At 39.9% G+C, this 57,671-nt stretch carries 50 protein-coding genes and 2 riboswitches (2 of these 52 cut by a window edge); of the genes, 31 read left to right on the top strand and 19 right to left on the bottom strand.

Going from position 1 to position 57,671, the window contains the following annotated elements:
- From LXM54_RS15325 to guaC, 3 genes are all read right to left on the bottom strand, one after another.
- Positions 1-28 carry the 5' end (the start) of a Gfo/Idh/MocA family protein gene (locus tag LXM54_RS15325; RefSeq protein WP_233316070.1) on the bottom strand. Its footprint begins 875 nt before the window's first position, so the window shows 28 of its 903 coding nt (coding positions 1-28); it begins with the start codon at positions 26-28; its stop codon lies off the left edge, out of view.
- 235 nt (positions 29-263) lie between these two features.
- On the bottom strand, positions 264-2,936 hold the full coding sequence (locus LXM54_RS15320) for a DUF4084 domain-containing protein (protein ID WP_233316069.1): 2,673 nt from the start codon (positions 2,934-2,936) through the stop codon (positions 264-266).
- Positions 2,937-3,176: 240 nt separating this feature from the next.
- Positions 3,177-4,160, bottom strand: a complete 984-nt coding sequence (gene guaC, locus LXM54_RS15315) for a GMP reductase (RefSeq protein WP_233316068.1) — start codon at positions 4,158-4,160, stop codon at positions 3,177-3,179.
- Positions 4,161-4,443: 283 nt separating this feature from the next.
- Here guaC and LXM54_RS15310 point away from each other — a divergent pair, with 283 nt between their 5' ends.
- Positions 4,444-5,106 carry a DUF975 family protein gene (locus LXM54_RS15310; RefSeq protein WP_233316067.1) on the top strand — a complete coding sequence of 221 codons (663 nt, stop codon included), beginning with the start codon at positions 4,444-4,446 and terminating at the stop codon, positions 5,104-5,106.
- A gap of 44 nt (positions 5,107-5,150) precedes the next feature.
- Here LXM54_RS15310 and LXM54_RS15305 read toward each other — a convergent pair whose 3' ends face one another.
- Together LXM54_RS15305 and LXM54_RS15300 are read right to left on the bottom strand one after the other, a co-directional pair.
- On the bottom strand, positions 5,151-6,158 hold the full coding sequence (locus LXM54_RS15305; protein WP_233316066.1) for a FecCD family ABC transporter permease: 1,008 nt from the start codon (positions 6,156-6,158) through the stop codon (positions 5,151-5,153).
- On the bottom strand, positions 6,158-7,189 hold the full coding sequence (locus LXM54_RS15300; protein WP_233316065.1) for a FecCD family ABC transporter permease: 1,032 nt from the start codon (positions 7,187-7,189) through the stop codon (positions 6,158-6,160). The genes LXM54_RS15305 and LXM54_RS15300 overlap by 1 nt, the downstream gene beginning before the upstream one ends.
- A 213-nt stretch (positions 7,190-7,402) precedes the next feature.
- Between LXM54_RS15300 and LXM54_RS15295 the strand changes: the two genes are divergently transcribed.
- The 3 genes from LXM54_RS15295 to LXM54_RS15285 all read left to right on the top strand — a co-directional run bounded on the left by LXM54_RS15295 (position 7,403) and on the right by LXM54_RS15285 (position 11,501).
- Positions 7,403-8,368 carry an iron-hydroxamate ABC transporter substrate-binding protein gene (locus LXM54_RS15295; protein ID WP_233316064.1) on the top strand — a complete coding sequence of 322 codons (966 nt, stop codon included), beginning with the start codon at positions 7,403-7,405 and terminating at the stop codon, positions 8,366-8,368.
- Between the two features lie 117 nt (positions 8,369-8,485).
- Positions 8,486-8,929 carry a VOC family protein gene (locus LXM54_RS15290; RefSeq protein WP_233316063.1) on the top strand — a complete coding sequence of 148 codons (444 nt, stop codon included), beginning with the start codon at positions 8,486-8,488 and terminating at the stop codon, positions 8,927-8,929.
- A gap of 94 nt (positions 8,930-9,023) precedes the next feature.
- Positions 9,024-11,501, top strand: coding sequence for a DEAD/DEAH box helicase (locus LXM54_RS15285; RefSeq protein WP_233316062.1), 2,478 nt, complete (start codon positions 9,024-9,026; stop codon positions 11,499-11,501).
- Positions 11,502-11,538: 37 nt separating this feature from the next.
- Here the strand turns inward: LXM54_RS15285 and LXM54_RS15280 are convergent, their stop codons facing one another.
- Entirely contained in the window at positions 11,539-12,978 is a 1,440-nt protein-coding gene (locus tag LXM54_RS15280) for an NAD(P)-binding domain-containing protein (RefSeq protein WP_233316061.1), read from the bottom strand.
- A 515-nt stretch (positions 12,979-13,493) separates the two neighbouring features.
- Between LXM54_RS15280 and LXM54_RS15275 the strand changes: the two genes are divergently transcribed.
- Positions 13,494-13,934 (top strand): hypothetical protein, encoded by a 441-nt coding sequence (locus tag LXM54_RS15275; RefSeq protein ID WP_233316162.1) that lies wholly within the window; start codon positions 13,494-13,496, stop codon positions 13,932-13,934.
- Complete coding sequence (locus tag LXM54_RS15270) at positions 13,922-14,209, top strand: YxcD family protein (RefSeq protein ID WP_233316060.1); 288 nt, start codon at positions 13,922-13,924, stop codon at positions 14,207-14,209. The genes LXM54_RS15275 and LXM54_RS15270 overlap by 13 nt, the downstream gene beginning before the upstream one ends.
- A gap of 52 nt (positions 14,210-14,261) precedes the next feature.
- Here the strand turns inward: LXM54_RS15270 and LXM54_RS15265 are convergent, their stop codons facing one another.
- Complete coding sequence (locus LXM54_RS15265; protein ID WP_233316059.1) at positions 14,262-15,299, bottom strand: PTS transporter subunit IIC; 1,038 nt, start codon at positions 15,297-15,299, stop codon at positions 14,262-14,264.
- A gap of 232 nt (positions 15,300-15,531) precedes the next feature.
- On the opposite strand from LXM54_RS15265, the gene LXM54_RS15260 reads away from it, so the two are divergent.
- Complete coding sequence (locus LXM54_RS15260; protein ID WP_233316058.1) at positions 15,532-16,752, top strand: sensor histidine kinase; 1,221 nt, start codon at positions 15,532-15,534, stop codon at positions 16,750-16,752.
- Between the two features lie 88 nt (positions 16,753-16,840).
- Here the strand turns inward: LXM54_RS15260 and LXM54_RS15255 are convergent, their stop codons facing one another.
- The 5 genes from LXM54_RS15255 to LXM54_RS15235 all read right to left on the bottom strand — a co-directional run bounded on the left by LXM54_RS15255 (position 16,841) and on the right by LXM54_RS15235 (position 22,074).
- Positions 16,841-17,965 carry a 5-methyltetrahydropteroyltriglutamate--homocysteine S-methyltransferase gene (locus LXM54_RS15255; RefSeq protein ID WP_233316057.1) on the bottom strand — a complete coding sequence of 375 codons (1,125 nt, stop codon included), beginning with the start codon at positions 17,963-17,965 and terminating at the stop codon, positions 16,841-16,843.
- A 108-nt stretch (positions 17,966-18,073) separates the two neighbouring features.
- Positions 18,074-18,177: riboswitch (SAM riboswitch) on the bottom strand.
- A 95-nt stretch (positions 18,178-18,272) separates the two neighbouring features.
- Positions 18,273-19,283 carry a FecCD family ABC transporter permease gene (locus LXM54_RS15250; RefSeq protein WP_233316056.1) on the bottom strand — a complete coding sequence of 337 codons (1,011 nt, stop codon included), beginning with the start codon at positions 19,281-19,283 and terminating at the stop codon, positions 18,273-18,275.
- Entirely contained in the window at positions 19,280-20,278 is a 999-nt protein-coding gene (locus LXM54_RS15245; RefSeq protein ID WP_233316055.1) for a FecCD family ABC transporter permease, read from the bottom strand. The genes LXM54_RS15250 and LXM54_RS15245 overlap by 4 nt, the downstream gene beginning before the upstream one ends.
- A 76-nt stretch (positions 20,279-20,354) precedes the next feature.
- Positions 20,355-21,278 carry an iron-hydroxamate ABC transporter substrate-binding protein gene (locus tag LXM54_RS15240; protein ID WP_233316054.1) on the bottom strand — a complete coding sequence of 308 codons (924 nt, stop codon included), beginning with the start codon at positions 21,276-21,278 and terminating at the stop codon, positions 20,355-20,357.
- A complete protein-coding gene (locus LXM54_RS15235; RefSeq protein ID WP_233316160.1) occupies positions 21,229-22,074 on the bottom strand; it encodes an ABC transporter ATP-binding protein in 846 nt (281 codons plus the stop codon). The genes LXM54_RS15240 and LXM54_RS15235 overlap by 50 nt, the downstream gene beginning before the upstream one ends.
- A 181-nt stretch (positions 22,075-22,255) precedes the next feature.
- Between LXM54_RS15235 and LXM54_RS15230 the strand changes: the two genes are divergently transcribed.
- Complete coding sequence (locus LXM54_RS15230; protein WP_233316053.1) at positions 22,256-23,338, top strand: NAD(P)/FAD-dependent oxidoreductase; 1,083 nt, start codon at positions 22,256-22,258, stop codon at positions 23,336-23,338.
- A gap of 33 nt (positions 23,339-23,371) precedes the next feature.
- Here LXM54_RS15230 and LXM54_RS15225 read toward each other — a convergent pair whose 3' ends face one another.
- Complete coding sequence (locus LXM54_RS15225) at positions 23,372-24,133, bottom strand: hypothetical protein (protein ID WP_233316052.1); 762 nt, start codon at positions 24,131-24,133, stop codon at positions 23,372-23,374.
- 696 nt (positions 24,134-24,829) lie between these two features.
- On the opposite strand from LXM54_RS15225, the gene LXM54_RS15220 reads away from it, so the two are divergent.
- From LXM54_RS15220 to rfbB, 8 genes are all read left to right on the top strand, one after another.
- Entirely contained in the window at positions 24,830-25,999 is a 1,170-nt protein-coding gene (locus LXM54_RS15220) for an ABC transporter substrate-binding protein (protein WP_233316051.1), read from the top strand.
- A gap of 86 nt (positions 26,000-26,085) precedes the next feature.
- Positions 26,086-26,961: a branched-chain amino acid ABC transporter permease gene (locus LXM54_RS15215; RefSeq protein ID WP_233316050.1), complete on the top strand. Its 876-nt coding sequence runs from the start codon at positions 26,086-26,088 to the stop codon at positions 26,959-26,961.
- A gap of 9 nt (positions 26,962-26,970) precedes the next feature.
- A complete protein-coding gene (locus LXM54_RS15210) occupies positions 26,971-27,912 on the top strand; it encodes a branched-chain amino acid ABC transporter permease (protein ID WP_233316049.1) in 942 nt (313 codons plus the stop codon).
- Positions 27,899-28,681 carry an ABC transporter ATP-binding protein gene (locus LXM54_RS15205; protein WP_233316048.1) on the top strand — a complete coding sequence of 261 codons (783 nt, stop codon included), beginning with the start codon at positions 27,899-27,901 and terminating at the stop codon, positions 28,679-28,681. The genes LXM54_RS15210 and LXM54_RS15205 overlap by 14 nt, the downstream gene beginning before the upstream one ends.
- The gene (locus LXM54_RS15200; RefSeq protein ID WP_233316047.1) at positions 28,681-29,388 is read left to right on the top strand and encodes an ABC transporter ATP-binding protein; all 708 of its coding nucleotides are present in this window, start codon (positions 28,681-28,683) and stop codon (positions 29,386-29,388) included. The genes LXM54_RS15205 and LXM54_RS15200 overlap by 1 nt, the downstream gene beginning before the upstream one ends.
- 110 nt (positions 29,389-29,498) lie before the next feature.
- Positions 29,499-30,023 (top strand): sigma-70 family RNA polymerase sigma factor, encoded by a 525-nt coding sequence (locus tag LXM54_RS15195; protein WP_233316046.1) that lies wholly within the window; start codon positions 29,499-29,501, stop codon positions 30,021-30,023.
- Complete coding sequence (locus LXM54_RS15190; protein WP_233316045.1) at positions 30,016-31,398, top strand: DUF4179 domain-containing protein; 1,383 nt, start codon at positions 30,016-30,018, stop codon at positions 31,396-31,398. Before LXM54_RS15195 ends, LXM54_RS15190 begins: the two co-directional genes overlap by 8 nt.
- A 214-nt stretch (positions 31,399-31,612) precedes the next feature.
- Positions 31,613-32,593, top strand: a complete 981-nt coding sequence (gene rfbB / locus LXM54_RS15185; RefSeq protein WP_233316044.1) for a dTDP-glucose 4,6-dehydratase — start codon at positions 31,613-31,615, stop codon at positions 32,591-32,593.
- Positions 32,594-32,658: 65 nt separating this feature from the next.
- On the opposite strand, the gene LXM54_RS15180 is transcribed toward rfbB, so the two are convergent.
- Positions 32,659-33,855, bottom strand: a complete 1,197-nt coding sequence (locus LXM54_RS15180) for an NAD(P)/FAD-dependent oxidoreductase (protein WP_233316043.1) — start codon at positions 33,853-33,855, stop codon at positions 32,659-32,661.
- A 130-nt stretch (positions 33,856-33,985) separates the two neighbouring features.
- Here LXM54_RS15180 and LXM54_RS15175 point away from each other — a divergent pair, with 130 nt between their 5' ends.
- Positions 33,986-34,324, top strand: a complete 339-nt coding sequence (locus LXM54_RS15175; RefSeq protein WP_233316042.1) for an MGMT family protein — start codon at positions 33,986-33,988, stop codon at positions 34,322-34,324.
- Between the two features lie 78 nt (positions 34,325-34,402).
- Here the strand turns inward: LXM54_RS15175 and LXM54_RS15170 are convergent, their stop codons facing one another.
- The 3 genes from LXM54_RS15170 to LXM54_RS15160 all read right to left on the bottom strand — a co-directional run bounded on the left by LXM54_RS15170 (position 34,403) and on the right by LXM54_RS15160 (position 38,297).
- A complete protein-coding gene (locus tag LXM54_RS15170; RefSeq protein ID WP_233316041.1) occupies positions 34,403-35,494 on the bottom strand; it encodes an alpha/beta fold hydrolase in 1,092 nt (363 codons plus the stop codon).
- Positions 35,495-35,701: 207 nt separating this feature from the next.
- Positions 35,702-36,649: an L-lactate dehydrogenase gene (locus LXM54_RS15165; RefSeq protein WP_233316040.1), complete on the bottom strand. Its 948-nt coding sequence runs from the start codon at positions 36,647-36,649 to the stop codon at positions 35,702-35,704.
- A gap of 31 nt (positions 36,650-36,680) precedes the next feature.
- Positions 36,681-38,297: a lactate permease LctP family transporter gene (locus tag LXM54_RS15160; RefSeq protein ID WP_233316039.1), complete on the bottom strand. Its 1,617-nt coding sequence runs from the start codon at positions 38,295-38,297 to the stop codon at positions 36,681-36,683.
- A gap of 313 nt (positions 38,298-38,610) precedes the next feature.
- Positions 38,611-38,712: riboswitch (TPP riboswitch) on the top strand.
- A gap of 108 nt (positions 38,713-38,820) precedes the next feature.
- On the opposite strand from LXM54_RS15160, the gene tenA reads away from it, so the two are divergent.
- From tenA to treP, 5 genes are all read left to right on the top strand, one after another.
- Positions 38,821-39,504, top strand: a complete 684-nt coding sequence (tenA, locus tag LXM54_RS15155) for a thiaminase II (protein ID WP_233316038.1) — start codon at positions 38,821-38,823, stop codon at positions 39,502-39,504.
- Positions 39,504-40,100: an ECF transporter S component gene (locus LXM54_RS15150; protein ID WP_233316037.1), complete on the top strand. Its 597-nt coding sequence runs from the start codon at positions 39,504-39,506 to the stop codon at positions 40,098-40,100. Before tenA ends, LXM54_RS15150 begins: the two co-directional genes overlap by 1 nt.
- On the top strand, positions 40,078-41,691 hold the full coding sequence (locus tag LXM54_RS15145; RefSeq protein WP_233316159.1) for an ABC transporter ATP-binding protein: 1,614 nt from the start codon (positions 40,078-40,080) through the stop codon (positions 41,689-41,691). Before LXM54_RS15150 ends, LXM54_RS15145 begins: the two co-directional genes overlap by 23 nt.
- Positions 41,657-42,388: an energy-coupling factor transporter transmembrane component T family protein gene (locus LXM54_RS15140; RefSeq protein ID WP_233316036.1), complete on the top strand. Its 732-nt coding sequence runs from the start codon at positions 41,657-41,659 to the stop codon at positions 42,386-42,388. The genes LXM54_RS15145 and LXM54_RS15140 overlap by 35 nt, the downstream gene beginning before the upstream one ends.
- 282 nt (positions 42,389-42,670) lie before the next feature.
- Positions 42,671-44,104: a PTS system trehalose-specific EIIBC component gene (treP, locus tag LXM54_RS15135; RefSeq protein ID WP_233316035.1), complete on the top strand. Its 1,434-nt coding sequence runs from the start codon at positions 42,671-42,673 to the stop codon at positions 44,102-44,104.
- Between the two features lie 40 nt (positions 44,105-44,144).
- On the opposite strand, the gene LXM54_RS15130 is transcribed toward treP, so the two are convergent.
- A complete protein-coding gene (locus LXM54_RS15130) occupies positions 44,145-45,083 on the bottom strand; it encodes a Gfo/Idh/MocA family protein (protein WP_233316034.1) in 939 nt (312 codons plus the stop codon).
- Between the two features lie 139 nt (positions 45,084-45,222).
- On the opposite strand from LXM54_RS15130, the gene LXM54_RS15125 reads away from it, so the two are divergent.
- Positions 45,223-46,554 carry an MATE family efflux transporter gene (locus LXM54_RS15125; protein ID WP_233316033.1) on the top strand — a complete coding sequence of 444 codons (1,332 nt, stop codon included), beginning with the start codon at positions 45,223-45,225 and terminating at the stop codon, positions 46,552-46,554.
- Positions 46,555-46,609: 55 nt separating this feature from the next.
- On the opposite strand, the gene LXM54_RS15120 is transcribed toward LXM54_RS15125, so the two are convergent.
- Positions 46,610-47,974, bottom strand: a complete 1,365-nt coding sequence (locus LXM54_RS15120; RefSeq protein WP_233316032.1) for an MATE family efflux transporter — start codon at positions 47,972-47,974, stop codon at positions 46,610-46,612.
- Positions 47,975-48,307: 333 nt separating this feature from the next.
- Between LXM54_RS15120 and LXM54_RS15115 the strand changes: the two genes are divergently transcribed.
- The 8 genes from LXM54_RS15115 to LXM54_RS15080 all read left to right on the top strand — a co-directional run.
- Complete coding sequence (locus LXM54_RS15115; RefSeq protein ID WP_233316031.1) at positions 48,308-49,513, top strand: MFS transporter; 1,206 nt, start codon at positions 48,308-48,310, stop codon at positions 49,511-49,513.
- 475 nt (positions 49,514-49,988) lie between these two features.
- Positions 49,989-51,005 (top strand): PTS transporter subunit IIC, encoded by a 1,017-nt coding sequence (locus LXM54_RS15110; RefSeq protein ID WP_233316030.1) that lies wholly within the window; start codon positions 49,989-49,991, stop codon positions 51,003-51,005.
- Between the two features lie 64 nt (positions 51,006-51,069).
- Positions 51,070-52,584, top strand: a complete 1,515-nt coding sequence (locus LXM54_RS15105) for a PucR family transcriptional regulator (protein ID WP_233316029.1) — start codon at positions 51,070-51,072, stop codon at positions 52,582-52,584.
- 136 nt (positions 52,585-52,720) lie between these two features.
- Positions 52,721-53,398: an aspartate/glutamate racemase family protein gene (locus tag LXM54_RS15100; protein ID WP_233316028.1), complete on the top strand. Its 678-nt coding sequence runs from the start codon at positions 52,721-52,723 to the stop codon at positions 53,396-53,398.
- Positions 53,399-53,446: 48 nt separating this feature from the next.
- Positions 53,447-55,069, top strand: a complete 1,623-nt coding sequence (locus LXM54_RS15095; RefSeq protein WP_233316027.1) for an OPT/YSL family transporter — start codon at positions 53,447-53,449, stop codon at positions 55,067-55,069.
- 10 nt (positions 55,070-55,079) lie between these two features.
- Positions 55,080-56,135, top strand: a complete 1,056-nt coding sequence (locus LXM54_RS15090; protein WP_233316026.1) for a DUF917 domain-containing protein — start codon at positions 55,080-55,082, stop codon at positions 56,133-56,135.
- Between the two features lie 20 nt (positions 56,136-56,155).
- Positions 56,156-57,100: a DUF1177 domain-containing protein gene (locus tag LXM54_RS15085; protein WP_233316025.1), complete on the top strand. Its 945-nt coding sequence runs from the start codon at positions 56,156-56,158 to the stop codon at positions 57,098-57,100.
- 57 nt (positions 57,101-57,157) lie between these two features.
- A protein-coding gene (locus LXM54_RS15080) for an AroM family protein (RefSeq protein ID WP_233316024.1) crosses the window boundary here: on the top strand, positions 57,158-57,671 show its 5' portion. Its footprint extends 158 nt past the window's final position; 514 of the gene's 672 nt are visible here — the first part of the coding sequence; the start codon lies at positions 57,158-57,160; the stop codon falls past the right edge of the window.

The following is a 57,671-nucleotide window of genomic DNA, read 5'->3' as shown; positions in this document are numbered from 1 at the left end:
CACCTAATCCAATTACTCCAACCCTCATCTTCATCGTCCTCCAAGTAATTAGTTACTTTGCTTTTAAGTATAAAACAAATAGAACTATAACAAAAAGGCTTGAGACAAAATAAAATATAGCCTATCGAAATACGAATAATAAAATTACAGCTAAATTTAAAAAATGAAGCTTGTGACTAAATAGAATATGGCTTTAAAATTAGTTCGTTTCATTGCGCTCCAGCCATTCGCTTTACATACTTAATTCCCAGTCCTCTGGTGAATCAGTCACTTATAGATAAATCAGGCTGCCTGTTTAGCAAATCTTCCATTTCACTGCTTCCACAAGGTCTTCCGAAAAGATAGCCTTGCATTGCATGGCAATTAATTGATTTCAGAAGCAATGCTTGATTTACTTCTTCTACACCTTCTGCAAGTACATCTAAGTTTAAGTTTTGTGCAAGATCAACAATGGAAGAGATAATGGTTTCCTTAGATTTATTTTCCTCGAGCTTATTTATGAACTCTTTTGCAATTTTCACTGTATTAATTGGAAACTCAGCTAGATAGGAAAGGGAGGAATAGCCTGTCCCAAAATCATCAATAGAGATAGTTACACCTAATGCTTTTAATGCATGTAGTTTAGGCAGAACTGCTTGTAAATTATTAATAGCAGTTTGTTCTGTGATCTCTAAATCTAAAAAGGAGGAATCTAATTTAGAGATAGCTAATGCTTGTTCTACATTGGTCAAAAGATTTTCCTGATAAAATTGTTTCGGAGAAAGGTTAACTCCCATTTTTAGATAGTAGCCTTTATCATGCCATTTTTTTGCTTGTTTGCAAGCCTCCATTAACACCCATGCACCGAGTTTGTGTATAAAGCCTGACTCTTCAGCGATTGGGATAAATTCACCTGGCAGCAACAGACCAAGCTGTGGGTGCTTCCAGCGGATGAGCGCCTCTGTGCCAGTAATTTTTCCTGCAGATAAATCCATTAATGGTTGATAATGAAGGAAAAACTCCTTGTTCTCTAAAGCATAAGGCATATCCTTTTCTAATAACAGTTTTCTCGTATAAGCTTTTGCTGCATCAGAATAAAATAAATAACAGCCTTTGCCGTTCTCTTTTACTTGATACATTGCTGTGTCTGCTTTTTTCATTAATTCAACAGAAGTCGTGCCATGATCAGGGTAGAGGGCGACCCCAATGCTTGGTGTACTTATGAGCTGGTGGCCGTTGATATCATGAGGGAGCTTTAATGATTTTAGCAGCTCCTTAACGTATTGCTCTGCACTCTCTTTAGTTGTTTCTTTTAGGACAATAGTAAATTCATCGCCGCCTTGTCTAGCTGCCAGATCTGCCAGGGGAAGACTGTTCTTAATTCTGCTTGCTACAGAGAGTAAGAGTTTATCGCCAATATCATGCCCTAAAGTATCATTGATGCTTTTGAACTTATCTAAGTCGACAAATATGACTGCAAGCTGTTCCTTCCTTTCCTGTGCTTTTTCGATTGCCTCAAGGAGATAGGACTCAAATCTTGCTCTATTTGCCAAGCCTGTCAATGGATCATGAAAAGCAAGAAACTGAATTTTTGCCTCGTTTTTTTTGAATGCAGTAATATCTCTGCCGATGCCAAAGATACCGACAATCTTATTTTTTACGACAATGGGAATATTAGTGATGCTGTAATAACCATGACCATATTGGCTATTGATGGCAACTTCATAAACTTGAGGAATGCCTTTTCGCACCTTTTCATAATGTTTTAGAATTTCGTCTTCCTTCGACATTAAGAATGTTGTGCTAGCCAAGCCTTTAATATTTTCATTTGCCATTCCAAGCATTCTTGTCCCAGCATTATTCACGCTCACAAAGTTTCCATCTAAGTCCATAGAAAAGGCAGCATCTGGATGGTAATCAAAAAGAGATTGATAATGCTGTTTATTTAATTCAGCCTTTTCTGTTTGTTCATAAAGGCTGTTAACAAGCCGTCTGTTTTCCGTGATAATCAGGATTTGTCTTAATAGAACAAGCAGAATGGAAACGCTTGTCCCAATTGTTAATGCGTCCATGCCTTCTGAATTTGTAATCATAAAAATAAACAAGATGATGACATTAACATATGGCATGGCTGTGCGAAGAACATCCCGCTGCATGAAATTACTTTTTCGTACTTCTATCTTTTTCTGCGGAGCATTTCTATATAAATTGCCAGTAAATCCGACAAGCAGTGTACCTAACAAGAATAATGGATCAACAAAATCCCCAGATTGATAGCTATCATGATATTGTAAATAGAAATACCAGCTGTCTGCCAAAATATAAATTATTAATCCTGTCAAAATAAAAAAAATGCTCTGACCGGAAAGAAACGACTTTGGACCGAACAGTACGAGAATGACTCCAGCTAAAACAGCTAAATCACCGATCGGGTATGCTAGTGTTATTGCTAAAGCAAAATGTGACATTTGTGCTGAATTAATAATAGGGCTAATGATAAAATGCCAGCTGAAAGTAAATGCAACAGTCATTAAAATAGCAACATCAAATAAAAACCGGGCAACCTGCAATTTTCTTTTGACTAGTGATAGATGATATAAAAATGCGCCAAAGAAGGCAAGAACCTGTATAAAATAAAGAACATCCAAAAAGCTTGGAAATGGAATTTCCTGCTTAAGAATGTTTTCTTGGAAAAACCAAGAAACCTCTGAAAGCATATAGCTCATATTTCCGATGAACAGCAAATACCAAAACGTTTTTACAGGCTGTTCGCTTCTTTTGGCAGCATGTAAAAGCCATAAGGATGCGGCACAGCTGCCTAACACACAGAGAATGTTTGCTCCCCATGTCAGTACAGATTGATTTTCCTGAAATAAATACAACCAGATATAATAGATAACAGTAATAAGCAGAGTAAAAGTAAAACTTAATAAAGGAATTGTATTTTGTCTTTCCATAATGTAACTCCTTGATAAACTTGTGAAAGCAATACTGATAAGTAGCTTTTCCTTTCTTCATCTTATAAGATTTCCTTGGCGTTGCATACTAAAATTTAGGTGATTGTAATAATTGGAAGTGTTGTGATGTGCAAGGGGGAGAAGGATGCTAATGCCTGTTAAAAAGCGGCGAGGAATGTTTCATGTGAAACTTTTGTAAATTAAAAGAGCAAGCGTCTTAACGACAGCTTGCTCTCTTTATTAATAAACTTTGTCTCCGTTAAAGATGGAGTTTTTTACAATAACATAATCAACATTGCGGATGGCATCCAGTTTCTTTCCGCCAGCATAAGAAATAGAAGACTGCAAGTCTTGCTCCATTTCAATTAATGTATCCTGCAGGGAACCTTTATGCTCTACATACATTTTTTTGCCTTCAACGTTTTTCTTTTCGCCTTTTTGGAATTCAGAAGCAGATCCAAAATACTCTTTGAAAAGCTTTCCGTCTTTTTCAAACGTTTCTCCAGGAGATTCCTCATGACCAGCAAAAAGGGAACCAATCATGACCATGGAAGCACCAAATCGAACGGATTTCGCAATATCCCCATGTGTGCGGATACCGCCGTCAGCGATAATTGGTTTGCTCGCAGCCTTTGCACACCAGCGAAGTGCTGCTAGTTGCCAGCCGCCAGTTCCAAAGCCTGTTTTAATTTTTGTAATACATACTTTACCAGGTCCGATACCAACCTTAGTTGCATCAGCTCCTGCATTCTCCAGCTCTCTGACAGCTTCTGGTGTACCAACATTACCAGCAATAACAAAGCTTGCAGGCAAATGCTGTTTAATATGCTTAATCATTCTGATTACAGCATTAGAATGACCATGAGCAATATCTATTGTTATAAATTCAGGAACTAGGTTCTTGGAAGCAAGTTCTTCAACAAACCCATATTCCTCTTCTTTAACTCCTACACTAATTGATGCAATATATCCTTTTTGTTGCATATCCTGGATAAATGCCTTTCTAGTTTCAGGCTGGAAGCGGTGCATAATATAGAAATATCCATTTTCCGCTAAATATTCAGCAACCTTTTCATCTATTATTGTCTGCATATTTGCAGGAACAACTGGCAATCTAAAAGTATGTCCACCCAATGTTACAGATGTATCACATTCTGAACGGCTATCCACGATACATTTTGCGGGAATTAACTGTATATCTTCGTAATCAAATACGTTATCCATAGTTTACACTCCTAAATACGAATATTTTAGTATGTTTAATTAAAATTGTTCGTCCCTATGGTACTTTAACTCATTTTTAACAGTATGTCAAAGTTTTTTGATAATTATGTAGCTGATAATTTGTTCTAGCTTGGTTTCTTTTGAATACAATGTATGGGGGTACACCTAAATGATTGTAGTTTGCCTTTGTCATAAATTGACGAAGGGTGTAAATTTCCCGGGAAATTTATATACAATAATGTAAAATATTGCTGCACTTTGTCTTTTAGGAGGAGATAAATACATGAAAATAGGAACTATTAAAAAAGAAGCTTTACATGCTCTAAGAGGGAATTGGGGACCGGCAGTACTGGTAACTTTTATTGTTTTTGTTATTAGCGCTTTTGTTCCTTTAGTTTTTGAGGTGCCATTAAGCGGCGGGTTTGAGGCTTGGGTGCTGCAGGATGCAACGCCATTAGGAGCAACTATTGTGAGCACTCTCATCTCGGTGCTGCTCGTTCCGTTATCAATTGCCGTACTTTGGTACTTTTTGGACTTAGTGCGAGGGAAACTGCCTAAAGTAGCAGATATATTCCTTCCATATAAAGACCTTGGGTTAGGCTTGAAAATAATTGGTACATCCATTATGCAAAGCATATTCTTATTTCTTTGGTTTTTGCTATTATTCATACCTGGTATTATCAAATCATTGTCTTATTCGCAAACATACTATTTACTAAAGGATCATCCTGAGTATTCCGTATTTGAAGCAATAACAGAAAGCCGTAAACGAATGGTCGGCTTTAAGTGGAAGTATTTCCTTCTATATTTAAGTTTTATTGGCTGGGGATTGCTGTCTATCCTAACACTTGGCATTGGTTTTCTGTGGCTTGCACCATATATCAGCACAACGCTTGCAGTATTTTACGACAATCATATTTCAGATAAAAAGGCAGAATTAGAATAAATATAAAAAAGGAAAAGGCAGTGAATGCCTTTTCCTTTTTTGATTTAATCTTTTATAAGAAGGTAAATAAAATACGGTGCGCCAAGGCAGGAGACAACAAGACCTACTGGTATTTCAGTCGGTGCCATTAAGTTTTTGCCAATTGTGTCAGCAGTCAAAAGCAATAAGGCACCTATTAATGCGGCAACAGGGAGGAGTGTCTGATGTCTAGGACCGATTATTCGTCTTGCCAAGTGAGGGGCAATCAAGCCTAGAAAAGAGATTCCTCCGCCGACAGATACGCAAGCTCCTGCAAGAGCTACTGAAATAAAGAGAAGGATGCCTCTTTCACGTTCAATTGCTACTCCAAGCCCTGCAGCAGTGTTTTCACCAAGCTGTAATAAATTCAGCTTATGGGACTTATACAGAGCTAAAGGTACAAACAGGCAAATCCAAGGGAGCACTGCAAAGACATAATCCCAGCTTGCGCTCCAGATGCTTCCTGTAATCCAAATAGTTGCTTGTGTGAAGTCCCGAGGGTCCATCATTAATTGGAAGATAATAATTAACGCGCCAAATGCAGAATTAATACCAATTCCAACAAGCACAAGTCTTACCGGCGAAACGCCATCCTTCCAAGCAATCATATAGATAAGACCAGCAGCAAGCAATGCCCCAAGCAAAGCAGAAAAAGGCATAATAAAAACAGATGCAGTGCCAAAAGATCCTTGGAAGAAGAAAATATAGAGAATAACCGCAAAACCAGCACCGGCATTGATGCCAATGATACCTGGGTCTGCAAGGGCATTGCGTGAGACGCTTTGCAGGATAGAGCCAGCAATAGCCATGCCTATACCTATCAAAATGGCTATAACCATGCGCGGCAGTCTAAAGTTGAACAAAATGTTCGCACTTTGCGGTGAGCCTTGTCCTAAAAATGCTTGCAGCACCTCAGATGGCGATATTTTTATTATGCCCAAGTTTAAGCTCAGAAGGAAAACAACAATAATCGCAGCAATTAAGCTTATAACTGTAACAGTAAAGCGCTTTGTGGTCCATTTTGTCTGAGACATTATAACCCCCTCCCTTCACGGCGAGCTAAATAAAGAAAGAATGGAACCCCAATTAATACGGTGATGGCTCCTAACGGCGTTTCAAACGGCGGGTTTATGACGCGCGCACCAACATCGGATATAACTAAAAGAAGGGCGCCGACTACTGCCGAGCATGGAATGATTAACCGGTAATCAGGACCAACTATAAAGCGGACAATATGCGGTATCACGAGACCGACAAAACCGATTGTTCCGCCGACTGCAACTGCAGCACCAGTTAAAACTAATACGGCGATAGTGCCAAGAAACTTGACTAAACCTGTCCGCTGCCCGAGACCTGCGGCAACATCTTCGCCTAGGCTTAAAACAGTAATTGACCTGCTGATAAACAGGGCAATAACCAGACCGACAATGACAGCAGGAAGAAGCAGCTTAATGCTTATCCACTGAACACCGGCAACTCCGCCTGCATACCAGAAGCTTATATCCTTGGCAATATCAAAGAACAGGGCAATACCTGTTGAGATGGAACTGAGAAGCGCTGTTACTGCTGAGCCAGCAAGCGCCAGTTTAATTGGAGTAAGTCCTCTTTTGGATAAAGCGCCTATTGAAAAAACTAACAATGTGCCTAAGCCTGCACCTAAAAATGCAAGCAGCATAAGTACTAGATTTGAAGCGGATGGCAGAAAGGCAAAACTAATTGCAATCATAAAGCCTGCTCCAGCTGTAACTCCCATAACGGAAGGGGAGGCAAGGGCATTTCTTGTCATCCCTTGCATAATAGCTCCGGAAACTGCCAAAGCTGCTCCGATTAAAGCAGCCGCAACCGCCCTCGGCCAGCGGAGACGATGAATAATTTGATGCTGAGTAGACTGAGGGTCATAATGGAAAATACTTTGCCACACTGTTGATATACTGATATCAGCTGCACCATATATGATGGATAAGCCCATCGATGCCAGCAAGAGGGCGAGACCGAAAAAGATGACAGCTGTTGCTGTTTTTGGTCTGTAAATATCTTTTTGTACACCCGTTTTATTTTTTTGCATAAAAGGACCAACTTTCCGACCAGATTTCATAATTCCTTTTTATAAAAATATGTAATTAGTGCAAAATAATAATAATCTTCAATTGACTGTTAAAAAATTTGTCGTTTTCTTTAATAAATTTTACTAGAAAATGATAAAAAAATACATAGTCTATTGAAAATGATAATTGTTATCACTTATAATGATTGTATAAACACTCAGGAGGGTACATAGATGTCCAATAAAATGGTTAAATCGCTTTTATTTGCTAGTTTATTATTAGTATTTACTATATTAGCTGCATGCGGTAATGAAAGCGATTCAGATAAAGATACAGGAACAGATACTGCGGAAGAAGCAAAAGACCGCACATTAACAGATGCTATGGGACATGAAGTGACTGTTCCGGCTGAACCAAAAGCAGTAATTGGCTCTTATTTAGAAGATGAGCTTGTTGCACTAGGTGTAACACCTGCAGCACAATGGTCTATCCAAGATGGAGCAGGCGTACAGGATTATCTGCAAGACTCCTTGAAGGATGTGCCGACAGTTGACTCAGAGCTTCCTTACGAAGCTGTTGCTAGCTTCAATCCAGATTTGCTGCTGATGACATCAGCTGCTACTGTAGAAGGTGCTAAATACGAGCAATATACAAACATTGCGCCAACATATGTTGTTTCTGAAGAAAACAACAATGATTGGAGAAAAAGACTGGAAACAGTTGGAGAAGTGCTAGGTAAAGAAGACGAAGCTAAAAAGGTTTTAGCTGATTATGATAAAAAAGCAGAAGAAGCAAAAGCAAGCATTCAAGAGGCTGCCAAAGGCGAATCAGCAGCAGCAATCTGGCTTGTGGGCGGACAGCTGTTTATGGTTGGTGAAAATGTATCAAGCGGTGCAGTATTGTACGGTGACTTAGGTTTAGCAGTACCGGAAGTAGTTAAAGAAATTTCTAAAACAGCAACTGGCAACTGGTCTTCGGTTTCACTTGAAAAGCTTGCTGAGCTTGATGCTGATCACTTATTCCTAATTAACAGTGACGGCGAAGCTGCTGAAACGTTGAAAGATCCGCTATGGTCTAATATCCCAGCAGTGAAGAACGGAAATGTTTACGAGTTTAGTCCTGATACTAGCTGGTTATACTCGGGCTCTATTGCTAACACACAAATCATTGACGATGTTGTGGAAAGCTTAACGAAATAACCCAAATTGGCACATTCCTTTTTCAGGAGTGTGCTTTTTTTAAGAGATGTAAACAAAGGGATATGTTGCTGACATAGCGAAATAATATAGCAAGGAAAAAATGACAGGAGGAAACATATGAACAGAATCAATTTAATCGCACTTGGTGTAAGAAAAATTGCAGACTCACTGGCATTCTATAAATCAATAGGGTTTCAAGCATCTGTCGTCGGTTCAGATGAAGAACCAGTCATTGTGTTTTTTAAAAACCAAGGCTCTAAATTAGAGCTGTATCCTCTTGAGCTGCTTGCTAAAGATATTAATGAAGAAAATCCGCCATCAATAGTAGAGACTGGAGGATTTCCCGGATTTACGCTTGCTTATAATGCAAAATCTGTTGAAGAAGTGGATGCTATTTTCACAAAGCTTGCTGAGCTTGGTGCCAAAATAGCAAAAATGCCACAAGCAACAACTTGGGGAGGCTACAGCGGGTATTTCAAGGACTTGGACGGTTATTATTGGGAAGTTGCATATGGGTCAGACTGGGAGTTTGATGAATCGGATATGCTTGTCATTAACTAAGAGGAAGGGAAAGACCATTAAAATGGTCTTTTTTGAATTGATTTTCCTAAATGAAAGAGACTAATGGAAAGACTTATGTGAAGAGGTTGTTTAAATGAGTGAACTACTAGAAGGATATTACGACAAATCAGTAGAGAAAACAAAGAAGCTGATTATTGAGGATATAGAGAGATATCTGCAGGATAAAGAGAAAATGCCTTCCTATGAGCAATATTTGCGGGAAAGAGGAGAGTTTATCCACCAAATATGGCTTAACACGTGGATTAACATGACTGGAAGTGAGGCATCCGGCAGAGAAAAGAAAGAGTATTTAGAGGAAAAGGGAATAGAGACGGAGGGCTTAACGAAGAAAGTAATCAAGCAATTATTCAGACAGGAAATAAGAGAACCGAAAAGCTATAAGTTTGAAGAATGGCTGGATACGCTGTACGCAGGAAAGGAACTGGAATGGGAAGCCCTTTATACGAGTGTACGGGAAAAATATTTTGAATGGAAAACAACGCAAGAAATACAGGAAAAAAACCGCAAGCTGAACAGGAAATTTGCCTATTATATAGAACAGGAGCTTGGAGAGCATTATGAGGAATTGTATTTATATGTTCGCTACTTGATTGGCTGTCACTTAGAAGTGGAAATAGAAGGGAATGGCATTATTCTGTCTTCAGATGATATTATGTTTGAAGATTATTTATACAATGAACTAGACATGCCATATAACCAGTTTTATTTTGTAGAGGACAGAACAGCGGCTTATGAGGACATGATCATTGCTTATTTAGGTGATTTTGGACCAAATTGGCTGAAACAGCATCTTCCTAAACATCTGCTTGACGAGTATCTTAAGTACTCGGAGAAACCAGTTCCGCTCTCCTATTTAAGGGAAATAGCCAGTGAATTATTTGAAGATATTGCTTCAGACTTCTTCGCCGATCTTCTTGAAGAAAGGCTGGCAGATTTAACGAAGCTGATTGATATTCCTTTTGATTTAGAAATCCATAGGGATATTTATATAAAAGATAAGGAGTGGAGAGAGCGGCGCGAACGGGAAGAGCGCGAAGAAAAAAGAAAGCGCAAAGAAAAAGAAAAAAAGATGCTTGAAGATATTTTTGGAATGGAATATAGTCCTCCGACTGGCCGGGATATTCAGTATAAACTCCATGTGGGTGAGACAAATACGGGAAAAACCTTTCGTGCTATCCAAAAAATGAAGGAAGCAGCAAGCGGTCTGTATCTTGCGCCATTACGCTTATTGGCATTGGAAATATATGAAAGGCTGAATGACGATGGCGTCCCTTGTTCGTTAATAACTGGAGAGGAAGAAAAACTTGCGAAGGAAGGAAAGCATCTTTCCTGTACCGTCGAGATGTTTCGTGAAAAGGACTTTTATGAAGTAGTTGTCATTGATGAAGCCCAGATGATTGCTGACAAAGACAGAGGTTTCTCATGGTATAAGGCAATCACGAAAGCAAATGCAAAGGAAGTACATATTATTTGCAGCTTTCATGCAAAAACGATGATTTTGGATTTGCTTGGAGATTCAGATGTGGAAGTGAAGGAATATGAAAGAGATACCCCATTGAAGGTAGAGTCCTCGCCATTTAAGCTGAGCGACACGAGAAAAGGTGATGCACTTGTCTGCTTTTCAAGAAGAGGCGTTTTAGAGACTGCTTCACAAATTCAAAAGATGGGACGGCAGACGAGCATGATATACGGCAGTATGCCGCCAGAAACGAGAAAAAAACAGATGCACCGATTTATTGATGGAGAAACATCTGTTATTGTTTGTACGGATGCGATTGGAATGGGGTTGAACTTACCGATCAAACGGATTGTTTTCCTGGAAAATGATAAATTCGATGGAACTAAACGAAGGATACTCACATCCCAAGAGGTAAAACAAATTGCAGGGAGAGCAGGACGCAGAGGTTTGTATGAAGTGGGCAGAGTAGCATTCGCAAGTGAGCCGAGAATGATGAAGGTGCTGCTTGAGAAAAAGGATGAGGATATCACTGGCTTCACAATTGCGCCGACTTCTGCTGTTTTGAAGAGGTTCCAAAAATATTCCAACAGCTTAAGCTTGTTTTTTTATCTATGGGAGAACTTCAAAAATCCAGAAGGTACAAGAAAAGCAACATTAGCTGATGAAATGCTCTTATATGATATGATTAAGGACACATTGGTTGAGGCGAGGCTGTCCTTAGATGATCTATTCGGGTTTTTGCGTCTTCCATTCTCTGCGAATGAGCCTGTTTTGCGGGCACAGTGGAAAAGCAAAATGATTTCCATAGTGGAAAACAACGATTTGCCTGATCCTATTATAAATAAATCAAGCTTAGAAGAACTTGAACTTTCATACAAATCTGTTGGCCTGCATCTTCTCTTTTTATATAAGATAGGCAAAGCGACAGAAGCCTATTATTGGGAAAGAGTTCGTGAAGAAATAAGTGATTTGATTCATGAACAATTAAAATCTGGCGTTAAAATACGCAGAAATGTATGTGAAACTTGCGGGAAAGAACTGCCGCACCGGTTTAAACATAAAATATGCAATGAGTGCTTTTTCATCAGATAAAAAACAGCCAAAGGCAAATTTGCCTTTGGCTTCCTTTTTAATTTAATGTAGATGCTGCTGATTCTTTTTTAGGCCAAACCCCTGCAAACTCCTCTACATCATAGGAGAGAAAATCATGTAGCTTTTGCTTTCGATCATCAAGAAACAGCTCATCTGCTACAGCCGAAACGATTCTTGGGATTCCGTAGCGCATGCCGGACAGGGCAGAAGCAGACAAACCACAGCTGATAAGCGCCGAATAATTAAAGGCAAACAAACCGTAAAGGAGCGCTTCTCCAGCTTTATCCTTACTTATGAAGGAGAAACCATTACTTAAATATGGATGGGCATCAATAGTCGGGTTAGCAATATCTTTAGGTGCTTGGTAATAATCTTTCCAGCGTGTAATATGCTTTTCCACTAATTTAAGCTCAGGGCGAAGCGCTGGATCAGTTATCAGGCCAGTGCTGATAATAAGGAAATCAAACTTCGCCTTACTTTGAGGTGTAGTTACAACAGCTGCACCTTGCTCCTCTTTAACTTCAAGCCACGGGGACCCTAAATGAAGATGAAATCCTGGCCAATTGCTAGCCCGCTCGAAGATGTCATTTGTAGGCGGCTGGTTGAGCTTAAAGAAATGTGCCATTCCTGCATATTTCTCTGCGTCGGAAAAGGCGGGGTAACGCTCAATCATCCCTGAAACTTCCATTTGCCGGATTGGATTAATGCGAGGCAGCTCTTTTCTGCGGACAAATACATGTACCTCGCTGGCACCTTTCTGGAGCGCGTAATTGGCATTATCAAAAGCAGATGCTCCTCCTCCTAATACAGCCAGCTTTTTCCCTTTTAGTTCAGTAAAATCAATGGACTCAGAAGTATGGGCATAAAGACTTTTTGGCAAAGATTCTGATAAGAAGGAAGGTACATGCCACTCACCGCCGCCTTGAATTCCAGTTGCAAGGATGACTTTTCGCGCCAGCAGCTTTTCCTGAACATTCCCTTGTTTGCAAACATGGAGGCAATGCAATCCCTCACCAAGCGGTTCAATGAGTTGGAGCTTTGTGTCATTAATAACAGGTAGATTTAAGATTCTGCGATACCAGCGTAAATAATCCATCCAATCTCCCCGGGGGATTTTATCAAGCTGTTCCCAGCCCTCCACTCCTGCCTGAGCCTCCCACCATGCCCGGAAGGTTAAGGAAGGGATGCCAAGGTCAATGGATGTTAAATTTTTCGGTGTGCGCAATGTAATCATTCTTGCGTACGTATCCCAAGGACCTTCATAGCCTTCAGGGTTTTCGTCTAGGACGAGAATATTACTGATCCGTTCCCGCAGCAGACCAAATGCAATTCCTAATCCTGATTGTCCACCGCCGATGATGACTGTGTCATAAACATGACCATTCTTATGAGAACGGGGCTTCATCCAATCTGGTCCGCCAAAATTTATATAAGATAAATCCGTTTTTACTCGTTCATTTAGTGCCTCTAAGCTCATGTATCCTCATCCCTTCCTTACTTTTTCATGTATAAATATAGTAAATAATATAATTTTATGTTAGGTTTTATTACATAGTTGCGTTATGAAATAATGGTATCATTTTTGTATGTTTATTGTATGGATAAAATATCTAAATTTTCACTCTTTTTTTAGTTATTTCGCTTTACTACCGAAAGTGTTGACTGTAGCCCATCTTTTTAGTAAAATAGAATCATCATAGAGCTAATAGCTCATGAACATTTGAATACTCCAAAGGGGAGTAGCTAACAGTTACGTCGTCAATACGTGGCAATTTACATGCCACCGGCCAAACTGGCAACTTGAATGTTGTTTGCGAGACCTTTGCCATTAACGGTAAAGGGATAAATATGACTATTTTCAAACCTTTACCAATCCGGTAAAGGTTTTTTGTTTTTAAAAAAAGGGGGAATAGTAATATAAGCGGTAGATAATCACTGTATATATTGCGAGTCATAACAAAAAAAATAGAAAAGTGGAGGAAACAAATAATGATGAAGAAACTCTTAACAGCAGTATTAACACTTGGACTTATCTTTTCACCTGTCGGAAATGCAGTGTTCCATGAACAGACAACAACGGTTGAAGCGAAATCTTATAAATCTGGAAAACGAAGCTTTAACAATAATAACAGCAATACAAACACAAATACGAACTCCTTCTTTCAAAAGAAGCAGAACAATAATTCCACAACAACAACTTCTAAATCAAACAACAGAGGATTCTTTTCAGGCGGCTTGATGAGAGGCTTAATGATTGGTGGACTTGCAGGATTGCTGTTTGGCGGCCTTTTTGCCAATATGGGTGTACTTGGGTCTATTTTAGGTCTAATCATTAATGTTTTGGCTATCGTAATTCTAATTAGCGTCATCAGAAAAATCTTTGTTTATTTCAAAAAGAAAAAAAGAGAGGAAGCTAATAATTGGAGAAACTAATCATTCCAGAGCAGGATATTATAAATGCAATTTGCGTTTATATTTCAAGAAAGAAGCAAGTCCGTCCGGATGAAGTAGAAGTGGAGCTTATGTACGATGATGATTACGGCTTTTCTGCTGAATCCTATGTTCATGACCGAAAGCAAGTGCTGATTGCTCAAAATATCATTGAAGCATTGCGCCTATGGATGGATGAGTATTTAAATATTGATCCTTATATCGGAATTAAATTAGTGCTGGATGACGAGCAAGGAATCATTGCTGTAACGCGATAAGCAAAAAAAATAGTAAAAAGCCGTTAAGGAAATTCCTTAACGGCTTTTTTTATTAGTCGAAATGAAGCTTGTAATCATCTGCTTTGATAACTTTAAGTTTTCTGGCAAAGATATAAATTAAGGCAAGGTTGAGTATGACTGGAACGATAAAGAATACGGAAATCATAATGGTAATATTCTTATATGTCCACCCTCCGTCAGCCAAATGCATATAATTTAGCGGACCTACAAGTCCTGAAAGCCCAAAGCCTGCACTGTAAGGAGTGCCCTGTATATTTAAGAATCCTGCTAATGCACCTAGCACAGCAGCGGTTATCAGCATTGGAAACAATATCTTAGGCTTCATAAAGAAGTTCCTCATCTGAATCTTTGGTGAGCCGAGCACATGTGCCAACGCTGTTCCGAGTGCGTTAGCTTTATAGCTTGCAATTGCCAAGCCGATGCCTGCTGCAACAATTCCAAGGTTCGCTGCACCTGACCCGATCCCGGATAATGAAATAACAGTCGCAAGGCCGACGGTTGAAACGGGAGACAAAATGATAATGCAGAAAATGACAGAGATGATGGCTCCCATCAGTACTGGTTGAAGGGTAGTAACATGCTGAACCCCTACACCAATAATTCCTGTTGTGTTTTTTATGTAAGGCAAGATAAGATAGCCAGCCATGCCTGGCACTAATATACTCAAGGTAGGCAAGAGTAGAATAGAATATGCCTTCAGGCGGTCTCCTACTAATTGGACAAATAATACGGTTAAAGCGGCAGTTAATCCTGTGTTGATGACGACCCCAATTCCGTTTAAGGTAAATAGCCCATCAGCCGTTTTTTGAATAACACCGCTCCCGACCATCGCGGCAATGCCGACACTCGCTGTTTGGATGGAGGTGAGCTTAAAGGATATTCCGACCATTACACCAATAAGCACAGGCAGCAGGCTCATCACAAATACGGTGATGTCATAAACATGTTGAAGGGATGGTATATAAGGTATCAGAAGCTTTAAAATTTCCCCTAAAAGTGCATTTGGTATTAATGAGACGACAATGCCAATACTGATTCCAGTTAATAATTTGTTGAAAAACTCTTTCATCCCCATAATCTCCATTCCCTTGTATTTTGTGGTAATTATATGCAATATATGGGTGGGCGTCAATAAAAATTTTTAATACTTTAACGCATGTGTGTATAAAAGTAATGAAGTATTAAAAAAGGTAGTTGGAAGCAGATAAAAACCATAACAAATAACTGGAAAAACGTATTCAAGCGCTTGCCAGTTTGGTAGACTAAAGATGTATGGAAATTAAATAAAAGGTGCATAAAACATGAATTCATATAAGGATTTTAATGTAAAGGTTTATTACGGGGTTATAGCTGTTATCATCCTGTTCATGGTGACAGGAATGGTAGCAAGTTTATTCATGGAGACAGCGGGACTGCGCTTTGGGAATTACATAAATGCAGTAGAAGTGGTCATATTATCTGTGCTGTTGCTGCTGTATCCGAAGATTTCTGGCTGGTGGCTTAATTTTTTAATCATCATCGTTGGAACGGCCTATTTTTATACGATATTTTATGTATATCCAGATACATGGTCTTCCTTTATTTTTGTATGTTTCATCCCGGCAATCTCCATTTTATTTTTTGATAAACAGCTTTTCATATTTTCAATGGTAATGAATATATGCCTTTACTTGCTTGGATATGGTTACATTCTGTTTATGGACAAGGCAGAGACATTTGGGCTGCTAGGAATAAATGTTCCAGGCAATGTTATTAACTTCCTAGGAAGCCAAGCGCTATTATATTGTATTTTTCTTTTAACATATGAACGAATAAAAAAACAGCAATTGTATTACAAACAGCTTCAGCAATCAGAACGGCTGAAAACTACAGGTCAGTTAGCAGCAGCTGTAGCCCATGAAATCAGGAACCCATTAACAGTAGTAAAAGGTTTCCTGCAGCTCTATCAGCAAGAGGAGAAAATGGATGAAGGCTCCAAACGGAACTATAGCCTGATGATTGATGAGCTGAACACAGCAGAGCATGTTCTTTCTCAATTTCTGATGCTGGCAAAACCCGATAATGATATTAAGCTGGAGAAGGTTGAAGTAGACTACTTGCTTCAAAGCGTTACTGATCTAGTAAAATCATATGGAATTCTCAGGGATAATAATATATTTCTCCGTGATGTACAGAAGGATTGTTATATTTTAGTGAACACCATTGAATTTAAACAGTTGATGATCAATCTGTTGAAGAACGCAATGGAGGCATCGCCGTATGGTGAGCCAATCTTTATTGAAACAGAGCTGCAAAAGGATATGGTGGAAATAAAAGTGACAGACCATGGCTGCGGTATGTCAGAGGAGGAAGTCCAATCATTAGGGACACCGTTTTATTCCTTGAAAAGCAAAGGAACCGGTTTGGGAATGATGATATGCTTCAATATTGTCGAAAAGTATAACGGAAAAATCAGCATTGAAAGCAAAAAAGGGGAAGGAACGATAGTTAAAATTCAGTTCCCGCTTGTAAAAAATCCGTAAGAAAAGGAAAGGGCAGCAAATTGCCCTTTCCTTTTTTATGGGAATATTGATATAAACAAGCAGGAAGACAAATAAAGTGCCCGTTTTATTATTTAGTTACTGGTTCTTTAGCTTCCCATAATTCCTCGGCAACTTCGACTACTAACCGCAGCTTTTCCCACTGCTGCTCTTCTGTCAGTTTATTGCCGTGGTGTGTCGACGCAAAGCCGCACTGTGGACTTAAGCATAGCTGCTCTAAAGGCAGGTGATTTGCCGCATCAAGAATGCGGGCTTTTAATGTTTCTTTCTTTTCTAATTCGCCAAACTTAGATGTCACAACTCCTAAAACAACCTTTGCTCCTTCATGAGGAATATGTTCAAGCGGTTTGAAGTCACCTGAGCGTTCATCATCATATTCAAGGAAGAAGCCATCAACCTTCTCTTTTGCAAGCAAAGTCGGTGCAATTAAAGAATAGCTTCCTTCGAAAGCCCAAGTTGATTGGTAGTTTCCTCTACACAAGTGGGTTGTAACAACAAGATCCTCTGGTTTATCTTCCAATATGCTGTTAATGACATACAATGCTAACTCAATCCAATGCTCCCTGCTGTACTCTCCGTCATTAAAGGTATGCTCTGGCGAAGAAAGTCTTGCAATATAAACATCGTCTAATTGTAAATAACGCACACCAGCATCATAGAAAGCTTTAATAGCGTCACGGTAAGTTTGGATTACGTCTTTTGTGAAGTCTTCTAAGTTTGGATAAATAGCTTCATTTCTAATAGTGCTGTAAAAAAGCTGGTTCGGACTAGGGATGGTTTGTTTCGCAACAGCGCGATCTCCGACGATGTCTTTAAACACTTTAAAATCCTCAATGAATGGGTGATTTGGATTGAAAGCAATCTTGCCGTTATTGCGGATATTATATTTTTCTGTTTCCACGCCATCAAATTTATAACCGCTTTCTGGCACATAGCCTTCGATTCCATCCAAATGCTCAAGGAAGTCAAGATGCCACCATGTGCGTCTAAATTCTCCGTCTGTCACGGCTTTTAAGCCAATCTCGATTTGTTTATCAACAATTCTCTTAATCTCTGCTGTTTCCACAGCACGAAGCTCATCTTTTGTAATAATGCCTTCTTTGAATTCTTTTCTAGCTTTATGCAAGCTTTCAGGCCGCAATAAGCTGCCAACGTGATCTGCTCTGAATGGACCTTGGTTTACTATTTTTGTCATGATTAACTCCTGCTTTCGTTATTTTATTTGGAATGAAAGAAGATAAGCCTAAAACACACAAAAAGCCTCTTCTTGTAAATAAGAAGAGGCGAACATTCACATTGGCTCTTCTTATCTTCAAGCGTTGCGCTTCTGGAATTAGCACAGTATTCTAAGCAGAATCTGTTGCTGAGGCATCAAAGGGCCAGTCCCTCCACCTCTCTCGATAAGAAATGAAATTTTTATTTTTGTTTTTGAAATATCTGTATACTAGATTAATTGGAAAAATCTAAATAGTCAAGGAAAATATTTTATTATATTGATATACTTATTTTTTCTTGAACAGCAAATACATGAAGTAAGGCGCGCCAATAATGGCAGCCATGATTCCAGCTGGGACTCCGTCAGGATCAAGTATGTTTTTGCCAATTGTGTCCGCAGCCAGAAGGAAAAGCCCCCCGATCAGCAGTGCAACAGGTAAATACATTTTATGCCTTGGGCCGACTAATGCTTTCGCAATATGAGGTCCCATTAATCCTATAAAGGAGATGCTTCCTGTTGCGGAAACAGCAGCAGCAGCCAGAGCGACCGCAGCTATTGCCAGAACTATTCTCTCCTTCTGAACCGATGCGCCAATACCGACAGCAACAGGCTCGCTGAAGGTCAGAACATCGAGCTTATTCGCTTTGTATAAAGTAAAAGGAATAAATACAATCAGCCAAGGAAGCATAGCCAAAATATACGGCCAGTCTGTTCCCCAAACATTGCCTGCCAGCCATTTTGAAATAAACTCTACTTTTTCTCTTTCAGCAGAAGAAATCAGCACAACCATGATTCCTGATAAAGCCATAGAAAAGCCTACCCCAACTAGTACAAGGCGAGTTGGCTGGAAACCGAGGCCTTTATCGTATGAAAAGAAATAGATAAGCAGGGCGGACGCAACAGCACCGGCAAATGCACAAACTGGAATCATATAAACAAATGATCCAGCGTCAATCGGGAAAAACAGGAAAAAGATTGCAACAGCAACACCGGCGCCTGCGTTAATGCCAATAATGCCTGGATCTGCTAAATCATTTCTTGTGATGCCCTGCAGAATTGCTCCAGAAAGAGAGAGGGCAACCCCTGCAAGCAAGGTAACAATAATTCTTGGCAAGCGAACAGAATATAGAATAAATTCCTCTGAGAATGTGCCATTTCCAAACAGTGTCGGCAGAAGCCGTGACAGACCGAAGGAGGCGTACCCGATACTCAAGGAGATTCCAATAGTCAAAAATATGAGTGCTGCAAGCACGGTGATAACTAGTTTTTGTTTTTTCAGCAGTGCAGAGGATATCATGCGAATTTACTTCCTCCTTTTTTAACGATGAATAAAAAGAAAGGCAAACCTAAAATACTGATTATTGCTGCTACAGGTGTTTCATATGGAGCATTCATTGTCCTTGCAACAGTGTCAGCCATCAGCATAAATATTCCACCTGCAATGGCTGTAATCGGGAGAAGAAAGCGATAATCTGTTCCTGCAGCCCAGCGGACCATATGTGGAACCATCAGCCCAATAAACGCCATATTTCCAACAAGTGCGACAGCGGCTCCTGCCAGAATAATAATAACAATAAAAAGCAGTCCCTTAACCAAGGCTGTCTTTTGCCCAAGCCCGACTGCTACATCTTCACTTAAGCTTAAGATAGTAAGCTGCCTGGATAAAAAGAAGGCAACAGCGATGCCAATAAGGATGGCAGGAAGAATAATCTTAAGCTGTCCCCATGATGTGCCAATCAGACCACCAGAAGTCCACATCGACACATTTTTATTGATGTGAAAAAACAGGCTGATTCCTTCAGCGATGGCAGTAAGGAATGCTGTTACAGCTGCTCCTGCCAACACAAGCTTAAGCGGAGAGTTTCCTCCTTTTCGCATCATCCCGATTCCAACTACTAAAACCATGCCAATAGCGGCACCAACAAAACAGATTAACATTATACTAAAATAGTTTAATGACGGGATAAGTGCTAAAGATAAAGCTAAGGCGAAATTTGCACCTGCAGTCAATCCTAGCAAACCAGGATCAGCAAGCGGGTTTTTTGTTATGCCTTGCATGATAGCACCAGAAACGGCTAAAGCAGATCCCACTGCAATTGCAGCAACCTCTCTAGGAAGACGGATTTCCCGCAGTATATTGCTGTTTTGATTTTGGTGTTCAGAAGTGATGGCGAGCCATAAGTCCTTTAATGATGTATCGGCAGCTCCGAAGATCATGGAGATGATAAATGCAGCAATCAAAAGAGAGATACCTATTAATAATTTCCATACAAACGAAATAGAATTAGTCATTTTATATCATCTTTTCTGTTTAGATTTGTATAAAAACATGCTGCGCACAAACGTGCACAGCATGCAATCCTAGTAGTTAGTTGCCTAGAAAATGCTCTTTAAAGAATTCCAGTTGATAATCAAGCGTCACAGGATCATTAAAGTAGAATTCATTTGCATTTGCTTTAAATACATGGTTATTTTTTACTGCTGGTATATTTTTGTATGCTTCTGTTTCTTGATAAGAGTTATCTTGATCTGCATATTCACTGATAATCAAGTAATCTCCCACATACTCAGGCAGCACTTCTGAAGATAATGCATAGTATCCGTCTGCAAGTGCCATTTCTTTCACCTTTTCGGGCATGTTCAGCTTCATTGCTTGATAGAGTATTTCAGTTCCGCGACCCCAGTTGTTGCCGAATACATACATTTGCTTATTAAAGTTTTCGATGACAGTTACTGTTGCATCTTCCCCTATTTTTGCTTTGATTTCTTTACCAGCTGCATCTGCACGCTGTTTAAAGTCATCAACCCAAACTTGTGCTTCTTTTTCTTTATTAAGAAGCTTTCCAATTTCAAGATGCTGTGTTAAATAGTCTGCCTTGCCATAAGTAAATGTGACAGTTGGAGCGATTTCATTTAACTTGTCTACATTTTTAATAGTTGATAATCCGATGATTAAATCTGGCTTTAATTCAATTATTTTCTCGAGATTTTCATCTGTTACTTCTTCTACGTCTTTCAACTCTGAATCAAATCTTGGGTTTTGCTTTGACCAGGAATCAACACCGACTACGTTTACTCCAAGTGCCATAACGTTACCAGTGAAGGTGGATAATACGACAACGCGCTGTGGATCTGCAGGTACTTCAACAGGTCCATTTTCAGACTGGTAAGTAATAGTTCCAGATTTTTTGTCTGTATCTTCTGTATTGCCGTTCGTTTCTGATGCCTTATTTCCACAGGCACTAATAACTAGCAATAAGATTAGAATCATTGGCAATAACGACTTCTTCATGTTTCTTGTCTCCTTTTATGAGGTGGTATGTTAAGCATATCGGCTTTTTCGTGCGAGGGTCTTCCCCTATTTCCGCATCAATTTGAAAAACTTTTCGTAAAATATCTTTTGTAAGGATTTCCTGCGGGCTGCCAGCTTTAACTACCTCACCGTCTTTCATTGCTATAATATAGTCAGCAAATCTCGCGGCTTGGTTTAAGTCATGAAGAACCATCACGATTGTTCTGCCTTGTTCTTCATTAAGCTTCTGGAGCAATTCGAGCACTTCTAATTGATGTGCCATATCTAAATAAGTTGTCGGTTCATCAAGAAAGATAATATCTGTTTCTTGGGCAAGTGCCATTGCAATCCATGCACGCTGTCTTTGACCGCCTGACAAGGCATCTACAGATCTGTCCTTGAATTCCTTTGTATTGGTCGACTCTAACGCCCAATCAATGGCCTCGATATCATGCTGTGATAGTTTTCCGAATCCTTTCTGATGAGGGAAACGCCCGTATGACACTAGCTCCCCTACTGTTAATCCTGCAACACTTTCCGGTGTTTGAGGAAGTATAGCCATTTCCTTTGCAAGCTGTTTCGTATGTATTTTGCTTATGTGCTTGCCATCCAACAGGACAGAACCAGACTGGTGCGGGATAATCCGCGTCATTGCTTTTAATAATGTTGATTTTCCACAGCCATTAGATCCAATAATTGTCGTGATTTTTCCATCTGGTATAACAACATCAAGGTTTTTAACTATTAGCCGTTCGCCATAGCTGATGCTTATATCCTCGGTATATAGTCGCCCCATCATTATCCTCCTATGATTTTCTATTATTAAATAAATGAGAATGATAATCATTTTGAACAAGTAAATCTTATTATCGTTTCATATTTCTGTCAATAATCCATTGTAAAAATTTTAAAAACGGGTTATGATACTAAATGAGAATGAGAATCAATTTAATTCCAAACCATAGGAGTGAAGTAATATGGAAAATACGGAAATATTCGATGTGACGATTATTGGTGGTGGACCAGCAGGACTTTACTCTGCTTTTTATAGTGGTTTAAGAGAAATGAAGACAAAAATTATTGAATTTTTGCCCCATCTTGGAGGCAAGCTTCATCTTTATCCTGAAAAGATGATCTGGGATGTAGGCGGCGTTACACCGCTTCCAGGAGAAAAGCTAAGAGAACAGCTAGTACAACAAGGGCTTACGTTTAATCCGGAAGTCGCATTAAATACAAAAATTACATCTATAAGCAAAAATGCTGAGGGATGTTTTATATTAGAGTCAGCTAATGGTGAGCAGCATTATTCAAAAACGGTTATTGTTGCTGTCGGCAGCGGAATACTTACTCCACAAAAAATAAAAATTGAAGGTGCTGAAAGATTTGAGGTTTCCAACTTGAATTATACAGTTAAATCTCTCATGCAATTCAGAGATAAAACAGTCATTATTTCAGGCGGAGGCAATTCAGCAATAGATTGGGCCCTTGAATTAGAGCCAATCGCTAAAAAGGTATATATAACTTGCAGAAAAGACAGCTTTAAAGGACATGAAGCTAAAGCTACACAGCTTATGGAAAGTAAGGTAGAATGTCTTTTCCACACATCGATTACAAAGCTTATCGCAAAGGATGGTCATGATACGATTGATTCGGTAGAAGTCACAAATAATCAGACAGACGAAGTCGGTTTGCTTGATGTTGACGAGGTTGTCATTAACCATGGCTATGAAATGGATTCCTCATTATTAAAGAACAGTGATCTGGAAATCAAAATGTTGGATGATTTTTATATTGCCGGCAATGCCAACAGTGAAACATCTGTTGAAGGATTGTATGCTGCCGGAGACATTCTGAAGCATGATGGAAAGGTTCACCTGATTGCAGGTGCTTTTCAAGATGCAGCCAATGCGGTAAATAAGGCAAAGCTGTTCATTCAGCCAGACGCCAACACTAGTGCGATGGTTTCTTCTCATAATGAAGTCTTTAAAGAACGAAACAAAGACATCGTCAAAAATATGATGCAATGTGACGATTGCACACAAATGAAAGTGAAGATATAAAAAAATCCGCTGTACTAGCAGCGGATTTTTTTGCTATTTAACCGAAACAGCCATCTTCAATGCATCAACAGGATCCCCTGTTGTTGCAAGAGTGTATAAAGTGGAGTCATCCTCCCATATTATCCGAATCTCAGCATTATTTTCACCTTTTGGATAGCTTACCTCTACCATGCCTTCATCATGAGGAGCAGGCAGAGCGTGTTCCTCTAAGTATTTTACCATCTTTTTGCCGTCTACCTGTAAATCGCGATTATCAGCAGACACCGCTTTAATCTGTAGAACCCATCTGCCTTCCTTCCATTGAAGATAAGTACTTCCTGCTGCTCCTTCGAGTATACCGTTGATGCCGTAGCCTAAATCGACAGACATATCCTCAGGGATATTCTCTTCATCAAAAGCGGGGAACGCAGGAGCATCCTCATCTGTAGTTGCTGTGAACTCTGCTAATGGCTCACCAGCTTGATTTGAATCTTCGGCTACAGACTCGTAAAAGCGGATGCTGTAGCCAACCTGTGTGTTTTCCTCAATATGTGCTCCAAGATAATTGCCATCCTCAACAGGAAAGCTTTCTGGCAGCAAAGCATCTTTTATTTTCAACTCGTTTCTGATATCTGTTAATACTTCTCTATTAGTAAGCTCCGTGGCGGCATCTGTGTTGTTAGCAGTTTGTTCTGCTTGCATTTGATTGCTGCTAGCAGAAACCTTCGTATTCTCCGTACTATTTGCTTGTTCCTTTGTACTGCAGCCTGTGAGTAAAAGGCAACTGGCAGTCAGCATAATGGGAAATATTTTCATTGGTATTCTCCTTTCTACTCCATTCTTACTTCTTCTTTTCCCTATCTTTCATTAAAAATGAGTTTTTTTGAAAATTTTTTTTAAAAATTTACGAAAATTTTGAACACCGTTGTTCATAAAATATGTCATGTTAAATGACAAATTAAGGTTTGCGAAGAATAGTCTTTTTTAGCTGTTAAAAGCAATAGAATAGACTGAATGCTTAATAATAGGGAAATATGCAGTTATTTTAAATATCAATGTAATTATACTAATAAATATAAGTGTTAGATTATGTGACAAATTTTAATTTAATAATAAAACTATATGCAAATATCTACTTTGGTAGAAGGGAATTAGGTTGTAAATAACTTGTTTTGTGAAAAGATATAACATCAAAATGGAAAAATCAAGGTATTGCTTTCTACAATAATTTGAGGTTAATATAATAATCACATTAGTTCCATTTTTCAAAAAACTATTAGTGAATATGAATAATTTGGTTCTAATAAATAACGAGAGAGTGCCGATAAATAGGAAAGCAGCGCTAATTCTAAACAAAACTGTCTTAAATTTTCAGAGTTATTAAACTAATTAATAATTATATTAAAAATAAAGACAGCGGCGTACTAGAATAGCAATTATGTTTCAAAGAGATAGAGAAATAGCTTTGGAGATATTATTTTCGGAATACTTAAACAAAAGGGGAATTCAAACATGAAGAAGAAGCTTAGTTATTTGTTAGCAACGTCTGCTTTAGCGGCAGGAATCTTGGCTGGATGCAGTCCAAAAGGTGACAGCGGTGCAAGCAGTGATGAAATAAAATTCGGAATCAATTTAGAATTATCAGGTCAGGTTGCATCATATGGACAATCATTAGAAAGTGGAATTGATTTAGCAATTGAAGAAATCAATGCAGACGGCGGAATTGACGGCAAAAAAATTGTCCCTGTAAAGGTTGATAATAAATCAGATCTTACAGAAGCAACAAACGGAGCCCTTAAATTAATTGAACAAGATAAAGTATCGGCAATCATCGGTGCAGCAACAAGCGGTGATACAGTAGCACAAGTTCAGATTGCCAATGATAAACAAACGGTATTGCTAACTCCATCAGGAACAGCACCAAACGTTACAGTAAATGATGATGGCTCTGTAAACGAATATGCTTTTAGAACATCCTTCATCGATCCTTTCCAAGGAAATGTTGCGGCAAACTTCGCAACAGAAAAACTGAATATTAAAAATGCAGCAATTTTTGCTGACAGTGCCAGTGATTATGCGAAAGGTTTAGCGGCAGCATTTAAAGAAACATTTGAAGCAAATGGTGGAAAGATTGTGTCTGAAGAAGCTTATGTAGCAAAAGATACTGACTTTAGCTCTACATTGACAAGAATTAAGTCAGAAAATCCAGAATTCGTATTTATTCCAGGCTATTACGAGGAAGTTGGACTTATCATCAAGCAAGCTCGTGAAATGGGTATCACTGTACCATTTATGGGAGCAGACGGCTGGGATTCACCAAAGCTTATCGAACTTGCTGGTGCAGAAAACTTGAACAATACGTATATCACAAACCATTATTCTTCTGAAGATCCAGATGAAAACATTCAAAAATTCGTTCAAGCATTTAATGATAAATACAGCAAGAGCCCTGACGCGTTCAATGCACTTGGCTATGACTCTGTATACTTGTTGAAAGATGCAATTGAAAGGGCTGGAAGCACAGATTCAGAGAAAGTGAAAGACGCATTAGCTGAAACAAAAGATTTATCCTTAATCACTGGTGTAGTCTCCATTGATGAGAATCATAACCCAATCAAATCTGCAACAGTGCTTGAATATAAGGATGGAAAACAAGTCTTTAACTCAAAGGTTAATCCTTAATAGTTCAAAAAATGGGGGGGAGCATCCTCCCTATTTTATATTTTAGGAGAAAAAAAGGTTAGTTTTGGAAGAAGGAGTGAGAAAAAATGGAATGGATACAGCAGCTTGTCAACGGCATCTCCCTTGGCAGCATTTACGCACTTATCGCATTAGGTTATACAATGGTTTACGGAATTATTAAACTTATCAACTTTGCCCACGGGGATGTCTTTATGGTCGGCGCCTTTATAGGCTTTTATTCCATTACAGGCTGGGGATTGGGGTTCTTCCCTGCATTGATTGTTTCCATGGTAGCATGTGCTATTTTTGGTGTAATTATTGAAAGAATTGCTTATAAAAGACTGCGAAATGCTACTAGGATAGCGGCCCTTATTACTGCTATCGGGGTTTCGTTATTAATTGAATATGTATTTATTTACTTTAGAGGAGCAGGCTTAGTTGCCTACCCGAATGTACTGCCAACAAAAACATTTGAAATTTTCGGTGCGCAAATCAGCAGCAAGTCGCTATTAATTCTAGGAACTTCTGTAACGTTGATGCTTATTCTGCAATTCATTGTCCATAAGACGAAAACAGGAAAAGCAATGCGCGCAGTTTCTCATGACATGGATGCTGCGAGGTTAATGGGGATTAATGTAGATAGAACAATCTCAGCTACATTTGCTATCGGATCGGCTCTCGCTGGGGCTGCAGGTGTTATTTTCGGTGCTTATTATACAAAAATCGAGCCATTAATGGGTGTAATTCCAGGGTTGAAGGCTTTCGTTGCTGCCGTACTTGGGGGTATTGGCATTATTCCTGGAGCAATGGTGGGCGGACTTATTTTAGGTCTTGTTGAGACAATAGTAAGTGCACTCGGCTTCTCACTTTGGAGAGATGCTGCTGCATTCATCATCTTAATTCTGATACTTATCTTTAGACCAGCTGGTATTTTAGGTAAGAATACGAAAGAGAAAGTGTAGGTGAAGACAATGAAAAAATCAAAAAGTTTCTGGGTGTTTTTGGTACTTTCCATTATTGCCTACAGTGTTATCCAATATTTAATAACTTATGGAATAATTGATTCTTTATACAGCAACATGATTATCTTGATTGCGATCAATATTATGCTGGCAGTCAGCTTGCATTTAGTTATTGGGATAACAGGCCAGTTTTCAATTGGACATGCAGGTTTCCTTGCTGTCGGTGCTTATGTATCTGCGATTGTAACGATGAAATTACAGCTTCCTTTTCCTGTCGCAATTATCGCAGGCGGTGTAGTCGCAGCTCTGGCTGGCTTATTGGTCGGAATCCCGACATTAAGACTAAGGGGAGACTATTTAGCAATTGCTACATTAGGCTTTGCAGAAATTATTCGTATCTTTTTCTTGAACATTGATTATGTTGGCGGAGCTGCAGGGATGCAGGTTTCCCATATGACCACTTGGACATCTGCATTCATCTGCTTGTTTATTACAGTGTTAGTTATTGTTAACTTTACGAACTCTCGGCATGGACGTGCAGCCATTTCTATTAGAGAAAATGAAATTGCTGCAGACGCAATGGGAATCAACACAACTTATTATAAAGTCGCAGCATTTGCAATTGGCTCCTTGTTTGCTGGGGTTGCAGGCGCACTGCAGGCACATAATTTCTATATTATTAACCCTACTAACTTCGGTTTCTTGAAGTCTTTTGACATCTTAATTTATGTTGTTTTAGGTGGATTGGGAAGCTTGTCTGGTTCTGTGATTGCAGCTGTTTTCTTGACCATCATCTCCACCTATCTGCAGGATTATCCATCAACACGGATGATTATCTACAGCTTAGTTCTCGTTATTGTTATGCTATATCGTCCTAAAGGTTTAATGGGCACATTGGAGATCACTGATTTATTTAAGCGGAAAGGAGGCGGTTCGAATGGCAAACAATGATGTGCTTTTGCAAGTGAAGGGTGCAGGCATTCAATTCGGCGGATTAAAGGCCGTTTCAGAAATTAATATAGAGCTTAACCGCGGTGAATTGATTGGTCTTATCGGTCCGAATGGCGCAGGGAAAACTACAACATTCAATATGCTGACAGGTGTCTATGCACCTACTGAAGGAGAGATTTTCTTTGACGGAAAAAAGCTGAAGGGCTTGAAGCCATACCAGGTAACACGGCGCGGTATCAGCAGAACCTTCCAGAATATCCGTTTGTTTAATGAATTAACTGTTCTGGACAATGTAAAGGTAGCCTATCATTCTTTAGCTAAGCATTCGATGTTGAGCAGCATACTCCGCCTTCCTTCCCACTTTGCAGGTGAAAAGGAAATGGAAGAAAAATCGATTGAATTTTTAAAGATTTTTCAGCTTGACCGCTATAAAGACGAAAAAGCAAAAAACCTGCCATACGGCCAGCAGCGCCGGCTCGAAATTGCCAGAGCGCTTGCAGCAGGTCCTAAGCTGCTATTGCTTGATGAGCCTGCAGCAGGGATGAACCCGCAAGAAACACATGAGCTCATGGAGTTGATTGCATTTATTAGAAAACAATTCGATTTGACGATTCTGTTGATTGAGCATGATATGCCTCTAGTCATGGGAATCTGTGAGCGCATCTATGTTTTGGATCATGGACAGCTGATAGCAGAGGGTACTCCTGATGTAATCCGCAATCATCCAAAGGTAATTGAAGCATATTTAGGCGAGGAGGTTGCAGAATAATGCTGAAAGTAGAAGACATTAATGTCTATTATGGCAATATACAAGCATTAAAGGGAGTCAGCCTCGAGGTGAATGAAGGAGAAATCGTCACACTTATTGGTGCAAATGGTGCAGGAAAAAGCACGCTCCTAAAAACATTGTCAGGGCTGCTTAAGCCAAAGAAAGGAAGCATTGAGTACTTAGGCAAGTCTATTTCAGGAAAAGCAGCTCAAACGATTGTTAAAGCGGGTATTTCCCACGTACCAGAAGGACGCAGAGTTTTCTCCAACATGACAGTGGAAGAAAATCTTGAATTAGGTGCTTACTTGCGCAATGATAAAAATGAGATAAAAAAAGATTTGGAAAAAGTATATGAAGTGTTTCCGAGATTACTGGAACGGAAGAAACAGCTGTCAGGAACACTTTCCGGCGGAGAACAGCAGATGCTAGCAATGGGAAGAGCTATCATGGCAAGGCCAAAGCTGCTTTTGCTTGATGAACCTTCCATGGGCTTAGCGCCGCTGTTTGTAAAAACAATATTTAAAGTTATTCAGGAAATAAATGCAACAGGAACTACCATATTATTAGTCGAACAAAACGCCAATATGGCTCTGTCCATTGCAAACAGAGGCTATGTCATCGAAACAGGCAAGGTTGTGCTGTCAGGGACAGCCGCCGAGCTGTTAGAAAGTGATGATTTAAAGCAAGCCTATCTTGGCGGACATTGATGGTTTTGGTAAGCTGCCTTTAGTAAGGCGGCTTTTTTTATGGAGAAAACAAAAAAATGAAACTTTTTCGCTCACTTTTTTCACTAATAAGGGAAAGGGGAAGATGAAGATTGAAGGATAACGAAATAGTGCTTATAAAAAAAGCGATAAAAGGAAACAGCAAGGCTTTAGAGCTGTTGCTTCAGAAACATTATGAACGGTTATACAGGACTGCCTATTTGTATGTACATAATAAAGAAGACAGCTTAGATATCGTTCAAGAGACAGCATATCAAGCGTTTAAATCAATAAAAACAGTAAAGAATCCAGAGTATTTCCTGACATGGCTGACAAAAATAGTGATTCATTGTGCAATGAATCATCATAGACAAAGAAAAGATGTCATTCCACTGACAGAGGAAATCCTCTCAAAGCAAGCGTCACCTAGCACAGGGCCGGCATATGAGCTCATGGATGCAATAAAAGAGCTTAAAGAAAGTTTCCGAACAACCCTTATTCTTTTTTATTATCATGATTATTCAATCAAAAAGATCAGTGAAGTAATGGAGCTGCCGGAAGGAACGGTCAAGACAAACTTAAGCAGAGGAAAACAGGCGTTAAGAAAATGCTTAAAGGAGGAGATGATCCATGGATAGACAGAAGTGGATAAAGGAAGTAGACTCCGTTGAGGTGCCGAAAGAAGAAGTTTTTCAAGCAATTTCTCAAGGAATTAAACAAGCTGAAAAACCACGCCGGAAAAAACGAATAATTATTGGAGCACTCACAGCTGCAGCAGCCATAATCATCATCGGTTCAGGTTTCGTAAGCCCTACAGCCAATCAAGTACTGGCGAAAACGCCAATATTAGGAGAGCTGTATAAAAAGTTTGACGATAAGCTTGGCATGAAGCTGGCAGAGAAGGATATGGTCACAAACCTGAATGAAACTATTACCAAAAATGGTGTGACATTAAAGGTAACGAGTGCTTATTTTGACGGTTTTCAAGTGACAATTGTGGGAGAAGTCTACAAAAAAGGTAAATGGCCAGCAAATGAACCGGATGAAATAAGTTTTGATATGAATTTTGAGGGTTACAAAGGGGATGCAGACCCGTGGCTCGATGGACATACTAGCGATTTTATTCAAATTAAGGACGGTTTTGAATTTCATTGGACAATGAACTATCCATACGAAGATATTAAGGAGAATATAGAACTGCCAATAACTATTCATAATATTAATGGTGTTGAAGGAGATTGGAAGTTTTCTGTCCCTGTTGAACAAAAAAAGTTCGCAGAAATCGATTTTGCTTATAAAGAGACCTTCGAGAACGGCAGTTACATAGAAACAAAGAGAATACTAGAAGGGGCTGAATATCCTACATTAATTTACAGCATAGCAAATCCTAATGAAAATGATGTGGTGTTTTTGTCGAAGGCGATGGATGATAAGGGAAATGAATTATTTTCTGGTATCGATTCGCAGATAATTGATGATTCTCCTGATGACTCCATTGAGACTTTCGCTTCCGAAATACATAGTATGGATAAAGAGGCAAAGTCTATAACCTTTTATCCATATCTTAATATATATGAAGACACATTATATCAGAATTTAAGTGAATCAGGGTTTGTGTTAGCGAGTAAAAGGACAGATTTAGCACTTCATGTAAACAGTGTTAAACAAGAAAAAGACAAGCTGATATTAGACTACAATATAACAGGAACTATAGATAAAGCATCTAGGTCAGACTTAATAACTAACTTAGAATCTGAGTTGACATTGGTTGATGAGAAGCATGTGAAAGACATTGATGAAGACAATCCTTTCCCTCCAGAAGGGCATTCTATTTCAAGAAATAAACTGAAGGTATTAGATAGAGACAAGCTTCACTTCCAGTCTGTCTTTAATTTAAAGGGAGAGGAAAAAATAGAAAACTTTAAACTAGAGGAAACAGTTCTTGGTATTAATTTTTCTATGTATTTTAATTCAATCAAGCTTGAACCTTTTACAGTGAAATTGAAAGAATAACCACTGGAAAAAGCAGTTGATTTTAAGATGTCCACCATATGATACAAGAAATAATAAGACTCTTGGATTTCGTCAAAACAGCCAATCACCATGTATTATATAAATGAGAACCCTCAGAATTAAAAGTTGTTAGGGAATGCTTGATTTCAATAATATAAGAGTTTCTATAGATGACTCAATGGAAGTATAACAATTTCCGATGGGAGGAATCATTGTGAATTTGCTTGTAACAGGCGGAGCCGGCTTTATTGGCAGTAATTTTGTCCGTCATATGCTTGATACATATCCAAATATGATTATTGTTAATCTCGACTTGCTGACGTATGCAGGTAATTTAAACAGCTTGGCGGATTTAAAGGGAAATCCTCGCCATAAGTTTGTTCATGGCAGCATTACGAATCGAGAGCTTGTTAATCATTTGCTTGATGTTTATAGTATTGATGGAATTGTCCATTTTGCTGCAGAATCGCATGTAGACAGAAGCATTATTAATCCGGGTGCTTTCGTGGAAACAAATGTGCAAGGGACGCTAGTTTTGCTGGAGGCAGCAAAGATAAAGGGAGTTGGCCGGTTTGTGCATATTTCTACAGATGAGGTTTATGGAAGTCTTGGCGAATCTGGCTATTTTACAGAAGGCAGCTCCATTGCTCCAAACAGTCCATATGCGGCAAGTAAAGCAGCAAGCGATATGCTTGTTCGCTCCTATTACAAAACGTATGGTTTAGATGTAAATATAACAAGATGCTCTAATAATTATGGGCCATATCAGTTTCCTGAAAAGCTCATTCCGCTTTTGATTACAAATGGTGTGAATGGGGAGAGGTTTCCTGTTTATGGGGATGGAAAAAATATCCGCGATTGGATTCATGTTAAAGACCATTGTGCTGCAATTGACCTTGTTCTGCGCAAAGGAAAAAAAGGGGAAGTTTATAATATCGGCGCAAGAACAGAAAAGACCAATAATGAAATAGCGCAGTTAATCATGAAAGAATTAAAGCTGCCAGAAAAAAGGCTGCTATATGTAAAGGATCGGCCTGGTCATGATTATCGATATGCTGTCAATCCAGAAAAGCTGGAGAAAGAATTAGGCTGGAAACCAATGTATTCTTTTGAGACCGGCATTAAAGAAACAGTTGATTGGTATTTGGCTAATGAATCATGGTGGGGCCCTTTAAAAGGCAAGCAAGGAACATAACATAATCAGGGGTAAAGGCGCACTAAAGGGAGTCACTTATTCTTTAATGTGCCTTTTATTCATTTTTACCTCATGTATATTGCAAGGTCTGGATGACTGCCTGTAGTGATAACTTCACGAAGAATTTTCGCTAAGGCCATGCTGTAAACAAGACCGTTATCTCCATAAGCCATTAAAAAGTAGCAGTTAGGAAATTCCTCGTATTCCCCTATTAGCGGAAGCCCATCATGTGTCCCTCCATAAAAGGCACCTAAATAGTAATCTGCTTGAAGAGCTAGATCAGGGAATAATTTATTGCATTCCTTTATAAGCTTGTCTTTTCGGCCGATAATTTTTGCATCCCGCTCTTCGGCAATAGCAGTGTTTTCATCCAAACCGCCAATAATAATGCGGTTATCTGAAGTTGTGCGCATATAAATGTAAGGACGGGCAGTCTCCCATATCAATGTGCGCTTATGCCAGCTGGAGAAATCTTCAACCGGATTAGTAATGACAGCATAGGAGCTTGACAGTACACTGTTTTTTTCTTGTTTAAATTCTAGGTTTTCGTAGCCTGCAGCAAAAATTACATGTTTAGCTGTAATCGAGTGACCTTTATCTGTATACAGAACGGCTTGGTCCTTTTCTAGCTTCTTGCCATTTATTCTTGTGTTTTCGTAAATAGAGACTTTCTTTTTGGCAGCGCCGTCTAAGAGGGCGTGATTGAACTTGAAAGGGTTCAGCTCGCCGTCATTATATGTATAAAGGGCTTTGTACTTGCTGAATCCATATTTCTCTTTTATCTCCTCTTCTGAAAGCAAATCAGCCTGAAAACCGTGCTTTGTAAGATAAGCATACTCTTTATCAAGCTTTACAACATCCTCTGGGTAGCTCGCATAATAAAGGCTGTCTCGCCGCTTGAAATCAGAGGCAATATCAAGTATGGCTGCTGCCTTTTCAATATCATTGATTGCTTCTTCACATAGCTTTAAATGTCTGATTGCCAGCTCCTCACCAAAGCTGTTTACAAGCTCAAACAGCATTTTATCGCCAAGGTATTGAATCAGAGCCGTGTTTGTTGAAGTGCTGCCTTCTCCAATCCTCCTTTTGTCCACTACAGCAACATTCAAGCCTGTATCCTTTAAGTAGTGGGCACATTGGGCACCAGAGCTACCGCCGCCAACAATCAGCACATCACAGTTAATGTCCTCCTCTAATGAAGGATAGACAGGTGCTTCTGGAAATGTAGTCGGCCAATAATAGTTTCCAGCTTGCAGTTTCATTGCGTTTTTCCCCTCTCTTCATTTAATCTAATCATATAAAGGTTAATTCCTGCATAGCATTTCCTGATTTCAGAGTTTTTACTTAGAATGGAAGTGTTAATGTAAAAAAATAAAGGCAAAGGCTAAAATTATGACACCATTTACAGAGAAGGTAATTGAAATCATTCAAGCTATTCCATATGGAAAGATCATGACATATGGCCAAATAGCAAAAGCAGCAGGGAGCCCGAGAGGTGCAAGACAGGTCGTAAGAATTCTGCACACTTCTAGCAGAAAGCACAATCTTCCTTGGCACCGGGTCGTCAACGCGAAAGGTGAGATAGTGATAAAACAGGAGGAAGGAAGTGCTATGCAAAAGCAGCTTTTGGAAAGTGAGGGTGTAGAGTTTATAAGTGCGAACAAGCTTGAATTGAAACGATATCAGCACATTCCTTTAGAGGAGTGGGAAAGAGATTATTTTGATGAATAAGACAGACAGAAATAACAGTCACAATCACTTTTACTGCATCTAAAAAACCCTTCAAAACCGCCTTTAGGGTTCGAAGGGTTAATGGCTAAGCGAAGTTTTTTGTTTTAGTTCCTGTAAAGATTGCTGAAAAGCGCTGTTAAAGTGGTCGGGATTATCCATCATGACATTATGTCCTGCATTTGGAATGGTGATGAGTTTTTTGTATGGTGCCTCCATGAGAGGATAATATTTCTCCAATAAGTAATTAAAATGAAGATCATATTCACCAACCATGTAAATGACAGGTACATGGTAGTTCGAAGGAAGCTTCCGCAAATCGTATCTCATTGCATATTTCGATAAGGGAGCTTGAAGCTTTTCCATCTTGAGAAAATAGGTTAAATGCCTAAGAGAAAAGTAAGGCGAAACTATTCCAGCCTTTATGAAAATAAAAGAATCCTCTACGTAAGAAATATACTTCTTTGCAACCTTATACATTTTTAGAACTGCAGCTTCGGTTGCTTTAAGACTGTCATGCAAGCCTTTTTGCAAACGGTCCAAAATCTCAGCATCCTTTGATTCCCCTTGTACAAGAGCTTTCTTTCGTATTTCAGCTGCCATAAGTGCAGCACCTTCATTTAAATGAACGATTTGAGAGATGCTGATATAAGCTTTTGTCAGTTCAGGGTAGCGCTGGACAAACATGCTGCCGATAATCGTACCCCATGAGTGTCCCATTATTATGATGCTTTGCTGGTTAAAGCGCTTTGCCAAATAGAGGGTGATTTCATGAATATCCTCAACAAGCCGGTCGGCGGATAATGTAGCAAGGACATCAGCTGCATTCTTTTTGTTCAGAAAATACGTCCTGCCTGTATTTCGCTGATCCCAATTTACAATGGTATAATCCTGCTCCCATTCATATTGATACGTATGCAGCACAGGAGTCATCGAAATGCCTGGTCCACCATGAAGAAAAAGAATAACTGGATTGCCAGTATGCTGTCCTCTTATATATAAGTATTGTTCTATTCCGCCAATATTAATTGTCAGTTCCTGATCAATCCCATTTTGTGATTGAATTCTATGCTTCTTAAGCATATTATTTGCGAGAATTCTCCTGCAGATAAAAAGGATGGTTATAAGAAGGAGGAACATGACCAATGCTTTTATGAAAATAAATTTTATCACTGGCTGTACCTCCGTGTTAGTCTTCATTTTATAGTAATGCTTTCTTCTAGACATTAGCAGATTAACTGGAAACAAACAATAATTTTTCCAACTTTTCACAAAAAAGGATGCTTGAATCTATCTATAGCACTAGCATGGTCAAATATTTGGAAAACTATTAAACAAAACTAGAACCCTGATGCAAATTAGCATCAGGGACTCTGTTTGTTAGATTACCGTAGACATTGTTTCTTTCAAAACTTTTACAGAATGGTCGAATTGTTTTTGTTCCTCTGTGTTTAACGGAATTTCAAGCACCTCACGAATTCCATTCACATTAATTACAGCAGGAACACCGATATAAACATCTTTATGACCGTATTGTCCATCTAAGTAAACAGATACAGGCAGGATAGAATTTTCATTTCCTAATATAGCTTTTGTGATGCGAACAAGAGACATTCCGATTCCATAATAGGTTGCGCCTTTTCTCTCAATAATATGGTATGCCGCATCTCGGACATTGACGAAGATATCATCAAGATCCTTTTGGCTGTACTTGCTGTTTTTAGCGATAAGTGTCTCGATTTCTTCCAATCCTATTGTTGTGCGGCTCCAGACTGGCAGTTCTGTATCACCATGTTCCCCAATGATAGCAGCATGGACGTTTCTAGTATCAACATTAAAGTATTCACCAAGCATATAGCGGAATCTAGCTGTATCTAAAGTTGTTCCAGAACCGATTACCCTCTCTTTAGGCAAACCAGATTCTTGCCATGTTACATATGTCAGAATATCAACAGGGTTTGTGGCAATAAGGAAAATGCCGTTAAAGCCGCTGTCCATTACATTTCGGACAATCGTTTTGAAAATCGCTGTATTTTTTGCTACTAAATCAAGACGTGTTTCACCTGGTTTTTGAGGCAAGCCTGCAGTGATGACAACTAAATCTGCCTCTCCGCAATCTGCATATTGACCGCTCCATACCTTCACTGGAGTAGGTGCAAAAGGAATTCCGTGATTTAAGTCCATTGCCTCTCCTTCGGCTCTTTTTTCATTCACATCAATCAGTACTAGCTCTTCGGCAACACCTTGATTGATGAAAGAATAAGCATAGCTGCATCCGACTGCACCAGTTCCAATTAAAACGACACGATTGATATTTTGCTTTTTCATAAGTAACTCTCTCCTTTAGATGATTAATATTTTAAAATAGTATCCAACTGACTAATCCAACTAACACTAGCAGACAAATGCTGTATTTAATGGTTACTTTAAACAAGTCGCTGTCTCTGCCTGCCAATCCTACTGCCGCTGCTGCTACAGCGATTGATTGTGGAGATATCATTTTGGCCATTGTGCCGCCAATGACATTGACTGCAACCATTGTTTCAGGTGCAATGCCAATTTGAGTGGCTGTGACAGCTTGCAGTGGTGCAAATAAGGAACCACTGTTAACAACAGACCCTGTAAGGAAAACACCTAACCAACCTAATAATGGTGCAAATAATGGGAAGATATCCCCTGTTGATGCAAAGGCAAGACCGAGTGTAGAAGACATGCCAGAATAGGTGCATATATAGGCAAATCCAAGCACACTGCAAATAGTCAGTACAGGTGCTAACAGCTCTTTTGCTGTTTCTTTCGTTGTTTCCATAAGCAGTTTTTTTCGGCATTTAAACAATATGCTCGCAACAATGATTGTAATGACAATTGCTGTTGTTGTAGATGAAAACAAATCCAGTTTAAAGATCGCTGCATATGGGGTTGCTTCTGGCACAATTGGTGCCAGTTTTATCACATTGTTATTCAGGAATGGAATTGGCAGCTGAAGCACTAATTTTTCCAATGGCCCGCCTGAAATAAATAAGTTCTTGAAAAAAGATAAGTTGAACAAAGTAACAATAATAGTTAAAAAGATAAATGGCAGCCAAGCATAGGCAATAGTAGATAATGAGTACTTCACCGTACTATCAGCTTTTTCCTTCTGATTAACACGGTAAATCTCCTTAGGCTGCCATTTTTGCAGAAAGAGAGCTAGTGTCACAAGGCTGACGATGGCTGCAAATATATTGGCTAACTCTGCTCCGATAAAGTACAGCACCAAAGCTTGAGTAATGGCGAAGGACAAACCAGATACGAGCACTGCCGGGTATGTTTGTCTAATACCTTTCCAGCCGTCGATGATAAACACGAGCAAAAATGCAACGAATAGGGCGAGAATCGGAATAATGATGGCGGTATACCTGCCGACTGAAAGTCCATCCAGTCCTGTGAGGAGTGATGGAACGGTTACAGGTATTCCCATTGCTCCATATGCACCGCCTGCAATGTTGGCAATCAAGCAAAGACTTGCCGCATAAATTGGACTGAAGCCCAGCCCTACTAATATGGCAGCGGTTATCGCGACAGGTGCGCCAAAACCAGCTGCTCCTTCTAGGAAGGCTCCAAATGAGAAGGCTACAATCAAAACCTGCAAGCGTTGATCTGATGTAATAAAGGATATGCTATTTTCGATAATGGCAAACTTACCAGTTTTGACAGTAATCTTGTAAAGGAAGATGGCGGCAAAGACGATGGAAGCAACTGGCCAAATTCCTGCAAGTGCACCGTATAATGCTGACATAAGTGCTAAAACAAAAGGCATTTTATATATGAGAACAGCCACAATTCCTGCAGCGATAATACTCAATGCTCCTGCGATATATCCCTTTAACTTAAATAAAGTCAACATGAGGATGAAAAATAGTATCGGTATTGCAGCGATGATAGCTGAGATCCATAAGTTATTCATTGGATCATAGACTTGGTTCCAAGGTGTCATGTTTTTTCAGCTCCTCTTAAATAAAAGATTTAATTTACAATGTCATTATAAAACATACTTTGTGAAATATATCACATAATTTTTGTCTATTTTGTGAAAGTGAAGTGTAAAACGCTTACTATGCTGTTTGATGTTCACCTGTTTGTAACATTTTCATGAGATTTCGAAATGAAAACAATGTCTATAGTTTTATCCAAATGCTGTTTTTTTATATGCTTTTTTATGAAAGGAGAAAAGAAGGGAGTTCTGATTTTTTCGAATATTTTATTGACAGTATTTAGCTGTTTATGTAAAGTATAGGTAAATTAATAGGAAAATCCACTAGGGGAGCCAATCGAGGCTGAGACAAGAAGTTCTTGGACCCTTTGAACCTGATCTAGTTCGTACTAGCGTAGGAAAGTGGAGTTGGTATCTATTCGGTTATTTTTATTTGACTTTTATAGGCCGCTCCATTTTTGGAGTGGCCTTTTTATATTCAAGTTCACTCTTATTTTCCTATTAAACAAAAAGGAGGAGAATAGTGATGAGTTTTTCTAAGCAGTTGCGTCAAGAAGCAGATCCAATTTTCGAGGCTATTTTTGAACATCCCTTTGTCAGAGGTATTGCCAATGGAGATTTGAAAAAGGAACAGCTAATTCATTATGTAAAGCAGGATTTTGAATACTTGAATTCCTTCATGCAGATTTATGGAACAGCTATTTCTAAATGTGAAAATAGGGAGGATATGCAAATGTTCAATGAGCAGATTTCCTTTGTGCTCCATAGTGAAATCCACCCTCATAATAATTTTTGTGAAGTGGCTGGAGTTACGTATGAACAGTTGCAAGGTTTCCCCCTTTCTCCAAGTGCGCACCATTATATTCGCCATATGCTCACGGTTGCCCAAACAGGAGGAATTGCGGATATTCTCGCGGTACTGCTGCCATGTCCGTGGACATATGCAGAGATAGGCAAGAGGCTGCTTGAAGAGGTGAAGCCAGACCGAAGCCATCCCTTCTATGATTGGATCGTCTTCTACGGTGGTGGTTCAATGGGAATTACAAGCACCTTTTGCGAACGTCTTGATGAATTAGCAGAAAGCCTGAATGAACACTATAAGCAAAAGTTGCTAGAGTACTTCTTAATAAGCTGCCATATGGAATATAAGTTTTGGGAGATGGCTTATACGCTTGAGGACTGGCCTGTGAAAATGGAGGTAAAAGCATAGTGAACTGGAAGATTAAAGAGGTAGTGCTGATGGTTGTCCTGTCCGTTGCGTGCGGGGTGTTATATTTAGGCTGGTCTAGTCTTTACTTGCCGATTTCTGCACTAGTTGGCCCAGTTGGTTCTAACTTTATGTTTGGAATATGGGTGATAGCAAGCCCGATTGTCGCATATATCATTCAGAAACCTGGAGCAGCTTTCATCTCAGAGGTTGCAGCTGCCGCCGTTGAGCTTCTTACTGGCAGCCACTTTGGATTATCAGCATTGCTGATTGGTGTCTTTCAAGGGCTTGGTGCAGAGGCCGCTTTTGCACTGTTCCGCTACCGAAAATACCATGTTTCCGTATTGATGCTCTCCGGTGCATTTGCAGCAGTAGGGAGTATGCTGTACAGCATCATCGCCAATGGATTTGGCTATTATACATCAGGTACATTGCTGCTTACATTAATCATTCAAGTTATTAGCGGCATGCTGCTTGGTGGACTGCTTGCTAAAGTTATCGTCGATTCCTTATTTGCAACAGGTGCGCTTGACCAGTTTTCAATAAATAAACAAAAAGCTTCAAAGGAAGATAATGATGAGTTCATTATTAGGATGTAAAAATCTATCTGTTCAGTTTTATGGTCAAAATCAGCCTGTTCTTAAAAATATTACCTTACAGTTCCACCCTGGTGAAACAGTCTTAATTGTTGGGCCAAGTGGTTGCGGGAAGTCAACATTGCTTGCTGTCCTCGCAGGCATCATTCCAGAACACCAAGAAGCAAAAATGAAGGGGGAAGTGACTAGAAAGAACCGTGTCGGGATTCTGTTTCAAGATCCTGATACGCAGTTCTGTATGCAGCATGTGGATGATGAAATAGCCTTTAGTCTCGAGAATAAAAGGGTCCCCAAGGAAGAGATGACAGCTAAGATCAAGGAGCTGCTGAAGATAGTCGGACTTGAGGTTGAGCTTGATACAAGGATTGATGCATTGTCAGGTGGGATGAAGCAGCGCCTTGCCTTAGCTTGTGTTCTAGCAATGGAACCAGAAGTGTTATTTTTAGATGAGCCTACCGCCCAGCTCGACCCTGTTAGCAGAAGAGAAATATTCGCCGTCTTAAAGCAAATCTCAGAACGAAAAAAACAGACGTTGATTATGGTAGAGCATGTGTTGGATGGCTGTATCGAATGGGCAGACCGTATTATTTTGTTAAATAAAGAGGGGAAGGTAATGGGTGATGCCAATCCTAACAGCGCTTTATGTGAATTTGAAAGTGTAATAGAGGAAGCTGGGATCTGGAGCCCAGAATTGTATCCATATGATTGGGATGAGATCATTAATGACAGTCACCATCCATTAAGCAAACAATTAAAGGAAAGATATCGGCAAAGAAAAGCAAACAAAGTCCAAGTAGAGCGGAGCACCCTTTTGGAGGTGCAAAATCTATCTGTTTCCTATGAGAGCAAGGAAATTCTTCATAATCTAAACTTCCGGTTTGGAAAAGGCGAGTGGATCTCGATTATTGGAAAGAACGGAAGCGGAAAAAGCAGCCTGTTGAAGGTGCTGGCTAAATTGAAAAGAAGAAACAAGGGCAATATCCTCTTTAAAGAACTGGAGTTAAAAAATTGGAAGGAGAGTCAGCTTTATCAGCATATTGGCTTTGTCTTCCAAAATCCAGAGTGGCAGTTCATCACTCAAACTGTTTATGAGGAAACTGCCTTTTCAGGAGAACAGCAGAAGTGGCATAAAGAGATGATTGAAACAAAAACTTTGGCGCTTCTGGAGGAGTTTGGTCTTTTACAGCATAAGGACGTTAATCCATTCAACTTAAGCTTTGGTCAAAAAAGAAGGTTGAGTGTTGCAACAATGCTGTTGCTAAATCAGGATATTCTTTTCCTTGACGAACCTACCTTTGGACAAGATAAAAGAACAACAGAGAAGCTGTTAAAAATGCTGAAGAACAGGCAGGAGCAAGGAACAACGATTGTAATGGCAACCCATGATATGAATCTTGTTGACCAATATTCTGACAGAGTCCTGTTTTTTAAGGAGGGTGCTCTTGCATTTGACGGCCATCCTTTCCTGTTATTTTCCAATCCTCAGCAGCTAAACGAAACGGCAATCATCCCGCCTTTGCACTATGCCTACATAGAAGCAGTAAAGGAGGAGTTACCTAATGGAGGGCAATCAGTCTTATCTGTCTCATATTAATCCAAGTGTAAAGCTGATAGCCCATCTTGCTGTTATGTTTTTGCTGATGATGATAAGCGAACCAGGTAAAACATTATTAATATGGACGGCATTTTTATTTCTAGGCATGATAGGTGGGGGCTGGACAATCAAGTATTTACTGAAAGTGATGCCTCCTTACTTTGTTTTTTTTGTACTAACCTTTTGGATGCTTGCAGCGTTTGGAAAAGGAGAAACTGAAATATGGCAATGGGCATGGTTTAGAATAACAGCGGAAAGTGCAAGCAATGGCCTTACCATTGCAACGAGAATGCTAGCATTCGTGACTATAGGGTTGCTTTTCACCTCTACCACATGTATCCATCCATTTATGATGAGTCTTGTACATCAGCTTAAAGTTCCGCCAAAATGGGCATACGGATTTATGGCAGGCTTTCGTTGCATACCATTGTTCCAAAAGGAGCTTGCCCACTTAAAGGAAGCGCACCGAATAAGAGGCTGCAGGCATAATGGCAGCTGGCAATCATTTAAAAGATATGCAGTTCCACTCCTTACAAATGCTGTTCGAAAGTCAGAACGAATGGCCCTTGCAATGGAGGTAAGAGGTTTTACAGGTGACAGAGACAGAAGCTATTACAAAAAGACAATCGTTACAAAAAAGGATTATTACTATGCCAGCTTGCTTGTAGGCAGCGCAGTTTTCATTTTAATTTTTTAAACAGAAGGGTAAGGGCTTTTTGCTCCTTATCCTTTTATTTATTGAAGAAAATCCAGATCAAATTTTAGTGTTCCGATACATGGGTATATTAAGGAATATTCTGCCGTTTATCACTATAAAAATGGAAATAAAATCTAATGAAAAAAGAATTGACACAACATGTATATACAACATATAATTGAAAGCGTAAACAGTTTACTTGTATATACATGTTTATGTAATCGCAATCATATTAGTATAGATAGAAACAACTTTTGTTTACGGAAAAAAGGAGGAAGAACTATGAGCAAGTATACAGAACCAGCGAAACAGCTCCTTGAACATGTCGGTGGAAGCGATAACATTTCTGTTGTTACTCATTGCGCGACAAGAATGAGATTTGTATTAAAAGAACCATCAAAGGCAGATGTTAAAAAGGTAGAGGAAATCGGCTTAGTTAAAGGTACTTTTACTCAAGCAGGACAATTCCAGGTTATTATCGGAAATGAAGTATCGTCTTTTTATAATGACTTTATTAGCATTGCAGGTGTAAGTGATACGTCAAAGGATGATGCAAAGCAAGCAGCGAAGCAAAATATGAATTTCCTGCAACGAATGATTGCACACTTGGCAGATATCTTTACACCGTTAATTCCAGCAATCGTTGTTGGGGGGTTAATTTTAGGATTCCGAAACATCATCGGTGAAATCAAAATGGTTGATGGTGGTACAAAAACATTGGTGGAAGTATCCCAATTTTGGGCAGGAACAAACGATTTTCTTTGGTTAATTGGCGAAGCGATATTTCACTTCCTCCCAGTTGGTATAACATGGGCAGTTACTCGGAAAATGGGTGCGACGCAAATATTGGGAATTGTACTAGGTATTACACTTGTTTCACCACAGCTGCTTAATGCTTACGCTGTGGCAAGCACACAAGAAATTCCATTCTGGGATTTTGGCTTTGCTCATGTTGACAAGATTGGTTATCAAGCACAAGTGCTACCGGCAATATTTGCAGGACTGCTGTTCTCCTTCTTGGAGCTGCGTTTGCGCAAAGTCATACCTAATGCAATCAGCATGATTGTTGTGCCATTTTTAGCATTAGTTCCGACAGTTCTTATTGCGCATACTGTGTTGGGCCCTATCGGCTGGCAAATAGGTTCATTTATTTCAGATGTTGTTTACTCAGGTTTAACATCTTCATTAGGCTGGCTGTTTGCTGCAGTATTTGGCTTTGCATATGCGCCGCTTGTTATTACAGGCTTGCATCATATGACCAATGCAATTGACTTGCAGCTTATGAGTGAATTTAACGGCACAAACCTGTGGCCAATGATTGCTTTATCAAACATCGCTCAAGGTTCTGCTGTATTGGCAATGATCTATATTAACCGCAAGGATGAAAGAGAAAAGCAAGTCTCTATTCCAGCAACTATCTCTTGTTATTTAGGAGTTACAGAACCGGCAATGTTCGGTATTAACTTGAAATACGGCTTCCCATTCTTAGCAGCTATGATTGGCTCTATGATTGCAGGTGTGATTTCAGTTGGTTCCCATGTTATGGCGAATTCCATTGGTGTCGGCGGACTTCCAGGCATTCTGTCCATCCAGCCGCAGCATATGGTAGCATTTGCAATCGCAATGGTTGTTGCAATCGTCGTTCCATTCGTATTGACTATCATCTTTGCAAAAGCAAATATGGGCAAAGTATCTTTGAAAAAATTCAGAGCATAAACAATAAAAAGCAGCTGAGCTTCAGCTGCTTTTTGCTGTTTTAGTTTCGCAAACTTTCAAGTACAACTTGAGCTTGATACCCATCATAAAAGTCTGGCAGATCTGCCTCCTTATGATGAAGAGCATTAACCAATTCGTTCATTAGTGAGGAAACTGGTGTGCTTTCATCAAGCTTTTCAAAGTCGCATCCCTGCTTTGCTCCATAGAGCTCAGACCAATCCTCCAGCGCGAGTGTTCCTTCTGTGCCATATGCAGTAAATTTCACCACTTCTTTTCCTGCTGTTTGGCTCATTCCGTTAATAAAGACAGGTGTTCCGTCTTCCAGCTCGAGGACAGCGAGAATGCTGTTTTCTGAAAGATTTTCGTCTTCCGGAAAGGAAACGTTGCGATGGACCAATTGAACGGGTCCGAAAATCTTTTGGATTTGCTGAATCCAATGGACGCCAACCTCCAGCACAAATCCGCCTTGTTCTCTGCTTCCAACCCAATTATTTTGCTGCCATGCTCGCGGCCATTGGGGGAAATGCATTTTTAGCTCTAGGCGGCGCAATTTGCCGATATAGCCTTCTTTAATATAAGAAGCAAATGTTGCATTGCCAGAGCTGTAATTAAGGGGAAAGTTCATTGCATGGATAATGCCCGCATCAGCCGCTTGTTTATATAAGCTCTCCGCTTCCTCTACAGAATTAGCTAAAGGTTTTTCGCAAAGTATATGCTTTTGCTCAAGCACACAATCTGTAACGATTTGATGGTGGAATTTAGGCGGAACTGCGACATAAACTAAGTCTATATCTGCGTTTTTAAGCATTTCTTTATAATCAGTAAAGCCTTTTGCCTTTCCAATTGCAGCAACAGTGCTGTTTAGCAGCTCCTCTAATGGATCACAAACAGCGGTAATTTCCATCTCTGGATGCTCTGTAAAGCTTTTGATAAGCCGCTGCCCAATTGCTCCTAAACCGATAATTCCTACTTTAAACATGTTCATCTCTCCTAATTAGTTGGACTAATAATAGTTTATCAGTTTTTTGATTATTCTGGCATAACTTGAAAAAATATTTCAATAGGGAAAAACTAGAGTGATATAATATTGAAAAAAAAGGCTAGGAAGGAGCAGTGTTGTGACACATCGATATTTTTTATCACTGGCATTGCCGTTAATCTTTGCGACGATAACTGTTCCATTGCTTGGTGCTGTTGATACGGCTGTTGTCGGACAGCTGCCAGATCCAGCATATATTGGCGGAGTCGCTGTGGGCACCGTTATTTTTAACACCATTTATTGGCTGTTTGGTTTCCTTAGGGTCAGCACATCAGGATTTGCCTCCCAAGCGTTAGGTGCAGGGGATGATGTGCAAAGCTCAATGGCCTTTTTTCGGCCTGTCTGCATTGCTCTTATTGTCGGTATAGCAATTATCTTACTTCAAGAGCCGATTTTTAAGCTGTCTGTTGCATTTTTAGGAATTCAAGGAAATGTAAAGGAAGTAAGCTCATTATACTTCCATATTAGAATTTGGGCAGCGCCTTTTGCATTAATGAACTACGCTGTTTTAGGCTGGTTATTAGGAATGGAGCAAATTAAAGCAACGGTGCTCATTCAATTACTGATGAACATTCTTAATATCGTTTTGGCAGTTGTACTTGTCCTGTTTTTTAATTTTGGAGTGGCAGGTGTTGCCATTGCCGCATTATGTGCAGAAGTATTTGCGTTCCTATTAGGTATCATACTTTTAATTAGCAGCGGCAAAATGAAGAACAGCCTGAACAGGAAGGAACTGCTTGGTCATCTTTATGACCGGGAGCCATTGCAAAAAATGATGCTAGTTAACCGTGATTTGTTTATCAGAACGGTTTGTCTGCTGGCAGTCTTTAATATATTTACTGCCAAAGGTGCTGTGTATGGTGAAGAAATTTTAGCTGCTAATGCTATCCTCATTCAAATACATTACATAATGGCTTATTTTTATGATGGGCTTGCCAATGCTGCCAGCATTTTGACAGGAAAAGCAGTAGGGCAAAAGAACAGCCAGCTGTATAAGGCAACCGTCAAGAAATCGTATTTCTGGTCATTTGCCTTTTCGGCTGCAATCAGTCTGACATTTTTGCTGAGCAAGGATGCGGTCATCCCGTTATTTACAGTAGTAGAAGAGGTTGTTGCCATTGCAAAGCAGTATGATGTATGGCTTGTGCTTTTCCCCCTTGCCTCAAGCATAGGCTTAGTCTTTTATGGAATTTTTGCAGGTGCCTCAGAAGCTGGGCTGGTTAGAAATAGTATGCTTGGCTCTGTTGCAGTATTTTTACTCATCCTCTTCCCGTCAACGCTCTTCTGGGGTAATCACGGATTATGGCTTTCCTTCATTGTTTTCAGTCTGTTCCGCTCCATCCTTTTAATTCTTTATATGCCAGCTTTAACGAGGAGGCTGAAATTCTTAAACAGGGAAAAGGCTGCCTAGAAGAGAGCTCAAAGAAAAACACCGCTTCTTAGTGTAAGAAGCGGTGTTTTTTATGTTAAATATGGCCTTTGGCAGTGTTTTTAACTCGAACTCGCTCCCATGGCCTTGACAGCCAGCGTTTGCAGGCGAAGATTCCTCTGAACCACTCATCCATACCTTGGGCAAGCCAAACGCCGAGTAATCCTAAGCCGAAGGTTATACCAAGAGTATAGCTTAGCGTAACGGCAATTCCCCACATAGAGACCATGCCGATGATGACAGGGAAACGAACGTCTCCGGCAGACTTTAAGGAGCTCATCAGTACAATATTCATAGCTCTTCCCGGCTCGGTAAATACGACAGCCCATAAGATTGGCAGACCGATAGCTATGATCTGATAATCATCTGTAAACAGCTCTAATATTGGCGAACCAATCATTGCCATAGCAACAGCAGCTGTAAGGGATGCTACCATAGCAATTCTTAATGTTTTTATGCCCCGTTTCAATGCACGGTCATATTGCTTTCCGCCAATATATCTTGCTACAAGAAGCTGTGTTCCTTCTGCAATAGCGACAGTGAACAAGTAACAAAGCATGGAAATATTGGTTATATACACTCTTGCTGCCAAGGAAGCATCACCTAAAGAAGCAACAATTGCTGTAATTACTAACTGGGAAAACTGATAAGACAAGTTTTCACCTGCGGAAGGAATGCCGATATAGAGCATTTCCCTAACATCCTGTTTATTGACCTTAATAATATCCTGTACTTTAAATGTCAAAGCGATTCTGCGGTAAACGATATAGAGCAAAACCACAACGGCAAATGCACGTGCAATTACAATCGTCCATGACACCCCAACTACTCCTGTAATTGGCAAACCGAATAATCCAAATATGCTCATTGCATATCCTATAACACTGATGACATTCATCATAATACTGACAATCATTGATTCTTTCGTAAAACCGTGGCTGCGCAATACTGCGCTTAGTGCAAGTGAAAGAGATTCTAAGAAGAGGGAAGCACCACAGATGCGGATAAAAATAAGCCCGTAATTTAAAACTTCTCCTTGTATATCAAATAATCGTAACAAAGGCTCACCGAAGACTAAAACGAGGATAGCAACAATCACTCCGAACCAGACGTTGAGGCCGACTGCTGATCTGGCGAATTGTCTTGCCTGACTTAATTGATTAGCTCCTAGTCTTTGCCCGATTAAAATCATGGCTGCGATGGAAGTGACGTTGAAAACAAGGATGAATATCCCGAGTAACTGGTTAGCCACTCCGACCCCTGAAGCTGCATTGTCTGAATAATGGCTGAGCATAAGTGTGGCGATAACCCCCATCCCCATATGCAATGCAAGTTCGATAAACAGAGGCCAAGAAATGTTAAAAAGTGACTGTTCCTGCATTTTATTAGATGTAACGTTCAAACTTTATATCCCCTTTACATTTAAAGATTATTGGCAAATATAAGAACCATTTTATGCTTATTTATTAGAAAGTAAAGAGGAAAACATCAATTTTTTCTGGAAAATTTTACACTGTTTTGCATAGAGTAATAGGTTTGTTCTTATTCAAGAAATAATGCGTTTTCATTATGTTTTTTAGCTATTTTTCTTAAATATTCTGATATTTACAAACTGATTTTTGTGTTAGTCAATAAAAATGTAATGATTACTGTCAAGACACGTGTTAATATAATACTTGGTTATCATAAATCGCTTATAGATGGAAAAACTATAGAAAAGTTGTAGGAGGATTGTATGAAAAAAGAAATATCAAATAAAAAGCTGCTGGGAATAGCAGGCCTTGGCTGGCTGTTCGACGCAATGGATGTCGGTATGTTATCGTTCATCATTGCTGCTCTGCAAGTAGACTGGGGTTTGTCCGTTAAAGAGATGGGATGGATAGGAAGCATTAATTCCATCGGAATGGCAGTAGGTGCATTCTTGTTCGGCATTATGGCAGATAGAGTCGGCAGAAAAAATGTCTTTATTATAACGCTATTACTGTTCTCTATCGGCAGCGGAATATCTGCATTTACAACCTCGCTTTGGATGTTCCTTATCCTGCGGTTCTTAATTGGTATGGGATTGGGAGGAGAGCTCCCTGTGGCATCAACACTTGTCTCAGAAAGTGTGCCTAATGAAAAACGGGGGCGAGTTGTTGTTCTGCTAGAAAGCTTTTGGGCATTTGGCTGGCTGATTGCAGCAGTCATCTCCTATTTTATTATTCCGAACTTTGATAATGGCTGGAGAATTGCACTGTTGATCAGTGTTCTGCCTGCAATTTATGCTTTATATTTAAGGTTGAAGCTGCCTGACTCACCGAAATACTTGAAGGTAGAGCAAACAAAAAGGCTGACAGCTTGGGAAAGCATCAAAACAGTCTGGTCAAAAGATAATGCTAAAAACACAGCAATGCTGTGGGTACTGTGGTTTTGTGTTGTCTTTTCCTATTATGGGATGTTCCTTTGGCTGCCAAGTGTGATGGTGCTTAAAGGCTTCAGCTTAATTAAAAGCTTCGAATATGTTCTGATTATGACATTAGCACAGCTTCCAGGATATGCACTTGCAGCATACTTAATTGAAAAGGTAGGCAGAAAGTTTGTACTCGTTGTGTTCCTAATCGGTACGGCAATCAGTGCTTATATGTTCGGAACAGCAGAAAGCACAGCCTTGCTGATGACTTCTGGAATATTACTTTCCTTCTTTAATCTTGGAGCATGGGGAGCATTATATGCCTACACACCTGAGCAATATAAGACAAATGTCCGCGGAACAGGAGCGGGAATGGCAGCTTCCTTTGGGCGAATTGGGGGAGTACTCGGCCCATTGCTAGTTCCATATCTTGTAGCACAAAATATTTCAATCGCCGGTATATTTACGATTTTCTGTATTGCAGTCCTTGTAGGAGCAGCAGCTGTATTCTTTTTTGGAAGAGAAACGAAGAATACAGACATTGCTTAGAAAGAATAGGGTAAATTCCCTATTCTTTTTTTATTTTAAAAAAACTGCAATTGTGAAATAAATATAGCGTTATTCCTGCGTATAGCAAAAAAAATATCTTAAAAAACAACAATATAGAAAAAAATGAGCTGGAAATCTTCCATATTGGTTAAAAATGAGAACGCTTTAATATATTCAGAAATAAAATAATTATTTACATTTTCAGAATATTGGTGATATTATTGCTTCACAATAACTTGTTTTAGGAGGAGAATATCATGAAAGCAAATGCAATCTTAACTTCATCACTCATTATTATTCTCATACTCAGCACGTAGGATTAAATGAACCCCCCATTACTATTATAGGGAATCGTTTAGTCCAGTTTTTGTTGTATCAAACAAGGGCGCTAAACGTGATGTACGAATGGTGCCTATCCGGAATCTGCGGACAGGCTTTTTTATTGGAGAAAATTAAAACAAGGGAGTAGAGAGAGATGAATAAAAAAACTTTTATGGATGGTTTATATAAAGCATCAGCAGGAATGTCAAATGCCGTGTTGGTTACATTAGGACTTGGCTTGCTGCTTGAATCAATCGGAAAAGCGCTAGGGTGGGATACTCTTACCCACATCGGCTCTGTAGCTAAAGTGCTATTGGCACCTGCCTTCGGGGCGGGAATTGCCTATCAGCTTGGCGGTAATACATTAGTGATTTTTAGCGCGATGGTCTGCAGTACAATTGGAGGGAATGCACTGCATGCCACAGAGTCAGGCATGGTCCTTGTTACAGGGCAGCCAATCAGTGCCGTTCTTGCTGCAGTAGTGGCAACAATTGTTGGTAAAAAAATTGTCGGCAAAACTATTTTGGATATGATTGCTATTCCAGCAGGTGCTATTCTAGTTGGTGGATTTGCGGGTGTTGGCTTGGCTTATGTTACAACACCGCTATTAGAGTGGATCAGTGCTGAAATTACTTCTTCTGTGCAAGGTTCACCATTAGTTGCATCAATGGTTATTTCATTAGTTTGGAGTATTTTGTTAATGACACCGGCTTCGTCGGCAGCCCTGGCAATTGCCTTGCAGATGGATCCAGTTTCAAGTGCTGCTGCACTTATTGGCTGTACCGTTCAATTTGTTGGATTTACGGCAATGTCTCTACGTCAAAACGATATGGGTGGCTTCTTGGCACAGTCGATCATCACACCAAAGGTGCAGTTCCCGAATATTGTGAAAAATCCGTTGCTGATCATTCCGCCATTTGTAGCAGCCGTTATTTGTGCACCAATCGCTACATTAGGCTTTGGCTTTACAGCAACTTATGAATTAGCAGGACTTGGCTTGAATTCTTTAATTGCTCCAATCAGCATTTTGGCAACACAAGGTGCGAGCGGATTCTTAACATATATGGCATTAGGAGTTGTTCTTCCAATTGCCATTACACTGCCTTTATACTATGTTGTTTTAAGAGTCGGCTGGGCAAAAACAGGCGACTTAGCAATGAAGGTACAATAATAAATTAAAAAAAGGGCTTTCGGATGAAACGAAGGCTCTTTTTTTCATAGGGGTGAAGCAACGCATGAATCCATCTGGCATTACATTAGAAGAGTTGTTAATGCTTCCAGTTTTAAGGGAAGCAAGTGTAATAAGTGGAAAGGAGGGGCTCTGCCGTGTTGTTCAATTTATCGATATTATGGAAGTGCCTGATATTGACGGTTGGTTAAGGGAAGGAGAACTGCTGTTGACCACAGCTTATTCTTTAAGAGATGATCTCTCAAAGCTGCCAAAGGTTGTCGAAATGCTTGCAAAGGCAAATGCTGCTGCACTTGCTATAAAGCCAGAAAGATATTTACATGAAATGCCGCAGGAAATGATTGATTTAAGCAATCAGCATCAGCTGCCCATCATTCAGCTTCCGCCAGGAATTCCCTATATTGATATTACTAATGCTGTCATGGAACAGATTCTGAACAAGCAGGCTTCATTGCTCAGAAGATCGGAGGAAATTTATAAAAAGCTGACAACATTAGTTTTAGAAAACAGCGGAATCCAAGTGGTTGCCGATAATGTCTCGCAAATGCTGAATGCGCCAATCTCTCTGCTCGACAAGCATGGCAATATGATTGTTTCTTCCAACTCTATTACAAGCGAAACATCTGCAAATATGAGCTACTGGGATATTACAGTAGATAAGGAGCATGTGGGAACATTCATACTTCAAAAAGAATCCCTTGATGAAATGGAAATGGTATGTGTAGAGCAGGCCAGACTTGTGTTCTCATTAGAACTGATGAGAAGAAAAACAGCCGTTGATACTGAAAATAGACTAAGAGGAAGCTTTATGGAGGAGCTTATAGCAGGAATTTACTTACCGCAGGATGAGGTAGTCACAAAAAGCAGACAGTTTGGGCTAAATCCAGATGCTATGTGGCAGGTGGTTGTCTTTGAACTGCAAGGGCTGTTAGAGGAAGATGCAGGCATGCTAGTTCAGCTGCAGACTTCTTTAAAAGAGCTGGAAGGGTTACAAGGTATTAAAATATACAGTCTCTTCCAAGGAAATAGGCTTGTAATAATCCAGTCGAGCAGTTCAAATTCACTTTGGAGGCCTGAGCACTGGTCTAAGCAGCTAGAGCCGTTTACAAAGAGATATAAAGGACTTCAAGTAGGAATAGGTGGCTATTCCTTGCTATGGGATATTCATTTGAGCTACCAAGAGGCAAGAAACGCAGTCAAGATAGGGAGAAGCTTAAATAACGATCAGCAGCTTCATAACTTTGATGATGTGGAGCTATTTAAATTGCTGTTAGACAGCACAGAATATATTAATTTTGATGCTGTCATCGAAAGAAAGATTGGCAAACTATTATCATATGACAGAGAGACGGGCAGTGAGCTTGTGAAGACATTATTTTATTACTTATCAACAAATGGCAGTTTGTTAGAAACAGGTGAACAATTATTTATCCACCGAAACTCTGTCAAATACCGAATAGATAAGGTAAAGGAAATGTCTGGATTAAAACTAGAATCTTTCTATGAAAAGTTTTCATGCTATCTTTGTATATATTTCCATTTATTTCGAATTTCTAGGTGAAATTCCTGCTCATTGTGCCCAGAGCACAATGGGCTTTTTTATTTTTTGTATTTTCGGGACATTGTTTGCAATTTATATAATCGGTAAGATAGACACATTAACAAATTTTAGAAAATTAAATCAATAGGAGGAAATTATGATTGGAGTTATCCGGGTTTTCACCGCAAAGGATCCTGAAGTAGTTAACAGCCATGGAAATAAAATCAATTCTTTATATGGAATTCCTGTCATAAACAGATGTATTCCGGATCAGCCACAAGGTATTCATGATGCTGCCACAGAATTAGCAGCGGTGCCGAAGATAGTGGCATTAGGAATCGAAATGGAGGAAGAAGGCGCAGAGCTGATTGTAATAAGCTGTGCAGCAGATCCAGGTATAAAGGAGCTGCGTGAGGCTGTTTCGATTCCTGTCATCGGTGCAGGCAGTGCGGCTGCTTTGACTGCACTGGCAATAGGAAAGCCTGTAGGAATCATCGGTATAACAGAGAAGCCTCCGATTGTGATGGAAGAAATCCTCGGTGAAAAGCTAGTAGCCTACTTGGTGCCGGAGGGTGTTGCGAATACAAAGGATCTAATGAAACCAGAGGGGAAGGAGAAGGGGAGACAAGCAGTCCTAACCCTGCTGGAGCAGGGAGCAGAAACAATCGTCTTTGCTTGTACTGGCTTCACAACCATTGGTCTTGCAGATATGTTGCGGAAGGATATGAATATTCCGATTATCGATGCAGTAGAGGCGGAGGGCTTAATTTCCGCATATATAGTGAACTCCTCCTGTAATAGAAGTGGTCAAGGTGGATTAGGCGTCCTTCTCTAGATAATATAGTAAAAATCAACTTACAACTTTGTAATGGAGGGCCATTAAATGAAACAATTCAAAGAAGAAAAAAAGCATCCACGGCTGTTTGAGCCATTTTCGTTAATTTTAACAACTATCACAGCAGTATTCGGAGCCATTATTGGGATGCAGATTATCGTCTCACTTGGAGTAACGCCTAATACATCGATTATCGGTGCTCTTGTCGCTATGCTGATAGCTAGAATACCAGTAACAATCCTGTCGAGATACAAGTCAGTGCATCGGCAAAACCTTATTCAAACATCTATTTCCTCCGCAACCTTTGGGGCAGCCAACAGTTTGTTGATTCCAATCGGTATACCTTTTTTAATAGGTGCTCCTGATCTTATTATACCGATGTTAATAGGCGCAGCGCTGGCAATGTTTGTAGATGCTGCGATTCTGTATAAACTGTTTGATTCAAAGCTTTTCCCAGCATCAGGAACTTGGGCGCCGGGTGTTGCCACAGCACAAGCAATTGTTGCAGGTGATAAAGGGGGGAAACGGGCTGGTCTGCTTGGAGTCGGCGCCGTAATTGGCATAGTCGGCTCCATACTGCATATTCCAATGTCCGCTTTTGGTGTAGCGTTTATCGGAAATATTTGGGCGCTGTCCGTATTTGGGATTGGCTTGCTGTTCCGCCAATATTCTATCCCAGTGTTTGGCGTCGATGTGAATGCATTATATATTCCCCATGGCATTATGATTGGCGCCGGTATTGTAGCGCTTGTGCAAGTTTCTATATTGATTTTCAGAAAAGAAGGCAAGGAAAGCAGAAAAGGAAGAAAAGAGATTGCTGCCGCAGTAGACAAGCCAGAGGCCGAGACTTTTACTACTCCTATTAAAACAGCTCAGAAAACGTTAGGTTTTGGCTTTCTTGCCTACCTCGTCATTGCATTAATTCTGGCCCTTGTTGGAGGTCTCATGACACAGATGTCATTAGGCATGCTCCTTGCTTTTCTCTTGTTTGCTGCCTTTGCTGCATTCGTACATGAGCTTATTGTCGGGATTGCCGCCATGCATTCTGGCTGGTTCCCAGCATTTGCTGTAGCCTTCATTACCCTATTGTTAGGGATGATGATCGGTTTTCCACCGCTTGCCTTAGCTCTTCTTGCCGGGTTTAGTGCAGCCACAGGTCCAGCATTCGCCGACCTTGGCTATGACTTCAAAACAGGCTATATCCTGCGTGGAAAAGGAGAGAATCCTGAGTATGAGGTGGACGGAAGAAAGCAGCAATATATGACGTCGCTTCTGGCTTTTGGGATTGCTTTATTGACTGTTTTGTTCACATATAAAGGCTACTTTGCTAACAATCTTGTACCGCCAATCGATGCTGTTTATGTTTCTACCATTCAAGCAGGCACATCGACAGACGTTGCAAAACAGCTCTTAATATGGGCAATACCAGGAGCATTGCTCCAATTAATTGGCGGACCGACCCGCCAAATCGGCATCATGTTTGCAACAGGATTGCTTATATTGACACCTTATGCCGGTATCGCTGTTCTTGCAGGTATTATTATTCGACTGCTGTGGGTCAAGAAAAAAGGAAAAGAAGCAGAAACACCAATGAGCATATTGGCAGCCGGATTTATAGCTGGTGATGCCTTGTACAGCTTCTTTAATTCCGTATTCAAATTAGGGAAGTGAGGAATATAAATTGGCTATTAAATTAGATGAGTATACAGTAGAGCATGCCGTTTATGGAGGAGCAGTCCTTGGCGGAGGCGGAGGGGGCAAAATTGCAGACGGACTTCAAATCGGCCGGCTTGCCCTTGAAATCGGTCATCCGATTTTAAAGACAGCAGAGGAAATGGAAGATGAGGACCTGCTTGTGACTGTTTCCCTTGTCGGGGCACCTGCAGCAAAGGAACAATATGTGAAACCGATGCATTATATCAAGGCTATTGATTTACTTTCACAGGCAATGAACGAGCCAATTCGCGGAATTATCACAAATGAAAATGGCGCGAGCACAACTGTTAATGGCTGGTTTCAATCAGCCGTAACTGGTTTGCCTGTTGTGGACATTCCTTGTAACGGAAGAGCTCACCCGACAGGAATAATGGGATCTCTTAATTTATCTGAACAAGCCGGATTTATTTCTCATCAGGCTGCTGTCGGCGGAAGAGGCGAGCGCTTCCTGGAACTCTCCATCTCAAGCTCTTTAGATATAGCAGCTAGTACTGTGCGGCAACTGTCAGTGGAAGCAGGCGGTTTAGTGGCTGTAGCCCGCAATCCAGTTCCAGTTGCTTATGCAAAGAAACATGGAGCAAGCGGTGCGATTCAGCAGGCAATCCAAGTGGGAGAAGCGCTTTGCTCTCACAAAGGAGAAGCCGCTATTGACAGCGTAGTCGCTTTGCTTGGCGGAAAGGTCATCGCTGAAGGGACAGTTACTGATTTTGTGCTGGAAACAACAGGCGGCTTTGATGTTGGCACGGTGACGATAAATAAGGATTGGAGCATGAGCTTTTGGAATGAATATATGACGATTGAAAAGGATGGAATCCGCTACGGAACATTTCCAGATTTAATTATGACACTTGATGCTAAAACTGGCCGGCCGGTTGTTACGGCAGAGGTGGAAAAAGGGCAGAACTTAGCTGTGATTATTGTTCCAAAGGAAAAACTGATTTTAAGCAGCACAATGAGAAATCATTCATTGATGTGTCCAATCGAAAAAATAATCGGCAAGCAAATTATTAATTATCTATAAAAATTACTGGAGGGATTACAATGGCGCTTAAACAAACACTGAAGGCAATTGATTTACTGGATAATGCTTATGTAACGGGAGAGACAGCTGCTGAGCTATTTAAGGAGTATCCTAACATAGAGGTAAAAGTTGAAACTGTCAAAGGCGAAAAAGGCAGCACGGATTTTATTAAGGTGACAATACCAGGTTCTGACGGCAAACTTGCGGGAGGAAGTGCTCCGACTGTTGGTATCATTGGAAGATTAGGGGGAATAGGAGCACGGCCAAGCAGAATTGGCCTTGTATCAGATGCTGATGGTGCTGTCGCTGCGATTGCTGCTGCACTTAAATTAGCTGAGATGCAGGCAAAGGGCGACACCCTTGTAGGAGACGTTATTATCACAACACATATTTGTCCAAATGCGCCGACAAGACCTCATGAGCCAGTGGACTTCATGGATTCACCAGTCGATATCTTGACGATGAACAAACATGAAGTTGTTCCTGAAATGGATTGTATTCTGTCTATTGATACAACTAAAGGAAATCGCGTGATTAATCATAAAGGCATCGCCATTTCACCAACAGTTAAAGAGGGCTACATACTGCGGGTTAGTGAGGACTTGCTGCGGATAAAAGAAATGACCACTGGAAAATTTCCTGTTACATTTCCAGTAACCTCGCAAGATATAACTCCTTATGGGAACGATCTGTATCATATAAACTCGATTCTTCAGCCTGCTGTTGCAACAAGTGCCCCTGTTGTAGGCTTGGCAATCACCGCTCAATCCATTGTCCCAGGGTGCGGTACAGGCGCAAGCCATGAAACAGATATAGCAGATGCTGTCCGCTTTGCAATTGAAGTGGCAATAGAGACAACGAACGGAACTTGTGAATTCTACAGCGCGTCTGAATTCAGCCGTATCACAGAATTGTATGGTTCAATGCAGATTTTACAGACGATGGGCAAAACAGCTGCTGTTTAAATACTAACTTAAAGAGGAAGTTTGCTTCCTCTCATTTTATTAGAGGGGAGACTAATCATGAAAAAACTAGGTATGATCACAATTGGTCAGGCGCCAAGAATGGATGTTGCTCCTATTATCCAAAAGCATATTAAGGAAACAGCCGAATTAGTCCAGGTGGGAGTATTGGATGGTCTTACTAAAGAGCAAATAGAAGTTGATTTTTATCCAGAAAAAGGGGAATATGTGCTGACATCAAGGCTTACAAACGGCGAATCTGTCATCATGTCAAGAGAGAAGATAAAGCCGATTTTACAGGATAAAATTAATTACTTAGAAAGAATAGGAATAACGCAAATTTTGCTTTTATGTACAGGTGTCTTTCCTGGATTAACGACGAAAAAAGCCTATCTAATTGAACCAGATCATATCATTCCGCCTACAATACATGGACTGACAGGGAAACGCAAGCTTGGTGTGATTGTTCCTCTTGAGCAGCAAAAGGAAACTTCCTTTCCTAAGTATTCACCGTTTGGAATGAACCCAGTGTTTCAAGTGGCAACTCCTTATGAAAATGACCTAACTGAATTCC

Origin of the sequence: Bacillus sp. Au-Bac7, assembly GCF_021341655.1 — a bacterium.
Classification (GTDB): domain Bacteria; phylum Bacillota; class Bacilli; order Bacillales; family Cytobacillaceae; genus Niallia.
This window is presented reverse-complemented; position numbering and strand designations above follow the sequence as displayed.

Bases quoted from the DNA above. Each gene is read 5' to 3' on its own strand.
- LXM54_RS15320 (WP_233316069.1), bottom strand. From the start codon at position 2,936: ATGGAAAGACAAAATACAATTCCTTTATTAAGTTTTACTTTTACTCTG.
- guaC (WP_233316068.1), bottom strand. From the start codon at position 4,160: ATGGATAACGTATTTGATTACGAAGATATACAGTTAATTCCCGCAAAA.
- LXM54_RS15310 (WP_233316067.1), top strand. From the start codon at position 4,444: ATGAAAATAGGAACTATTAAAAAAGAAGCTTTACATGCTCTAAGAGGG.
- LXM54_RS15305 (WP_233316066.1), bottom strand. From the start codon at position 6,158: ATGTCTCAGACAAAATGGACCACAAAGCGCTTTACTGTTACAGTTATA.
- LXM54_RS15300 (WP_233316065.1), bottom strand. From the start codon at position 7,189: ATGCAAAAAAATAAAACGGGTGTACAAAAAGATATTTACAGACCAAAA.
- LXM54_RS15295 (WP_233316064.1), top strand. From the start codon at position 7,403: ATGTCCAATAAAATGGTTAAATCGCTTTTATTTGCTAGTTTATTATTA.
- LXM54_RS15290 (WP_233316063.1), top strand. From the start codon at position 8,486: ATGAACAGAATCAATTTAATCGCACTTGGTGTAAGAAAAATTGCAGAC.
- LXM54_RS15285 (WP_233316062.1), top strand. From the start codon at position 9,024: ATGAGTGAACTACTAGAAGGATATTACGACAAATCAGTAGAGAAAACA.
- LXM54_RS15280 (WP_233316061.1), bottom strand. From the start codon at position 12,978: ATGAGCTTAGAGGCACTAAATGAACGAGTAAAAACGGATTTATCTTAT.
- LXM54_RS15275 (WP_233316162.1), top strand. From the start codon at position 13,494: ATGAAGAAACTCTTAACAGCAGTATTAACACTTGGACTTATCTTTTCA.
- LXM54_RS15265 (WP_233316059.1), bottom strand. From the start codon at position 15,299: ATGAAAGAGTTTTTCAACAAATTATTAACTGGAATCAGTATTGGCATT.
- LXM54_RS15260 (WP_233316058.1), top strand. From the start codon at position 15,532: ATGAATTCATATAAGGATTTTAATGTAAAGGTTTATTACGGGGTTATA.
- LXM54_RS15255 (WP_233316057.1), bottom strand. From the start codon at position 17,965: ATGACAAAAATAGTAAACCAAGGTCCATTCAGAGCAGATCACGTTGGC.
- LXM54_RS15250 (WP_233316056.1), bottom strand. From the start codon at position 19,283: ATGATATCCTCTGCACTGCTGAAAAAACAAAAACTAGTTATCACCGTG.
- LXM54_RS15245 (WP_233316055.1), bottom strand. From the start codon at position 20,278: ATGACTAATTCTATTTCGTTTGTATGGAAATTATTAATAGGTATCTCT.
- LXM54_RS15240 (WP_233316054.1), bottom strand. From the start codon at position 21,278: ATGAAGAAGTCGTTATTGCCAATGATTCTAATCTTATTGCTAGTTATT.
- LXM54_RS15235 (WP_233316160.1), bottom strand. From the start codon at position 22,074: ATGGGGCGACTATATACCGAGGATATAAGCATCAGCTATGGCGAACGG.
- LXM54_RS15230 (WP_233316053.1), top strand. From the start codon at position 22,256: ATGGAAAATACGGAAATATTCGATGTGACGATTATTGGTGGTGGACCA.
- LXM54_RS15225 (WP_233316052.1), bottom strand. From the start codon at position 24,133: ATGAAAATATTTCCCATTATGCTGACTGCCAGTTGCCTTTTACTCACA.
- LXM54_RS15220 (WP_233316051.1), top strand. From the start codon at position 24,830: ATGAAGAAGAAGCTTAGTTATTTGTTAGCAACGTCTGCTTTAGCGGCA.
- LXM54_RS15215 (WP_233316050.1), top strand. From the start codon at position 26,086: ATGGAATGGATACAGCAGCTTGTCAACGGCATCTCCCTTGGCAGCATT.
- LXM54_RS15210 (WP_233316049.1), top strand. From the start codon at position 26,971: ATGAAAAAATCAAAAAGTTTCTGGGTGTTTTTGGTACTTTCCATTATT.
- LXM54_RS15205 (WP_233316048.1), top strand. From the start codon at position 27,899: ATGGCAAACAATGATGTGCTTTTGCAAGTGAAGGGTGCAGGCATTCAA.
- LXM54_RS15200 (WP_233316047.1), top strand. From the start codon at position 28,681: ATGCTGAAAGTAGAAGACATTAATGTCTATTATGGCAATATACAAGCA.
- LXM54_RS15190 (WP_233316045.1), top strand. From the start codon at position 30,016: ATGGATAGACAGAAGTGGATAAAGGAAGTAGACTCCGTTGAGGTGCCG.
- LXM54_RS15180 (WP_233316043.1), bottom strand. From the start codon at position 33,855: ATGAAACTGCAAGCTGGAAACTATTATTGGCCGACTACATTTCCAGAA.
- LXM54_RS15175 (WP_233316042.1), top strand. From the start codon at position 33,986: ATGACACCATTTACAGAGAAGGTAATTGAAATCATTCAAGCTATTCCA.
- LXM54_RS15165 (WP_233316040.1), bottom strand. From the start codon at position 36,649: ATGAAAAAGCAAAATATCAATCGTGTCGTTTTAATTGGAACTGGTGCA.
- LXM54_RS15160 (WP_233316039.1), bottom strand. From the start codon at position 38,297: ATGACACCTTGGAACCAAGTCTATGATCCAATGAATAACTTATGGATC.
- tenA (WP_233316038.1), top strand. From the start codon at position 38,821: ATGAGTTTTTCTAAGCAGTTGCGTCAAGAAGCAGATCCAATTTTCGAG.
- LXM54_RS15145 (WP_233316159.1), top strand. From the start codon at position 40,078: ATGAGTTCATTATTAGGATGTAAAAATCTATCTGTTCAGTTTTATGGT.
- LXM54_RS15140 (WP_233316036.1), top strand. From the start codon at position 41,657: ATGGAGGGCAATCAGTCTTATCTGTCTCATATTAATCCAAGTGTAAAG.
- treP (WP_233316035.1), top strand. From the start codon at position 42,671: ATGAGCAAGTATACAGAACCAGCGAAACAGCTCCTTGAACATGTCGGT.
- LXM54_RS15130 (WP_233316034.1), bottom strand. From the start codon at position 45,083: ATGTTTAAAGTAGGAATTATCGGTTTAGGAGCAATTGGGCAGCGGCTT.
- LXM54_RS15115 (WP_233316031.1), top strand. From the start codon at position 48,308: ATGAAAAAAGAAATATCAAATAAAAAGCTGCTGGGAATAGCAGGCCTT.
- LXM54_RS15110 (WP_233316030.1), top strand. From the start codon at position 49,989: ATGAATAAAAAAACTTTTATGGATGGTTTATATAAAGCATCAGCAGGA.
- LXM54_RS15105 (WP_233316029.1), top strand. From the start codon at position 51,070: ATGAATCCATCTGGCATTACATTAGAAGAGTTGTTAATGCTTCCAGTT.
- LXM54_RS15100 (WP_233316028.1), top strand. From the start codon at position 52,721: ATGATTGGAGTTATCCGGGTTTTCACCGCAAAGGATCCTGAAGTAGTT.
- LXM54_RS15095 (WP_233316027.1), top strand. From the start codon at position 53,447: ATGAAACAATTCAAAGAAGAAAAAAAGCATCCACGGCTGTTTGAGCCA.
- LXM54_RS15085 (WP_233316025.1), top strand. From the start codon at position 56,156: ATGGCGCTTAAACAAACACTGAAGGCAATTGATTTACTGGATAATGCT.